48 protein-coding genes, 1 tRNA gene, 2 pseudogenes and 1 riboswitch (1 of these 52 cut by a window edge) are annotated in these 56,549 nt (G+C 72.1%); of the genes and pseudogenes, 32 read left to right on the forward strand and 19 right to left on the reverse strand.

Annotated elements, in window-relative coordinates; all coding sequences use genetic code 11:
- Nucleotides 1-228: 228 nt before the first annotated feature.
- Genes ACFPIJ_RS05540 through ACFPIJ_RS05560 form a run of 5 tightly spaced genes read right to left on the reverse strand, consistent with a single transcriptional unit; the run spans nt 229 to nt 4,101 of the window.
- The gene (locus ACFPIJ_RS05540; protein ID WP_380113515.1) at nt 229-1,365 is read right to left on the reverse strand and encodes an NADH-quinone oxidoreductase subunit D; all 1,137 of its coding nucleotides are present in this window, start codon (nt 1,363-1,365) and stop codon (nt 229-231) included.
- 10 nt (nt 1,366-1,375) lie between these two features.
- Nucleotides 1,376-1,666, reverse strand: coding sequence for a type II toxin-antitoxin system PemK/MazF family toxin (locus ACFPIJ_RS05545; RefSeq protein WP_033363511.1), 291 nt, complete (start codon nt 1,664-1,666; stop codon nt 1,376-1,378).
- Nucleotides 1,653-1,910 carry a DUF6364 family protein gene (locus ACFPIJ_RS05550; RefSeq protein ID WP_033363510.1) on the reverse strand — a complete coding sequence of 86 codons (258 nt, stop codon included), beginning with the start codon at nt 1,908-1,910 and terminating at the stop codon, nt 1,653-1,655. The genes ACFPIJ_RS05545 and ACFPIJ_RS05550 overlap by 14 nt, the downstream gene beginning before the upstream one ends.
- A gap of 32 nt (nt 1,911-1,942) precedes the next feature.
- Complete coding sequence (locus tag ACFPIJ_RS05555) at nt 1,943-2,896, reverse strand: SAM-dependent methyltransferase (RefSeq protein ID WP_380113516.1); 954 nt, start codon at nt 2,894-2,896, stop codon at nt 1,943-1,945.
- Nucleotides 2,893-4,101: an amino acid deaminase/aldolase gene (locus ACFPIJ_RS05560; protein WP_380113517.1), complete on the reverse strand. Its 1,209-nt coding sequence runs from the start codon at nt 4,099-4,101 to the stop codon at nt 2,893-2,895. The genes ACFPIJ_RS05555 and ACFPIJ_RS05560 overlap by 4 nt, the downstream gene beginning before the upstream one ends.
- Nucleotides 4,102-4,242: 141 nt before the next feature.
- On the opposite strand from ACFPIJ_RS05560, the gene tmk reads away from it, so the two are divergent.
- The 6 genes from tmk to ACFPIJ_RS05590 all read left to right on the forward strand — a co-directional run bounded on the left by tmk (nt 4,243) and on the right by ACFPIJ_RS05590 (nt 10,095).
- Nucleotides 4,243-6,384 (forward strand): dTMP kinase, encoded by a 2,142-nt coding sequence (gene tmk / locus ACFPIJ_RS05565; protein WP_380113518.1) that lies wholly within the window; start codon nt 4,243-4,245, stop codon nt 6,382-6,384.
- A 58-nt stretch (nt 6,385-6,442) separates the two neighbouring features.
- The gene (locus tag ACFPIJ_RS05570) at nt 6,443-7,642 is read left to right on the forward strand and encodes a DNA polymerase III subunit delta' (protein WP_380113519.1); all 1,200 of its coding nucleotides are present in this window, start codon (nt 6,443-6,445) and stop codon (nt 7,640-7,642) included.
- A 75-nt stretch (nt 7,643-7,717) separates the two neighbouring features.
- Nucleotides 7,718-8,035, forward strand: coding sequence for a YbaB/EbfC family nucleoid-associated protein (locus tag ACFPIJ_RS05575; RefSeq protein WP_203852200.1), 318 nt, complete (start codon nt 7,718-7,720; stop codon nt 8,033-8,035).
- A 27-nt stretch (nt 8,036-8,062) separates the two neighbouring features.
- A complete protein-coding gene (locus tag ACFPIJ_RS05580; protein WP_380113520.1) occupies nt 8,063-8,371 on the forward strand; it encodes a hypothetical protein in 309 nt (102 codons plus the stop codon).
- On the forward strand, nt 8,371-9,060 hold the full coding sequence (locus tag ACFPIJ_RS05585; protein WP_380113521.1) for a WXG100 family type VII secretion target: 690 nt from the start codon (nt 8,371-8,373) through the stop codon (nt 9,058-9,060). The genes ACFPIJ_RS05580 and ACFPIJ_RS05585 overlap by 1 nt, the downstream gene beginning before the upstream one ends.
- A 468-nt stretch (nt 9,061-9,528) precedes the next feature.
- Nucleotides 9,529-10,095, forward strand: coding sequence for a hypothetical protein (locus ACFPIJ_RS05590; RefSeq protein ID WP_380113522.1), 567 nt, complete (start codon nt 9,529-9,531; stop codon nt 10,093-10,095).
- Here the strand turns inward: ACFPIJ_RS05590 and ACFPIJ_RS05595 are convergent.
- Nucleotides 10,092-11,906: a metallophosphoesterase gene (locus ACFPIJ_RS05595; RefSeq protein ID WP_465252332.1), complete on the reverse strand. Its 1,815-nt coding sequence runs from the start codon at nt 11,904-11,906 to the stop codon at nt 10,092-10,094. The two genes, ACFPIJ_RS05590 and ACFPIJ_RS05595, sit on opposite strands and share 4 nt — an antisense overlap.
- 71 nt (nt 11,907-11,977) lie before the next feature.
- Between ACFPIJ_RS05595 and ACFPIJ_RS05600 the strand changes: the two genes are divergently transcribed.
- The 7 genes from ACFPIJ_RS05600 (at nt 11,978) to ACFPIJ_RS05630 (ending at nt 19,521) form a co-directional block, all read left to right on the forward strand.
- Nucleotides 11,978-12,050 (forward strand) — tRNA-Thr (locus tag ACFPIJ_RS05600).
- Nucleotides 12,051-12,270: 220 nt separating this feature from the next.
- Nucleotides 12,271-13,533, forward strand: coding sequence for a hypothetical protein (locus ACFPIJ_RS05605; RefSeq protein WP_380113523.1), 1,263 nt, complete (start codon nt 12,271-12,273; stop codon nt 13,531-13,533).
- Between the two features lie 22 nt (nt 13,534-13,555).
- Nucleotides 13,556-13,753: a hypothetical protein gene (locus tag ACFPIJ_RS05610; protein ID WP_380113524.1), complete on the forward strand. Its 198-nt coding sequence runs from the start codon at nt 13,556-13,558 to the stop codon at nt 13,751-13,753.
- A 182-nt stretch (nt 13,754-13,935) separates the two neighbouring features.
- Nucleotides 13,936-16,014: a choice-of-anchor D domain-containing protein gene (locus ACFPIJ_RS05615; protein ID WP_380113525.1), complete on the forward strand. Its 2,079-nt coding sequence runs from the start codon at nt 13,936-13,938 to the stop codon at nt 16,012-16,014.
- Nucleotides 16,015-16,086: 72 nt separating this feature from the next.
- Complete coding sequence (locus tag ACFPIJ_RS05620; protein ID WP_380113526.1) at nt 16,087-18,102, forward strand: choice-of-anchor D domain-containing protein; 2,016 nt, start codon at nt 16,087-16,089, stop codon at nt 18,100-18,102.
- Between the two features lie 143 nt (nt 18,103-18,245).
- Nucleotides 18,246-18,761, forward strand: a complete 516-nt coding sequence (locus ACFPIJ_RS05625) for a sigma-70 family RNA polymerase sigma factor (RefSeq protein ID WP_380113527.1) — start codon at nt 18,246-18,248, stop codon at nt 18,759-18,761.
- On the forward strand, nt 18,748-19,521 hold the full coding sequence (locus ACFPIJ_RS05630) for a hypothetical protein (RefSeq protein WP_380113528.1): 774 nt from the start codon (nt 18,748-18,750) through the stop codon (nt 19,519-19,521). The genes ACFPIJ_RS05625 and ACFPIJ_RS05630 overlap by 14 nt, the downstream gene beginning before the upstream one ends.
- Before the next feature lie 149 nt (nt 19,522-19,670).
- Here the strand turns inward: ACFPIJ_RS05630 and ACFPIJ_RS05635 are convergent, their stop codons facing one another.
- Nucleotides 19,671-20,117 (reverse strand): hypothetical protein, encoded by a 447-nt coding sequence (locus ACFPIJ_RS05635; protein WP_380113529.1) that lies wholly within the window; start codon nt 20,115-20,117, stop codon nt 19,671-19,673.
- The gene (locus tag ACFPIJ_RS05640) at nt 20,114-21,508 is read right to left on the reverse strand and encodes a hypothetical protein (protein ID WP_380113530.1); all 1,395 of its coding nucleotides are present in this window, start codon (nt 21,506-21,508) and stop codon (nt 20,114-20,116) included. The genes ACFPIJ_RS05635 and ACFPIJ_RS05640 overlap by 4 nt, the downstream gene beginning before the upstream one ends.
- 285 nt (nt 21,509-21,793) lie before the next feature.
- Between ACFPIJ_RS05640 and ACFPIJ_RS05645 the strand changes: the two genes are divergently transcribed.
- Entirely contained in the window at nt 21,794-24,022 is a 2,229-nt protein-coding gene (locus ACFPIJ_RS05645; RefSeq protein WP_380113531.1) for a putative bifunctional diguanylate cyclase/phosphodiesterase, read from the forward strand.
- Between the two features lie 27 nt (nt 24,023-24,049).
- Nucleotides 24,050-25,666, forward strand: coding sequence for a cellulose binding domain-containing protein (locus tag ACFPIJ_RS05650; protein WP_380113532.1), 1,617 nt, complete (start codon nt 24,050-24,052; stop codon nt 25,664-25,666).
- Here the strand turns inward: ACFPIJ_RS05650 and ACFPIJ_RS05655 are convergent.
- Entirely contained in the window at nt 25,638-26,258 is a 621-nt protein-coding gene (locus ACFPIJ_RS05655; protein WP_380113533.1) for a LuxR C-terminal-related transcriptional regulator, read from the reverse strand. The genes ACFPIJ_RS05650 and ACFPIJ_RS05655 overlap by 29 nt on opposite strands.
- 129 nt (nt 26,259-26,387) lie before the next feature.
- Complete coding sequence (locus tag ACFPIJ_RS05660) at nt 26,388-26,990, reverse strand: response regulator (protein WP_380113535.1); 603 nt, start codon at nt 26,988-26,990, stop codon at nt 26,388-26,390.
- A gap of 184 nt (nt 26,991-27,174) precedes the next feature.
- On the opposite strand from ACFPIJ_RS05660, the pseudogene ACFPIJ_RS05665 reads away from it, so the two are divergent.
- From ACFPIJ_RS05665 to ACFPIJ_RS05670, 3 genes and pseudogenes are all read left to right on the forward strand, one after another.
- A pseudogene (locus ACFPIJ_RS05665) lies at nt 27,175-29,046 on the forward strand (cellulase family glycosylhydrolase); the annotation flags it as partial.
- A gap of 27 nt (nt 29,047-29,073) precedes the next feature.
- Nucleotides 29,074-29,496: pseudogene (locus tag ACFPIJ_RS64520) on the forward strand (cellulose binding domain-containing protein); the annotation flags it as partial.
- 23 nt (nt 29,497-29,519) lie between these two features.
- Nucleotides 29,520-31,013 (forward strand): molybdopterin-dependent oxidoreductase, encoded by a 1,494-nt coding sequence (locus ACFPIJ_RS05670; RefSeq protein WP_380113537.1) that lies wholly within the window; start codon nt 29,520-29,522, stop codon nt 31,011-31,013.
- A gap of 60 nt (nt 31,014-31,073) precedes the next feature.
- On the opposite strand, the gene ACFPIJ_RS05675 is transcribed toward ACFPIJ_RS05670, so the two are convergent.
- Nucleotides 31,074-31,907 (reverse strand): PSP1 domain-containing protein, encoded by an 834-nt coding sequence (locus ACFPIJ_RS05675; protein ID WP_203852160.1) that lies wholly within the window; start codon nt 31,905-31,907, stop codon nt 31,074-31,076.
- Between the two features lie 237 nt (nt 31,908-32,144).
- On the opposite strand from ACFPIJ_RS05675, the gene ACFPIJ_RS05680 reads away from it, so the two are divergent.
- Entirely contained in the window at nt 32,145-33,761 is a 1,617-nt protein-coding gene (locus ACFPIJ_RS05680; protein ID WP_380113538.1) for a hypothetical protein, read from the forward strand.
- A gap of 86 nt (nt 33,762-33,847) precedes the next feature.
- On the opposite strand, the gene ACFPIJ_RS05685 is transcribed toward ACFPIJ_RS05680, so the two are convergent.
- Nucleotides 33,848-34,084: a hypothetical protein gene (locus ACFPIJ_RS05685; RefSeq protein ID WP_380113539.1), complete on the reverse strand. Its 237-nt coding sequence runs from the start codon at nt 34,082-34,084 to the stop codon at nt 33,848-33,850.
- 272 nt (nt 34,085-34,356) lie between these two features.
- Here ACFPIJ_RS05685 and ACFPIJ_RS05690 point away from each other — a divergent pair, with 272 nt between their 5' ends.
- From ACFPIJ_RS05690 to ACFPIJ_RS05710, 5 genes are all read left to right on the forward strand, one after another.
- Entirely contained in the window at nt 34,357-34,746 is a 390-nt protein-coding gene (locus tag ACFPIJ_RS05690; protein WP_380113540.1) for a GntR family transcriptional regulator, read from the forward strand.
- Nucleotides 34,747-34,937: 191 nt separating this feature from the next.
- A complete protein-coding gene (locus ACFPIJ_RS05695) occupies nt 34,938-35,432 on the forward strand; it encodes a MarR family winged helix-turn-helix transcriptional regulator (protein ID WP_380113541.1) in 495 nt (164 codons plus the stop codon).
- On the forward strand, nt 35,429-36,991 hold the full coding sequence (locus tag ACFPIJ_RS05700) for an MDR family MFS transporter (RefSeq protein WP_380113542.1): 1,563 nt from the start codon (nt 35,429-35,431) through the stop codon (nt 36,989-36,991). Before ACFPIJ_RS05695 ends, ACFPIJ_RS05700 begins: the two co-directional genes overlap by 4 nt.
- Before the next feature lie 274 nt (nt 36,992-37,265).
- Nucleotides 37,266-38,909: a fatty acid--CoA ligase gene (locus ACFPIJ_RS05705; RefSeq protein WP_380113543.1), complete on the forward strand. Its 1,644-nt coding sequence runs from the start codon at nt 37,266-37,268 to the stop codon at nt 38,907-38,909.
- Nucleotides 38,906-39,373, forward strand: a complete 468-nt coding sequence (locus ACFPIJ_RS05710; protein ID WP_380113544.1) for a hypothetical protein — start codon at nt 38,906-38,908, stop codon at nt 39,371-39,373. Before ACFPIJ_RS05705 ends, ACFPIJ_RS05710 begins: the two co-directional genes overlap by 4 nt.
- Before the next feature lie 22 nt (nt 39,374-39,395).
- Here ACFPIJ_RS05710 and ku read toward each other — a convergent pair whose 3' ends face one another.
- Nucleotides 39,396-40,379 carry a non-homologous end joining protein Ku gene (ku, locus tag ACFPIJ_RS05715; RefSeq protein ID WP_380113545.1) on the reverse strand — a complete coding sequence of 328 codons (984 nt, stop codon included), beginning with the start codon at nt 40,377-40,379 and terminating at the stop codon, nt 39,396-39,398.
- A gap of 105 nt (nt 40,380-40,484) precedes the next feature.
- On the opposite strand from ku, the gene ligD (ACFPIJ_RS05720) reads away from it, so the two are divergent.
- Both ligD (ACFPIJ_RS05720) and ligD (ACFPIJ_RS05725) read left to right on the forward strand, forming a co-directional pair.
- On the forward strand, nt 40,485-41,417 hold the full coding sequence (ligD, locus tag ACFPIJ_RS05720; RefSeq protein WP_380113546.1) for a non-homologous end-joining DNA ligase: 933 nt from the start codon (nt 40,485-40,487) through the stop codon (nt 41,415-41,417).
- Nucleotides 41,410-42,282 (forward strand): non-homologous end-joining DNA ligase, encoded by an 873-nt coding sequence (gene ligD / locus ACFPIJ_RS05725; protein WP_380113547.1) that lies wholly within the window; start codon nt 41,410-41,412, stop codon nt 42,280-42,282. Before ligD (ACFPIJ_RS05720) ends, ligD (ACFPIJ_RS05725) begins: the two co-directional genes overlap by 8 nt.
- Before the next feature lie 20 nt (nt 42,283-42,302).
- Here ligD (ACFPIJ_RS05725) and ACFPIJ_RS05730 read toward each other — a convergent pair whose 3' ends face one another.
- Nucleotides 42,303-43,499 carry an aminotransferase class V-fold PLP-dependent enzyme gene (locus ACFPIJ_RS05730; protein ID WP_380113548.1) on the reverse strand — a complete coding sequence of 399 codons (1,197 nt, stop codon included), beginning with the start codon at nt 43,497-43,499 and terminating at the stop codon, nt 42,303-42,305.
- A gap of 12 nt (nt 43,500-43,511) precedes the next feature.
- Nucleotides 43,512-43,628, reverse strand: a riboswitch (SAM riboswitch).
- Nucleotides 43,629-43,822: 194 nt separating this feature from the next.
- Here ACFPIJ_RS05730 and ACFPIJ_RS05735 point away from each other — a divergent pair.
- A complete protein-coding gene (locus ACFPIJ_RS05735) occupies nt 43,823-45,346 on the forward strand; it encodes a PrsW family intramembrane metalloprotease (RefSeq protein ID WP_380113549.1) in 1,524 nt (507 codons plus the stop codon).
- A 49-nt stretch (nt 45,347-45,395) separates the two neighbouring features.
- Here the strand turns inward: ACFPIJ_RS05735 and ACFPIJ_RS05740 are convergent, their stop codons facing one another.
- Nucleotides 45,396-45,725 carry a GroES family chaperonin gene (locus ACFPIJ_RS05740; RefSeq protein WP_203852155.1) on the reverse strand — a complete coding sequence of 110 codons (330 nt, stop codon included), beginning with the start codon at nt 45,723-45,725 and terminating at the stop codon, nt 45,396-45,398.
- A gap of 126 nt (nt 45,726-45,851) precedes the next feature.
- The gene (locus ACFPIJ_RS05745; RefSeq protein ID WP_380113550.1) at nt 45,852-46,010 is read right to left on the reverse strand and encodes a hypothetical protein; all 159 of its coding nucleotides are present in this window, start codon (nt 46,008-46,010) and stop codon (nt 45,852-45,854) included.
- A gap of 9 nt (nt 46,011-46,019) precedes the next feature.
- Here ACFPIJ_RS05745 and ACFPIJ_RS05750 point away from each other — a divergent pair, with 9 nt between their 5' ends.
- Nucleotides 46,020-47,111, forward strand: coding sequence for an AI-2E family transporter (locus ACFPIJ_RS05750; RefSeq protein WP_380113552.1), 1,092 nt, complete (start codon nt 46,020-46,022; stop codon nt 47,109-47,111).
- Nucleotides 47,112-48,625: 1,514 nt separating this feature from the next.
- Here ACFPIJ_RS05750 and ACFPIJ_RS05755 read toward each other — a convergent pair.
- Entirely contained in the window at nt 48,626-50,611 is a 1,986-nt protein-coding gene (locus ACFPIJ_RS05755; protein WP_380113658.1) for an ATP-dependent DNA helicase, read from the reverse strand.
- Between the two features lie 130 nt (nt 50,612-50,741).
- Between ACFPIJ_RS05755 and ACFPIJ_RS05760 the strand changes: the two genes are divergently transcribed.
- Nucleotides 50,742-51,236 (forward strand): DUF402 domain-containing protein, encoded by a 495-nt coding sequence (locus tag ACFPIJ_RS05760; RefSeq protein WP_380113553.1) that lies wholly within the window; start codon nt 50,742-50,744, stop codon nt 51,234-51,236.
- Here the strand turns inward: ACFPIJ_RS05760 and sigJ are convergent.
- Nucleotides 51,219-52,178 carry an RNA polymerase sigma factor SigJ gene (gene sigJ, locus ACFPIJ_RS05765; RefSeq protein WP_380113554.1) on the reverse strand — a complete coding sequence of 320 codons (960 nt, stop codon included), beginning with the start codon at nt 52,176-52,178 and terminating at the stop codon, nt 51,219-51,221. The two genes, ACFPIJ_RS05760 and sigJ, sit on opposite strands and share 18 nt — an antisense overlap.
- A 72-nt stretch (nt 52,179-52,250) precedes the next feature.
- On the opposite strand from sigJ, the gene ACFPIJ_RS05770 reads away from it, so the two are divergent.
- The 3 genes from ACFPIJ_RS05770 (at nt 52,251) to ACFPIJ_RS05780 (ending at nt 54,968) form a co-directional block, all read left to right on the forward strand.
- The gene (locus tag ACFPIJ_RS05770) at nt 52,251-53,210 is read left to right on the forward strand and encodes a PI-PLC domain-containing protein (protein ID WP_380113556.1); all 960 of its coding nucleotides are present in this window, start codon (nt 52,251-52,253) and stop codon (nt 53,208-53,210) included.
- Nucleotides 53,211-53,323: 113 nt separating this feature from the next.
- Nucleotides 53,324-53,950 carry a DUF47 domain-containing protein gene (locus ACFPIJ_RS05775; RefSeq protein ID WP_380113557.1) on the forward strand — a complete coding sequence of 209 codons (627 nt, stop codon included), beginning with the start codon at nt 53,324-53,326 and terminating at the stop codon, nt 53,948-53,950.
- A 1-nt stretch (nt 53,951) separates the two neighbouring features.
- Nucleotides 53,952-54,968, forward strand: a complete 1,017-nt coding sequence (locus tag ACFPIJ_RS05780) for an inorganic phosphate transporter (protein WP_380113659.1) — start codon at nt 53,952-53,954, stop codon at nt 54,966-54,968.
- An 8-nt stretch (nt 54,969-54,976) separates the two neighbouring features.
- Here ACFPIJ_RS05780 and ACFPIJ_RS05785 read toward each other — a convergent pair whose 3' ends face one another.
- On the reverse strand, nt 54,977-56,549 hold the 3' portion of the coding sequence (locus ACFPIJ_RS05785; RefSeq protein ID WP_380113559.1) for a M91 family zinc metallopeptidase. The gene runs 446 nt beyond the window's last position; only the last 1,573 of its 2,019 coding nucleotides appear in the window; its start codon lies off the right edge, out of view; the stop codon is at nt 54,977-54,979.

Below are 56,549 nucleotides of genomic sequence, written 5' to 3' on the forward strand. Positions count from 1 at the left end.
GGCCGCTGTCCCGCTGCCGCACCTTCGGCGCGGCGGCGGGGGTTCCCACCCGCTGCCCCATGCGTCCCGCTGCGCGGCCGCACTCTCCTAACCAGCCCGTGTGGCTCGGTCGGCGCTGCGCTTCCCTGGGCCGTCTCGGTTGCTGTCTGTATCTGGTTGGAGTGGGGTGGGCATCTGTGCGCCGCAAGGTCGGCCAGCCCCGGTGGTGGGGGGAGGTCCGCTGCCGGCTTACTTGTCGACGTCGCCCACCACGAAGAACATCGAGCCGAGGATGGCGATCAGGTCGGGGACCAGGGTGCCGGGGAGGAGTTTCGACAGGGCCTGGACGTTTGAGTAGGACGCGGTGCGCAGCTTCAGGCGCCACGGGGTCTTCTCGCCGCGGGAGACCAGGTAGTAGCCGTTGATGCCGAGTGGGTTCTCGGTCCAGGCGTAGGTGTGGCCTTCCGGGGCCTTCACCACCTTCGGCAGGCGGACGTTCACCGGGCCGGTGAGCTTGTCGACCTCGTCGAGGCAGGTCTGGGCGAGGTCGAGCGAGGCATACACCTGGTCGAGCATCACCTCGAAGCGGGCGTGGCAGTCGCCGGTGGTGCGGGTGACGACGGGGACGTCCAGGGCGCCGTAGGCCAGGTAGGGCTCGTCGCGGCGCAGGTCGAAGTCCAGGCCGGAGGCGCGGGCGACCGGGCCCGACGCGCCGTAGGCGGCGGCGTCGGCCGCCGAGAGCACGCCGACGCCGACGGTGCGGGCGAGGAAGATCTCGTTGCGGCGGATGAGGTTGTCCAGGTCGGGCATGCGGCGGCGGACCTGGTCGATCGCCGTGCGGGCGCGGGTGGTCCAGCCGGCCGGGACCTCCTCCTTCAGGCCGCCGACGCGGTTGTACATGTAGTGCATCCGCCCGCCGGACGCCTCCTCGAGGACGGCCTGGATCGTCTCGCGCTCGCGGAAGGCGTAGAAGACGGGGGTGATGGCGCCGATCTCGAGGGGGTAGGAGCCCAGGAACATCAGGTGGTTGAGCACGCGGTTGAGCTCGGCGAGCGCGGTGCGCAGCCACACGGCGCGGTCGGGGACCTCGATGCCCATGAGGCGTTCGACGGCGAGGACCACGCCGAGCTCGTTGCAGAACGCGGACAGCCAGTCGTGCCGGTTGGCCAGCATGATGATCTGCCGGTAGTCGCGGACCTCGAAGAGCTTCTCCGCGCCGCGGTGCATGTAGCCGATGATCGGCTCGGCGCTGAGGACCCGCTCGCCGTCGAGGACGAGCTTGAGGCGCAGGACCCCGTGGGTGGAGGGGTGCTGGGGGCCGATGTTGAGCACCATGTCGGCGGTGTCGAGGCCCGCTCCCGTGCCGACCGTCAACTCGGAGGTCATAAGTAACAGCCTAGAGGTCCTGCAGGATGCGCAGCGCGCGCGAGACGTTGTGCATCGTCGCGGTGTCGGCGACGGCGACCCGCTCGGTGAACCAGCGCTTCAGCGGCGAGGAGAGGCGGTCGGGCATGACGACCAGGTCGTCGAGCTCGACGGCGAGCGGCGAGTCGCGCAGCTCCTCCTGGTCGGTGACCTCGGCGACGATGACCACCGGCACGTCCGTGCTGTTGAACACGTCGGAGCTGATGATCAGGCCGAGGCGCTCGCGGGCGCCCTTGATCAGCCAGACTTCACCGCGCCGCACGGCGCCCGCTGAACAGCTCCGCGTCCACCAGGGCGATCTCCTCCTCGTCGGCGAGCGCGGCGCGCTCCAGGTCGGGCTTGGCCCGGCGCACCGCCTCGGCGTGTGCGGTGAAGATCTCGCGCAGGGCGCGCTCCTGCGCGGCGCGGTCGATCCACGCGCTGAGGGACACGCCGTCGCGCTCGGCCCAGTGCCGGGCGTCGGCGATGGTCTGGTCGGAGAACGACAACGTCACCTTGGCCGTCATGGCAGCCAGTGTACCGCCGGTATGACGAATGTTCATACCCAGTGCATGACCCAGTGGTGTCCGCCCAGCCCCGAAGGGTCGGTGAGCTCCGCCGCCTCGCCGGCCCGCGCCAGCGCGCGCACATAGCCGACGGGGTCGCTGGAGGCCAGCGTGATCGGCGGGCGCCCGCCGTGCACTCCGAGCAGCCGCAGGGCTTCCCGTTGGGTCAGCAGTTGGTGGTGTACGTCCAGCGAGTCCAACGCAACCGCTACGGTCAGGTCGCACGACCCGTCCGGCACCGGCGGGGTCTCCTTGCCGTGGCGGAAGCCGGTGAGCGTGCCGAACAGCGGCCGTGCGGCACGGAGGTGCCCGTAGTCGACGGCGAGTGCCAGCCCGCGCTTCACGCGGCCGGCGGCGGTCGCCCAGGCCTCGTCGCGCGGCGCGCCCAGCTCGGCTCGGGCACCCTCGGGCAGCCCGTCGAGCGGCCACCATTCGGCCAGCCAGGCGGCGTCACCCGGCGTCAGCGGCGCCTCGTCCAGGGCTTCCGTGCCGTCGGTGGTGCTCAGGACGTACCGCGGACGCAAATGCGAATCGAGCTCCACGATGTCGACCGGGATGTTGTCGAGCCACTCGGTGGCCACCAGCAGGCCGGCGATGCCGGAGGGGATCGTGGCGGTCCACGTGATCGCGTCGGGCAGGTCGTCGGGGCGGGGGGCGACCTCGACGCCGACGGGGGCGACCCGGGCGGCCACGGCCGGCGGGAGGGCGGCGAGGATGCCGCGCAGCAGCTCGCCCCGGCCGGCGCCGACGTCGACGAGGTCGAGCCGGGCGGGCCGGTCCAGGGCCTCGTCGACCCGCTCCAGCAGGGTGGCGATCGCGGCGGCGAACAGTGGCGAGGCGTGCGCGCTGGTGCGGAAGTGGGCGGCGGGTCCGGCATCGGGACGGACGAAGAAACCGTCGTCGCCGTAGAGCGCCCGCTCCATCGCCGCCCGCCACCGCACCGTCACAGGAACACTTTGCCTTCTCCGCGGTAAGTGGGCACCACGTCCACGATCGTGTCGCCGGAGACGAGGTGCACCTCGTTGACGTGTTCGCACAGCTCGCCGGCCTTGGCGTGGCGGAAGTACACCCGCTCGCCGAGGCGCAGGCCGGCCGCGCCGGGGCCGATCAGCGGGGTCTGCACCTCGCCGGCGCCCTCGGTGCCGATGAGCTTGAGGCCTTCCGGCAGCCACGGCAGCGGCTGGCGGGTCGGCGACGTCTCCCCGGAGGCGATCCAGCCACCGCCGAGGACCGTCGCGACCTGCTGGTTCGGGCGGCGGACCACCGACATCGCGAAGAACGCCGCGGGTTGCGGGCGCCAGCGGCGGTATCCGTCGAAGAGCCACGGGCCGAACAGCCCGGAGCCGGCGGCCACCTCGGTGACGGCCGGGTCCTGCGCGGTGGCCTGGACGCTGCCGGTGCCGCCGCCGTTGACGAACTCGAGGTCGGCGTGGCGGCGGACCTCGGCGACGACGGCCGCGCGCCGGGCCAGCAGCTCGGGGAACGAGCGGGACTGGATCATGCGGATGAGCGCGCCGCGCACCGGGCGGCCGGGCGGGGCGTCGCCGAGGCCGGCGATCTGCGCCTCGTAGGACATCAGCCCGACCAGGCGGAACCCGGCCCGGTCGGCGACCGCGGCGGCGAGGTCGCCGGCCTGGCGGGCGCTGTGCACGGGGGAGCGGCGCACCCCGATGTGCACGCCGCGGGCGGGGCGCCAGGAGGCGTCCAGGTCGATGCAGACCCGCACGGCGCCGGCCCGCTCGCCGGCCGGCACGACCGCGTCGATCAGGTCGAGCTGGGCGGGGCTGTCGACCATGACGGTGACGGTCGCGGCCAGCTTCTCGTCGGTGGCGAGGCGGTGCAGCGCGGCCCGGTCGGCGGTCGGGTACGCCACCAGGACGTCCCCAGACGTGCCGTGCTCCGCCAGCCACAGCGCCTCGGGCAGGGTGAACGCCATGACGCCCTGCCAGCCCGGCTGGGCGAGGGCCCGGTCCATCAGCGCGCGGACCCGCACCGACTTGCTGGGCATCCGCAGCGGCTTGCCGGCCGCGCGGCCGACCATCGCGGCGCTGTTGGCGTCGAACGCGTCGAGGTCGACGATCGCGAACGGCGGGTCGAGGTCGGCGGTGGCCCGGTCGTAGCGGGCCCGTTGGGCGGCACGTGAGCTGGACACGACTCACCGTACCGAGTCGGCGATGAATATGAAAGAACCTCGCGTACGTATGTCGGCCCGCACCTGCGCGACACCCGGCGACCGGTAGCGTGGTTACAGTAAGCGGTCTACTGAGGAGGTGCCGCCATCGCGAGCAGCGACTTGTCCGGCTTCGGAGAGCTGAAGGCGGTCCTGCGCATCCGGCCGTTCCGCCGGCTGTGGGCGGTGCTGGGGCTCTCATCCCTCGGCGACTGGCTCGGGCTGCTGGCCGCCTCCACTTTCGCCGCCGCGCAGGTGGACAACTCCGCGGCCCAGGGTGTGGCGTTCGGCTCGGTCATCGCGGTGCGCCTGTTGCCCGCGCTGGTGCTCGGCCCGGTCGCCGGCGTCTTCGCCGACCGGTTCGACCGGCGCCTGACCATGGTCGTCTGCGACCTGATCAGGTTCCTCTTCTTCGCCTCGATGCCGGCCGCCGCGCTGATCGTCGACGACAGCACACTCGTGATCGCCTGGGCCGCCGTCGCCACGTTCATCATCGAGACCACCGCGATGATCTGGACGCCGGCCAAGGAGGCGGCGGTGCCCAACCTGCTGCCCCGGGCCCGGTTGGAGACCGCCAACCAGCTGACCCTCGCCACCACGTATGGCATCACGCCCGTGCTCGCCGGCCTGGTGCTCATCGGCCTGGAGAAACTCGTCGTCGTGATCTTCGGCGGCGGCGACGTCCGGCCGCAGGGGGTCGAGCCGAGCGAGGTCGCGCTGTGGTTCAACTCGCTGACCTTCCTCGCCACCGCGATCACCGTGTTCTTCGGCATCAAGGAGATCAGCGGCCGGCGCACCGCCGCCGTCGAGCGCAAGCCCGGGATGCTCAAGGAGTTCACCCAGGGCTGGGCGTTCGTCAGCCGGACCCCGCTGGTCCGCGGCCTGGTGCTGGGCATCTTCGGCGCCTTCGCCGGCGGTGGCGTGGTCGTCGGCACCGCGAAGTTCTACGCCGTCTCGCTCAGCGCCGGCGACGCCGGCTTCGCGCTGCTCTTCGCCACGCTCTTCCTCGGTCTCGGCGTCGGCATCGCGGCCGGCCCGAAGATCGTCGGGGCGCTGTCGCGGCGCCGCTGGTTCGGCCTGTCGATCGTCCTCGCCGCGGGCTCTGTGCTGATCCTGGCCCTCGCCACCCACCTCGTCGTGGCCGTCGCCGGCGCGCTGCTCGTCGGGGTCGGCGCCGGCATGGCGTTCCTGTCCGGCACCACGCTGCTCGGCGGTGAGGTCGCCGACGACATGCGCGGCCGGGCGTTCGCCTTCGTGCAGATGGGCACCCGCGTGGTGCTCATGCTCACCATCTCGCTGTCCAGCGTCATCGTCGGCGCCGGCGGGTCGCGGCACCTCAACCTCGGGTTCAAGGAGTTCGAGGTCTCCAGCACCCGCCCGCTGCTCGCCATCGCCGGCATCTTCGGCGTCATCGCCGGGATCGTCGCCCTGCGGCAGATGGACGACAAGAAGGGCGTGCCCTTCTTCGCCGACGTGCTCGGCTCGATCCGCGGCCGCCCGCTCAGCCCCGACGAGCCGAAGGCCGCCCAAGGGATCTTCATCGTCTTCGAGGGCGGCGAGGGCGCCGGGAAGTCCACCCAGGTCCGGCACCTCGCCGAGGCACTGCGGGGGCTCGGCCGCGACGTCGTCGTCACCCGCGAGCCCGGCGCCACCCCGCTCGGCGAGCGCATCCGCAGCCTGGTGCTCGACCCGCCCGAGGTCACCGGCGAGGTGGTGACCCCCCGCGCGGAGGCGCTGCTCTACGCCGCCGACCGGGCCCACCACGTCGCCTCCGTGGTCCGGCCCGCCCTGGCCCGCGGCGCCGTGGTGATCAGCGACCGGTACGTCGACTCGTCCCTGGCCTATCAGGGCGCCGGGCGGACCCTCCCGGTCGACGAGGTGTCGTGGCTGTCGAAGTGGGCGACCGGCGGGCTCAAGCCGGACCTGGTCGTCCTGCTCGACCTGGAGCCGGCCGTGGGCCTGGCCCGGGCCGGCCGCCGCGGCGACGCCGACCGCCTCGAGAGCGAGTCGCTCGCCTTCCACGAGCGGGTCCGCTACGCGTTCCTCGATCTCGCCTCCGCCGACCCGAGCCGCTACCTGGTGCTCGACGCGTCCCTGCCGGCCGATTCGCTGGCCACCGGCGTGCTGCAGCGGGTCCGGCACCTGATGCCCGCCGACGAGGAGTTCGACATCGCGGAGATCCTCGAGGACGTGGCCGAGACGGTCACCGCGCTCACCGGCGACGAACTGACCGACGAGCTGCCGTCCGGCGGGACCCGGGTATGAACGCCGGCACGGCGCCGCCGATCGTCGCGGGCGACGAGTTGACCTCTGGGGGGCTGGTATGACCGTCGGCACGGCGCCGCCGATCTTCGCCGAGCTCGTCGGGCAGGACGACGCGGTCGCGACCCTGACCCGCGCCGCCGCCTCGGCCGACACGATCGTCCGCGGCGACGTGCCCGAGGCCGGCATGACCCACGCGTGGCTCTTCACCGGCCCGCCCGGCTCCGGCCGGTCCGTCGCCGCCCGCATCTTCGCCGCCGCGCTGCAGTGCCCCAACGGTGGCTGCGGCGACTGCCCGGCCTGCCACACCACGCTCGGCGGCACCCACGCCGACGTGCGGTTCGTGGTGCCGGAAGGGCTGTCGATCGCGGTCGGCGAGATGCGCGCCCTGGTCCTGCGCGCGGCCAGCTCGCCGACCCAGGGCCGCTGGCAGGTCCTGCTCGTCGAGGACGCCGACCGGCTCACCGAGGCCGCCGGCAACGCGCTGCTGAAGGCCATCGAGGAGCCGCCGCCGCGCACCGTCTTCCTGCTGTGCACGCCCAGCACCCACCCCGACGACATCTCCGTCACGATCCGCTCCAGGTGCCGGGTCGTCCCGCTGCGCCAGCCACCCGCCGACGCGATCGCCGCGCTGCTGCACCGCCGGGACGGCCTCGACGAGCAGACCGCGGCGTGGGCGGCGGCGGCCGCCCAGGGCCACGTCGGACGGGCCCGGCGGCTGGCCCGCGACCCGCAGGCGCGCGCCCGCCGGGAGGCGGTCCTCGCCGTGCCGCGCCGGCTGACCGGCATCGGCGCCGCGTTCGACGCGGCCGCCGCGCTCATCGAGGCCGCCGAGGCCGAGGCCGCCGCGTCCGTCGTCGAGACCGACGCCAGGGAACGCGCCTCGCTGGAGACCGCGCTCGGCGCCGGCGGCACCGGCAAGGGCGCCGCCGGGGCGGCCCGCGGCTCGGCGGGCCAGCTCAAGGACCTCGAGCGCCGGCAGAAGTCGCGTGCCACCAGGGCCCAGCGCGACGCCCTCGACCGGGCGCTGGTCGACCTCGCCGGCTTCTACCGCGACGTGCTGGTCCACACGTTCGCCGCGGCGGTCGAGCCGGTGCACGGCGACACCGACGAGCTGGCCGCCGCCGCCGCGCAGAAGTGGGCGCCGGAGAGCACGCTGCGCCGGCTCGAGTCGGTCCTGGAGTGCCGCGTCGCCATCGAGGCCAACGTCAAACCACGCATCGCCGTCGAAGCGATGATGCTCGCGCTGTGGCGCGGCTGAAGTTATCCACAGGCCGCACTTCGGGGTTTCGTGTCACTGGCTGGTGCCGTACGGTCACCCGGGGGAGGGGCCGACATGGGGCGCGAGATCGACGAGACGTGGATCGAGGAGGCGGTGGAGCGTTACCGCCGCATCGACGCGCTGCTCGCCGAGTTCGACAAGGCGGTCACGACCGTCGAGGTGAGCGTGCGTTCCCCTGACGGCCTGGTCGAGGTGGTGGTCACCGCCGACGGCACGATCCGCGACGTGCGGATCGACCAGCTGCGGGGGCAGAGCGGCGCCGAGCTGTCCCGCTCGGTCCGCGCGGCCGTCACCGCCGCCACCGACGCCGCCGCCTGGGCCAGGAAGAAGCTGCACGCCGAGACGTTCGGCGACTACCGCTCCCTGGCGTAGCGCACGTAGACATTCCGGGGGGACTGCATGCGACTCGACGATCTGGCCGGCCGGCTGGATGCCGCCGGCGACGAGCTGGCCGGGGCGAGCACGACGATGGCGCTCATCGACCCGGGCTCCCGGGCACTCGGCGGCGACGCCCCGGGCGGCCCCGGTGAGCTGGGCCGGGCCCTGCACCGCACCCTGACCACGGCGCTGACCGCCCGCTCCCGGGAGGCGTCGGCGCACGGCGTCCGGTTCGCCGAGACCGCGGAGGCCCTGCGCCTGGCGGCCCACGGCTATCACGCGGCCGACCACGACGCCCGGCGGCAACACCAGCGGCAAGGGGGCGCGTGATGGACGCCCTTGACCGGCTCGCCGGGATCGGGACCGACCTGCTGCACCGCGTCGACGCCGTCCTGATCGCCGGTGGGGCGCCGGCCGGTGACCCGCTCTGGCCGCTGCTGCGGCAGGTCGGGGCACTGCCGGGCGACGCGCTCGAGTTCGGGCTGAAGCTCACCCCCGGGCCGCTGCGGACGGCGGCGGCGCAGCTGCGGGCCGACGCCGACCGGTTCGCCCGGCGCCGGGACCGGCTCGCCGCGGATCTCGGCCCCGCCGCCGCGACGTGGGAGGGGTCGGGGGCCGAGGCGTTCCGGGCCCGGTGGCAGTCGCTCGCCGGGCACCTCGGCGACGGCGGCGACCCCGCCACCGTCACCGGACGGCTGCGGGCCACCGCGTCCTACGCCGAGGCCCTCGCCGACTGGTCCGACGGTCTGCGCACCGAGCTCGCCGAGGCGGTCGCCCGGGTCACCGGCTCCGCCGAGGCGGTCGCGATTCGCGGCCTGGCCGAGGGGCCGCCGCCGGCGGCGGTGCTCGAGGCGGCCGCCCGGATCGGTGTCCGCGTTCTGCGGCCGGTCGCCGAGGCGTTCCGCGCCGCCCGCGATCTGGAGCAGCGGTGGTCGCCGGACCTGGCCGAGCTGCGGTACACCGAGCCCGGCACCGGGCCGGCCGGCGCGCTCTCGCCGATCACCCGCGTGGCGTTGTAGCCGGATCTGGCCGTGCTGCGTTCCGCCGAGCCGGGCCGGTGCGCGCGCTTCGGTCGTCCGCGTGGCGTTGTAGCGCCGACCTGGCCGAGCTGCGTTCCATCGAGCTCGGCCGGTGCGCGCTCCCCGATTACCCGCGTGGCGTTGTAGCCGGATCTGGCCGTGCTGCGTTCGCCGAGCCGGGCCGGTGCACGCGCTTCGATCGTCCGCGTGGCGTTGTAGCCCCGACCTGGCCGAGCTGCGTTCCATCGAGCTCGGCCGGTGCGCGCTCCCCGATTACCCGCGTGGCGTTGTAGCCGGATCTGGCCGTGCTGCGTTCCACCGGGCCCGGCCGGTGCACGCGCTTCGATCACCCGCGTGGCGCTGTAGCCGGATCTGGCCGAGCGGCGTTCCGTCGAGTCCGGTGCCGGGCCGGTGTTCCCCGATCACCCGCGTGGCTCTGGAGCCCGTCGCCGGCACTACGATCGCCGGATGCCACCCACCGTCGATCAACTCGCCGGCTACGGCGACCGTGACCTTGACGCCGACCTGGCCCGCTGGTTTCCGGACCGGGAGCCGGTGCGGCTCGCCGAGCCGGTCCGGCCGGTCGAGCCGTTCCTCGCCCGGCTGCCGGCGGACGCGGCCGCCGCGCTCGCCGCGTTCGACCGCCGGGTGCGGTCCGGGACGCTGCCGTGGGTCGTCGACGTCTCCGACTACTCCTACGGGTTCGACTTCGCCGGCAACGACTGCGAGATCCTCGACTCGGACTATGCGACGCCCCTGACGGACGACGACGTGTGGTCGCTGGCCTCCGACGGCGGCGGCAACCTGTACGTCCTGCTGACCAACGGCCGCGTCGCCGTCTGGTTCCACGAGGAGCAGGTCATCGAGGCCGGCACCCAGTTCGACAACCTCGACGTGTTCCTGTTCTCGATCGTGCGCTACGAGGCGGCCCGGGCCGGCGTGCTGGACCGGGCCGGCGTCGAGGAGGACTTCCGCGCCCTCGCCCAGCCCGGCGCGCTGGCGCCCGAGGTGGGCCTGCTGGCCTACCTGCGTTAGGACAGCTCGATCGGGGGTTCCATGAGCCGCAGCCGCATCGGTTTGCGCGGGGCGAACCAGGAGCCCGCCGGCTGCGCCTGCCAGCGGCGGGCGGTGCGGTCCACGCCGATCGGGTAGATCGTCAGGGTGCCGTCGGTGCCGAACCGCAGCCGCAGGAAGCCCTTGTAGCCGGTGATGCCCTGACCGGCGAACAGCTCGTTGAGGTTCACCCCGAACTTCGAGGCGATCAACAGGTACAGGGCGAACAGCTCACCGGCGGCGACGCACGACAGCGGGAAGTACAGCACGATCGCGATCAGCAGCGGCAACGGCCAGGCCTGGTCGACGAACGGCAGGCTCAGCCAGGCCCAGGTGCCGAGCACGGCGATGCCGACGAACGCGGCGCCGTGCCCGAGGCCGAGGATCCAATGCCGGGGTCTGCGTTTCCCGGCCACGCCCGGCATGGCGAGGAAGTACGCGCTGAGCACGTCGACCAGCACCATCAGGATCGCGGGGATGGTGACCAGGCGCTGCTCGGTGCCGGAGATGACCCGGTCGGCGGCGTTGACGAAGGCGAGCATCGTCAGGGTCTGCAGCACGCCGAGCAGCCCGAGGAACATGGGGTTGCGCCACGGCACCCGCCAGAAGACCCCCAACGAGAGCCCGCGCGACCGCGCCCGGCTCGGGTAGGCCGCCTTGAAGTCGAACCACTGCGACGGGCTGGCGTTGCGCACCAGCGAGCGGCGGGGCGGCACCTCGAGCCGCTGCGGCAGCTCGTGCGTCGGATACAGGTACGCGCCGCCGCCACCGCACGTGATCAGCTGTCGGTCGGCCCCCTCGTACCGGGCGTAGTGGTGCAGGTCGCCCGACAGCATCAGCTTCACGTCCGCACCCGTCGGCGTGATCACGGTCCGCACGAAGTAGTCGAGGCTGTCATACGCCTTGCGGTCCTCCTGCGCCTCCACCCAGCTCGGCGCCGGCGGGCAGACGATGACCTTGTCGCCGGGGCCGAGCCGCGCCGCGACCCGGTTGAAGTACCGCAGCTGCGGATCGTCGATGTACGCGCCCGCCTGCACGTCCGTGCCCAGAATCCACCACCGGTTGGGCAGCTGGATGGCGAAGTAGGACCGCGACTGGCGGGTCTGCCAGCCGCCGATCTTGCCCTCGCCGCCCCGGACGAACAGCCGCAGGAACGCGGTCAGCCCGTCATACCAGTCGTGGTTGCCGGGCACCGCGTACATCCGCGGCCGCGGCCCCTCCTCGGGCGGGTCGGGGAACGCGGCGCGGAACGGACCCTTGAACCGGTCCTCGTACTGCTGCCCGCTCGCCGTCGGATAGACCTGATCCCCGCCGAGCACGAGCACCTCGCCGCGCGGCAGCTCATGCCCCTCGACGCTCAGCGAGCGCTGCGCCAGCAGGTACGCGATGGAGTAGGTGGCGTTGAACCCGTCACCCGTGTCGGCGCAGTAGTCGACCCACAGCTCACCGTCGGGAATCTCGGCGTCGTCCTCCGCCCCGAGATCGCCGACGGTGCCGCTGTAGCCGGGCGCCTCCCGCATGATCCGGTCCGGCATCGAGTCCTGCAGCTCCCGCTTGTCCAGGTAGGCCCCGAACAGGTCGGCCAGCACGACCCGCACCGCGGTCCCGCTCAGCAGCACCGGACTCAACCACGGCACGGCCCGCCGCGGGGTGAATCCCATCTGGTCGGGGTCCAGCGCGTTGGGCCGGTCACCGACCTGCGCGACCGGTTTCTGCACCTCGGGCATCGGCAGGAGCGGCTCGCCGGGCTCGGCGGTGAACTCGCCGGGGGCGGCCGGCAGATCGTCGGGGATCACGCGCCGGACGTTACCCGGGAAACCCCTCGCGCGCGCCCCCGAGGCGTGCCGTACACTTGGTCATCGTTGCCGCCTTAGCTCAGTCGGCAGAGCGATTCACTCGTAATGAATAGGTCAACGGTTCGATTCCGTTAGGCGGCTCTGGCAACGACGCCCTGACCGGGGATACCCGGTCAGGGCGTCAACGTTTGTCGACGGGTTTGCACCTGCCCCCGAAACCCCCTGATCAACCGGTGTCCGGAAGCGGGCCGGCCGCCGGGTCGCTCGCTGACTCGTCGAACGCGGCCGAAAGGCCAATTGCCGTCGACAGCCCCGATCCATACCGTGCACCGGTCTCGTCAGCTTCGTCGAGGCCCGGCAGGTGCCGGGTCAGCTCTCGTTCGACTCCGTCGGGATGGGGCACAACACGGCGCCCCAGTCGGTCACGTTCACCTCGACCGGCAGCGCCCCGATCAAGCTCGGCGCGGCCACCCTCAAGGGCCAGACCGACACGTTCGAAGTGGTGAACAACGGCTGTCTCAACGCCACGCTTGCCTATGGTCAGACGTGCTCGGTCTCCGTGCCCGCGCACCCGCAGCGCTACGAGCGGGTCACGGCGACCCTCCAGGTCGCCGACAACTCGCCCTTCGGGGCACGCATCGTGCAGTTGGCGGCCACTGGTCGCGACACCAACGCGGGAAAGTACTTCGCACTTCCGCCCAGCCGCATCCTTGACACCCGCAACGGAATCGGCGGAATCACCACCTCACCGATCGGTCCGGGACAGACCCTGCGGTTCAATGCCAATTGGAGCGTCGGTACGAACTCCACCGGCACTGCGGTCGTGCTGAACGTCACCGTCGACTCGCCGACGTCCGCCGGGTTCCTGACCATCTTCCGGGCGGGAACCGCGCGGCCGACCGCATCGAGCCTGAACTTCCCCGCCGGCTGGGTGGGCGCCAACTCGGTGACCGTTCCGCTCGGCGTCAACGGTCTGGTCGACATCTACAACGCGGCCGGCCGGACCAACGTCATCGTGGACATCGTCGGCGCCTACCACGGCGCAGACGACGACAACTACAGCTGGGGTGGCGAGTATCAACCGCATAACCCGACGCGGCTGCTCGACACCCGTGAAGACGGTGACGGGCCGCTGCCCGGGTTCTTCTACGTCACCGTGTTCGCGGACTACGGCGCGGTAGCCAACCCGCATGTCAAGGCCCTCGCGGTGAACATCACGGCGGTCGACCCGCAGCAGGGTGGGTACCTCACCGCGTGGAGTGGAGCGAACGGCCTGCCGGACGCATCCACGCTCAACTTCAAGCCGCACACGGTCGTGCCGAACTTCGCGGTCATCCCGACCAGTCCCTGTGCGGTCGTGCCACGGTGCGCGGGCATCCCGTCGATCGCGATCCTCAACGCGTCGAGCGGGGCCACGCACATCGTGGTCGACGTCGTCGGCTTCTACGACGACGCAACGTTGGGCGGCGGCCTGCACGGCGCCGGGTTCGGTCGCGAAGGCCGGCACGGTGGCGCTGGTCGCCAACGTCACCGGGGTCGACCCGTCGAATTCGACGTACCTGACGGTGTGGCCGACTGGGAAGCAGCGGCCGACGGCCAGCACGCTGAACCTGACGCCGCATGAGGTTCGCTCCAACGCGTCGATCGTGCTGGTCAACGGCGACAAGCAGTTCAACGTGTACAACGCGGCCTGGAACGTCCACCTGGTGCTCGACGTTTCGGGAACGCTCGATGTCTACCCGTATCCACTGCCACTGGCCACGGCCACGACGACATCGTCGGACGCGCTGGCCACGAAGCGACCGCCGATCCCAGGCGACCCGCTCGTGCGACCCCTGCACTGAAGCACAGAAAGATGAGTAACGAACGCTGAGCTCAACGGCGGGCCCGGCTGGATCCTCGGATCAGCCTGGCCCGCGCCGCGACCTGCATCGATGGTCACGCTACATTGGATGTTCGGCCGTTGAGCCGTCCCGTGAAGATCAGCTATCGTTCGGCGGCTGCCGCACCGCACAACGGGGAGTCCATGCGCCTGCATCGCAAGTTCGCCGCCGTCCTCGCCGCTGTGGGTCTCGCAGTCATCCCGCTACCGACCGTTGCGGGCGCTGCGACCGGACCGACCGCTCCGTATGATGCGCTCACCGTCAACGGCGTCGCGAGCGTCTCGCTGTCACCGCTCAACGGGTGGGTCACCCTGCGGCCGTTCATACCTGCCGACAAGGGCTTCTTCTTCGAGGCGTATGACGACAAAGGGGAGTTCTGGACGCTCAGGGTTGCGCCGGCGATCGGGCAGAAGCTCGCGATCGGCACCTATCCGACGTTGTCCCTCGAGGACGCGACCCATTACGGGCTGAGCGTGGCGCGCACCGGCAGCTGCTCACAGTCGTCCGGTTCGATCACCATCCAGGAGCTGACCCTCGATCCCCAGACCTTCGCGGTCACCTCGATCGCGGCCACCTATGACCAGCAGAACTGCTTGCCGGCGCACGGCGAGATCCGCTGGCACTCCAACCGGCCGTATACGGACGCCGTGCAGTCCCCGGCGAAGCTGGACTTCGGCCGCGTCGTGGCGGGGCACACCGCCACGAAGACGGTGTCGCTGACGTCGACCGGTAGTGCGGCACTCCAGCTCGGTGCGGCTTCGCTGGTTGGTGGCGGGGCCGCGCAGTTCAGCGTCGTCGCCAACGCCTGCGTCAACAAGACCCTGGCGTATGGGCAGTCGTGTGACATCACGGTCAAGGCCCAGCCGGCGGCGGTCGGCGATCAGGCCGCCGAGCTCGCCGTCGCGGACAACAGCGCATACGGCAAGCGGTCGATCCCGCTGTCCGTGACCGGGGAGCGCAGCGCGGAAGGCACCTTCACCTCGCTCGACCCGGTCCGGCTGCTCGACACGCGGGACGGCACCGGTGCACCGCGGGCGCCGCTCGGTGGCGGGCAGACGTTGCATCTCCAGGTGACGGGCCGCGGTGGCGTGCCGGCGACCAGCGTCACCGCCGTCGTGCTCAACATGACCGTCGTCAACCCGACGTCGGCCAGCTTCCTCACGGTGTTTCCCAGCGGGGTGGCCCGGCCCACGGCGTCGAACCTCAACTTCCCGGCGAAGTGGGTCGGTGCCAATGCCGTGACCGTGCCGGTCGGGACGAACGGTCAGGTCGACATCTACAACCCCGCAGGCAATGTCGATGTGGTGGCGGACGTGTCGGGCTACTACCACGGCGATGACGTGGCGCAGTCCGGTGCGCCGGCCGGAACGTACTGGACGACCGAGCCGGAGCGGTTGGTCGACACCCGCGACGGAACGTTCGGTGGCGCGCTTCCCAGGTTCACCTATGTGCGGGTTCCGGTCAGCTACGGCCCGGAGTTCGACCGGCACATCACCGCACTGGCGGTCAACATCACCGCGGTCGATCCGACCGCCGGCGGATACCTCACGGCATGGAGCGGCGCCAACGCGTTGCCGCCCGGCGCCTCGACGCTCAACTTCACCCCGCACTCGGTGGTGCCCAACTTCGCGATCGTCCCGACGAGGTGGTGCGACGAGTGCGGCGGGTTCCCGACCATCTCGGTGGCGAACGCGTCAAGCGGCAGCACCCACGTCATCGTCGACATCTTCGGGTTCTACGACGACGGTCAGCTCGACGGTGGGCTCCGGTTCCACCCGTTGACACCGACCCGGATCACCGACACCCGCGAGGGCCTCGGTGCGCGCACCTTCACCGGCAGGGGCACCGCCACGATCACCGCGCCCGCGACGGTGGCCGGCGACAACACGGCCGCGCTGGTGTCGAACGTGACCGGCGTGAACCCGTCGAACTCGACCTACTTCAGTCTCTGGGCCGACGGCGGCGACCAGCCGATGGTGAGCAACCTCAACTTGACGCCGCACGAGGTCAGATCGAACGCAGCCGTCATCCCGGTCGGTCCCGGCAACAAGTTCGCCGCGTTCAACGCGGCCTGGACGGTCGACCTGGTGATCGACGTGGCCGGAACCTTCGAGTTCGGGCCCGGTTCGGCGGCGACTGCCCGGAGTCTCACCACGAACGCAGGACCGCGCAATCCGATCAGGCAGCCGGCCGCCACGCCGTCGCTGCTGTTCATCAACTAGCCGGCCGGTACAGCAGACACGACTGGAGAACCTTTGATGCGCCTTCTACGGGGGATAGGCACAACCGTCGCGATGGTGGTGACACTGAGCGCGATCCCGTTCGTCGGCACTGCGGCTGCGGCCGGTCCGACGGCACCATTCGACGCGTTCACCACCACCGGTGACTGGTGGAATCACGACTACGACTCGACCAACGCGACCTTCACCATGTCCAGGTGGGGGAGCGAGGGCTTCCGCCTTGACGCCATGCCCAACGGCGGCGGGCAGAGCAGTCGCTTCAGGGCGCTGGTCCAGCCCAACTTCAACCAGACGCTCAACGTCGGGACCTGGCGGACCGAATCGGATCCGGGAGCCAGCACCTACCAGGTGCAACTGTTCGGCGACGATGTCGGGTGCCTGGGCAAGGGTTCGATCACCATCCATGAGTTCACGCGCGACCCGGCAACGCACGCGATCACTTCCGTGGTGGCGAGCTACTACCAGGAGTGCAACCACACGTATGGGGAACTGCGCTACCACTCGACATCGGCGTACTCCGCCGATGCCGTGGTCGCTGCGCCGGACTTTCCGCACCCCACCCTCGTCTTCGGCACGGTGTGGCCGGGCTACACCTCGGCCGCCCAGACCCTGACGGTGCGGTCGATCGGCCGGCTGCCGCGCGAGCTCGGCGCCGTGACGCTCGGCGGGGCAGCGCCCGATCAGTTCTCGATCGTGGGTGACAGCTGCGCCGGCACGACGCTACCGGCCGGCCAGAGCTGCGCCGTCGAGATCACCGCACACCCGACCGTGGAAGGTGCCCAGAACGCCCGCCTGTCCATTGAGGGCAGCAGCATCGAGGGGTTGTGGGGCGCGAACCTCAACGTGCACGGCGACGCCGGTGCGGGCCGCTACGTGCCGGTCAATCCCAGCCGCCTGCTGGACACCCGCAATGGCGCGGGCCCGCTCGGTGCCAACACGACACTGGCATTGCCGGTGACCGGCGTGGGCAGTGTCCCACCCACCGGGGTGTCGGCGGTCGTGCTGAACATGACGGTCACCGGACCGACGTCGGCCGGCTATCTCACGGTCTATCCGACGGGCGCCGCGCGACCGACCACGTCGAGCCTCAACTTTCCGGCGGGCTGGACCGGCGCGAACTCGGTGACGGTGCCGGTCGGCGCCGGGGGCAAGGTCGACATCTACAACCCGGCCGGCACCGTGCACGTCATCACCGACGTCGTGGGCTTCTACACGACCGCGAACGTGAACGGGCTGGCCGGCGGCGACTACGTGCCATTGACGCCGTCGCGTGTGCTGGACACCCGCAATCCCGACTTCGGCGGGCCGCTCAACGGTTTCGAGGGTGTCACGATCCCGGTCGAGCTCCCCACCGGCTTCCATCCGCACGTCCGGGCGTTCGCGGTGAACGTCACCGCGGTCGCTCCGCAGCTCGGCGGGTACCTGACCGCGTGGAACGGCACCGGTCCGGTTCCCTTGACGTCGATGTTGAACCTGGTCCCACAGGCCGTGGTGTCGAACTTCGCGATCGTGCCGACGGCACTGTGTGCGTACTGGCAATGCGGTGGCCGACCGTCGATCACCATCTACAACGGCTCCAGCGGGAAGACGCATGTCGTGGTGGACATCATCGGCATCTACGACGACGGGGAACTCGGCGGGCTGCGGTTCCAGCCGCTCGGACCCACCCGGATCACCGATACCCGCCAGGGGGCCGGTGCGCATCCACTGGGTCCGGCGAGCAGCACGACCATCCGCCCACCGGGCATGCTGAGCGATGTCCGGACGGTTGCGTTGGCGGCCAATCTGACCGGCGTGAATCCGTCGAACTCGACGTATCTGACGCTGTGGCCGACCGGTGAGAATCGTCCGGACATGAGCAATCTGAACCTGGCTCAGCACGAGATCCGGTCGAATGCCACGATCATCCCGCTCAGCTCCGGTGGCCAGTTCAACGTCTTCAACGCGGCCTGGACGGTCGACCTCGTGATCGACGTCGCCGGCACGTTCGTGCTCCGGCCCGGCGCCGAAGACTTCGCACGGTGGTATCGCGCGTCGTCCGTCGTGCCGCAACGCGTTACCCGCTTCTGACAATGCCTTGACGCCGCACGAGGTCAGACTGCAACGGGCGCCCCTCACCACAGGTGGGGGGCGTTTCGCTGGGCCCGCCAGGTCGTTGCCCCCAACCGGAGCGCTGCCTCGTTCGTCATAGTGCGTGACGGGAAGGTGGTGGCATGGCCTGGGAGCGCGCGCTGACCGAGCTCGTGCAGCAGCGCGGCGCGGCGCTGAAGCGCTATGGCTTCCTGCTGTGCGGCGACAGCGGGGACGCCGAGGACCTGGTCCAGGACGCGCTGGTCCGGACGTTCAGCTCGGCGCGGCACCCGGACATCGCCCAGTTGGAGGGCTATGTCCGCAAGGTCATGCTGAATCTGTACCTCGACCGGGACCGGCGCCGCCGGGTCTTCCGGCGGCTGCTGCCGCTGACCGTGCCGCCGGCCCCGCCGGACCGGCATGCCGAGTCGGAGGTGCGCGGCGATCTCCGCCGGGCGTTGCAGCGGCTCTCGCCCCGCCAGCGGGCCTGCGTGGTGCTGCACTACTACCTCGACCTGCCCATCCCGGAATGCGCGGACGCGCTCCGGGTGAGCCCGGGCGCCGTCAAGCGGTACCTGCACGAGTCCCGTGCCCGGCTCGCCGAGCAGCTGGGCGGGCCACCCGATCGAGACCGGGAGGACGGTTATGCAGCCTCGTGACGCGTCGCTCCGCGATGAGCTCACCGCCGCGGCGGCGGGCGCGGCCCCGCCCGGCTTCACCGCCGAGACCCTCGTCGGCCGGGTGCGCCGGCGCCGGCGCCGGCGCGCGGTGGTCCGTGCGGTGGCCGGCGTCGCGGCGGTCGTGCTGGCGGTGGCGGCGGCCGGCATCGTCCGCGGCGCACGGGACGGCGGCACCACCGTGGCGGAGCCGCCCATCACGAAGCCGTCCATCCCGGCGTCGGCCACGGGCCCGCAGCTCCCGGTGCCGGAGGTGTTCATGTGCGGGCAGCCGCTGGTGCCCGCCGATGCCGCCGGCACCCGCTCCGGCCTGACGATGGCGCTCGACCCGGTCCGGCGGACCGCGACCGGCACCGGTCCCGACCTCACGGTGACGTTCACCGCGACCGCCGCGCTGCACGTCGTCTCCAGCCCGCCGCGGTTGTTCGAGGTCCTGTACCTGAAGGACGGCGTGATCGTGGGCGGTGGTCCGATGCTCAACCAGCCCGGCGACACCACCGCGCAGGGGCTGGACCTGATCGGTTACACGTTCGACGTCGGGCCCGGGCAGCCGGCGAGCCTGGAGCTGGGCCCGCGGGTCACGCTCTGCCCGGCGGCGACCTGGCCGCAGGTGTGGGCGTCGCCGCAGTCGTATGAGGTGGTGGTCCTGCAGGGGCCGGTGGAGACCATCGCCGGGCAGACGTCGCTGGGCGTGCCGTCGCCCGGCGTGCCGTTGCTGATCGCCCGGGCATCGCTGGCCTGACCGGAAGCGACGCGGCCCGCCCGCCGCGCACCGTCAGGGCCGCTCCGCCGCCCTTCCGCCCCGAAGCGGGTCCGCCGGTGCCCGCCTGATGGCGCGCCATCAGGCGGCAGGGCGCGCCGGCCTGGGAAGGCCGGCGCGCCTGTTGCTGGTCAGGACTGGACGTTGACGATCTCGCGGCCCGTGTTCGCGTAGGCGTAGGCCCAGTTGGGGCTGCGCACCGACAGGTCGCCGAGGGCGTAGGCGACGCCGGCCTGGAACGGTGCGGGTGACGCCGTCACCGGGATCTTCACCTTCTGCGCCGCGCCGGTGCAGGTCGCCTCAGTGGTCTGGTTGTGCCCGCCGGTGGTGATGCTGCCGACGGTCTGGGTGACGCTCGCCCCGGCGTTGAAGAACCAGCCGGGAGGGCAGGTGACGGTCAGCGTCACGACCGTGGCCGCCCCGTTGGCCTTGAGCTGTGCGTTCTTGGTGATCTTGATGGTCGGCGCGCCCGGCGACTCCGACTGCAGGTTGACCGCGGCGCCGGCCGGCACCGCGAACGCGAGCACCCCGCCGACTGCGAGCGCGGCCACGCCGAGCTTCGACTTCGTGATGTTCATGGTGGTTCCTCCCCGTTGGATGGTGGTGCGGACTCTTCGCCGTGGGAGGGCGCCGCGATGCCCACCAGGGCACCGAGGAGCAGCGGGACGACCGCCAGCTCCCACAGGAAGTCAAAGGCGCTGTGCAGCGCGAGTGCGGCGACGGCGGCCGCGGCACCCGCCCACAGCGGTGCGGGCACGCTGTCGCGCCGGCCGCGCCGGATGAGCACGACCAGTGCGGCGCCCAGCGCGAGCAGCAGGACAAGACCGGTCGCGCCGAGGTCGACCAGCCACTGCAGGTATTCGTTGTGGACCCACCGGCTCGCCACCAGCTGGCCGGTGTGGTCGGTCCAGAAGAACCGCGCCTGGCCCGGACCGCTGCCCACGACGGGGTGCGCGGCGACCAGGTCCAGCGCCGAGTCGGTGGCGCCGGAGCGGCCCTGCGACGCGAGCGTCGCCCGCCGGTCGAGCAGCGCGTCGAGCGCCGCCGGGCGTGGCCCGCCCCCGGCCAGCACCCAGGCGCCGCCGGTCCCGGCCACCGCCGCTGCCGCGGCGAGCAGGGACCGGCCGTGCAGCCGCGGCACCAGGACGGCCACCGCACCGCCCGCCAGCAGGCCGCCGACCGCGAGCAGCGGCTCGGGCCGACCGCCGGCCGGGAACGACGGGACCAGCGCCGCCAGGGCGACCGCCGCGCCGAACGCGGCCGGGACGGCGTGCCGGAGCACGGCCCGCGCCCCGGCGGTGGCGGCGAGCACGACCAGGCCGGTGGCGAACGCGAGCGCCCCGGCCCGGCTCAGCGTCGCGGCCAGGCCGACCTGCGTCAGGTAGACGGCGCAGGGCCACCGCCACGTCCCGGGCTCGGTGAGCGCCATCGCCAGCGCCAGCAGCGCGGTGACGGCGAGGACCGCGGCGGCGGCGTTCGAATAGGTCAGCGTGGACGCGGCCCGCCACAGTGTCGACTCGACGAGCACCGACCAGCGCCCGATCCGCCAGGCGACGCCGGCCCAGCCGGTGACGGCGACCAGGGTGCCGAGCGCGACCAGGCCGGACGCGACCCGGACGCGGCCGGCCGGCGCGGCGCGGCGCACCACCGCCAGCGCGACGACCAGGGTGGCGAGGCTCGCCGTGACGGCAGCGGCGACCGGCAGCCCGCCGCTCGTCGCGCCGCGCACCAGCGCCCAGCCGGCGACCGCCGCGGCGGTGCCGAGGACCGCGGTGTGGCCGGCGAAGAGGTCCCGGTGGGCGTGCAGCGCCAGCAGGCAGGCGGCCACGGCCAGCAGGGTCACCAGGGCCCGGCCCGGTGGGTAGAAGCCGCCCTGGGCGACCACGCCCGCGGTTGCCGCGGCCAGCAGCACGATGCGCGGAGCGGGCCGGTCGATGACCGGATCCTGTTTCAGGGCAAGCGAATCCACGAGCACCACCTTTCCCCCGTCAGGTGCTGTGCCCGATCACCGTATCGATGTCCGCGAAGATTCGCAGGCCTGAATCCGACCCGAACCTTTCCGGCGGCCTTCGGCGTCAGGGGCTGGGCTGACGCGTCAGGGGCTCCGCAGATACGACAAGGCGCGGCCGTTTCGCTCAGCCGCACCCGTACGCCGCCGAAAAGGACGATCGACAAGGAGCAGCGGTTCGGGGAGTGGGTTGCCATCGCGGCGGTAGACGACCAGCGGACGAGGTGGTGGACCGCCACGCTCTGGGTGCTCGGCGGCCTGCACGGGCTCACCCTCGCGGGCATTGCCGTCGCGGTCGGCACCGGGCGGGTCCCGATCCACGTGCCCGCCGGGGCCGGGATGTTCGTCCTCAGCGCCGCCGGGCTGTTCGGTGCCGTCCGTGCCGCCCGCCACGACGGGCTCACCGAGCGGACCCGGCGCTCCTGGCGGTTCATGTCGTTCGGGTACGCGCTGGCGCTCGGCGTGGTGGGCATCTTCGCCGTCACCGGCCCGCGGCCGTTCCCGTCCCCGGGTGACGCCGCGCACCTGGCGTTCGTGCTGATGCTGCTGTTCGCGGTGCAGACGTTTCCGCTGCACTCGGCGACCCGCATGGAGCGCCACAAGCACCTCCTGGACGCGGCCACGGTCCTCGCCGGCGCGGCGATGCTGATGTGGTATTTCGTGGTCGGCCCGTACATCCTGGCCAACGGCACCTCGGTCGGCGCCGTCGTCGCGGCGGCCGCCTACCCGGCCGCCGACCTCGCCCTGCTGTTCGGCATCGCCAAGGTGCTGCTGCGCGGCGCGGACCCCACGTTCCGCCGGCCGCTGGGCATCGTGGCCGTCGCGATGGTCGTGTTCACCGTCGGCGACGGCTACCTCGGCTACATGCAGGCGCACGCCGCCGAGGTCGAGCGCACGGCCTGGCAGTTCGTCTGCTGGACCACGACGCACTTCCTGATCGCCGTCGCCGCCGCCGAGCAGAACCGGCAGGCGAGCCGGCGCGTGGCGGACCAGCCCGAGCCGCGCGTCACTCGCCGCGGGCTGGCGGGGAAGCTGCCGTACGCGGCGATCGGCGTCGGCTACGCGCTGATGATCCTGGCCGCGGTGCGGCAGGAGCAGGCGTATCCGTGGGCCGGGCTCGTCGTCGGCGCGTTCGGCATCACCGGCCTGGTGGTGCTGCGGCAGGGGCTGGTGCAGCAGGAGAGCCGCGAGATGGCGGTCACCGACGGGCTCACCGGCCTGGCCAACCGCTCCAGGGTGCACGAGGTCCTCGCCCGGGCCCTCGCGCGCGGGGAGCGGACCGGGCGCAGCACCGCGGTGCTGCTCATCGACATGAACGGCTTCAAGCAGGTCAACGACACCCTCGGGCACGAGGCCGGGGACCGGTTGCTGGTGGAGTTCGGCGAGATGATGCGCCGCAGCGTGCTCGGCGGCGACCTGGTCGGCCGGCTCGGCGGCGACGAGTTCGCGGTGGTCCTGCACGACATCGGCCGGGTCGACCACGCCGTCGCCGTCGCCAGGCGGATCGTGGCCGCGACGGAGCAGCCGATCCCGTTCGGCGAGCAGGCGCTGCGCGCGTCGGCGAGCATCGGCGTCGCGCTCGCCGGCCCCGGCGAGTGCACCACCGACGAGCTGCTGCACCGCGCCGACCTGGCCATGTATCAGGCGAAGCGGCGCACCGGCGGCACCTGCTGGCAGTGCTGGGACCGCAGCCTGACCGGGGAGGCGGAGCTGTCGCTGGAGCACGAGTTGCGCGGCGCGATCGGTGCGGGACAGCTGCGCCTGCTGTACCTGCCGATCGTCGCCCTGCCGGGCCGCGAGGTGACCGGGGTGGAGGCGCTCGTGCGGTGGGAGCACCCGCGGCACGGGCTGCTCGCGCCGGAGGTGTTCGTCCCGCTCGCCGAGCGCGCCGGGATGATCGAGGAGCTGGGCCGGTGGGTGCTGGAGCAGTCCTGCGCCCAGGCCAAGGCGTGGCAGCGGCGGGTGCCCTCGCTCCAGCTCAACGTCAACATCTCGCCCCGTCAGTTGGACAACCAGGGCTTCACCGGGCAGGTGCTGGAGATCCTGGACCGGGCCGGGTTCTTCGCCGGGCATCTGGTGCTGGAGGTGCCCGAGAGCGCGGTCGTCGGCGAGGCCGACCTGCGGCAGCTCGAGGCGCTGAGCACGGCCGGGATCCGCATCGCCCTGGACGGCTTCGGCACCGGCTACTCGTCGCTGCGGTATCTGACCCGCCTGCCGGTCGACGCGCTCAAGCTCGACAGCTGCTTCGTCGCCGAGCTCGACGGCACCTCGAAGGGCTCGGCGGTCGCGCAGGCGGTGCTGCGGCTCGGGCAGATGCTGCACCTGGACACCGTCGCCGAGGGCGTCGAGGACGAGGGGCAGGCCCGCGAGCTGACGCTGCTGGGCTGTGAGAAGGCGCAGGGACGCTACTTCTCCGGGCCGGTGCCGGCCGGTGACCTCGAACGCCAGCTGCCCGCCGGGACAGTAGCGGGCTGAGGCGCCGCGGGTGATACTCGTCGCACCATGCGTGACTCTGTGCGTCTTCGTGCGGTCGTGTCGCTGCTCGCCGCCACGGGAGCGACCATCGCCGGGGTGGGGCTGACCGGCGCCCTGCCCGGAGCGCTCGCCGTGATCCCCCTGGCGGCCGCCGCCGCCCTCGCGGGCACCCTGCTCGGTCCCGCCGCCGCGGTGATCTGGCTGCCGGCGGCGGTGCTGCTGTGGTGGCTGCGCCCGGCGGCCGGGGCCGGCCGGGCCGGCCTCGCCGTCTTCGCGGTCGTCGCCGTGGCCGGGCTGCTGCCGGTCGCGGCGCTGCGGGTCCGGCGGGCCTGGGCGGCGCGGGGCGAGCGGGTGCGGGTCGAGGCCCGGGCGGCCGCCGCGGCCGCGGAGCGGGCCAGGCTGGCCCGGGAGATGCACGACTCGCTCAGCAAGACCCTCGACGCGATCGCCCTCGGCGCGGCGGCCCTGCCGGACACCCTCACCGAGCCGGCCCGGGCCAGCCGGCTCGCGGCGACGCTACGCGACGGCACGCTCGACGCGGCCCGCGACGCCCGGGTGCTCATCGACGAACTGCGCTCCAACCCCGCCGACGCGCCGCTGTCGGACCTGGTCGCCGCGATCAGCCGGGAGTGGTCGATGACCAGCGGCGTCGGGGTCATCCTGCACAACGCCGACGTGGACACCGCACCCAAGATCGACATCGCGCCGGAGGTGGGCATCGAGCTGTGCTGGATCCTGCGCGAGGCGCTGCGCAACGTCGCCGCGCACGCCCGCGCCGAACTGGTCGCGGTGTCGCTGACCCGCGCCGGCGGCACGGTGACCCTGGAGGTCCGCGACGACGGGGCCGGCTTCACCGGGCCCGGCGACCTGAGCCTCCTGCACCGCGCCGGCAGCCACGGCCTGGTCGGGATGGACGAGCGGGCCCGGCTGTGCGGGGGGACGCTGACCGTGTGGTCCCGGCCCGGCGGCGGGACCCGGATCACCGCGGTCGTCCCGGCCGAGCCGGCGCCGGTCGGTGCGCCGCCGTCGCGCCGGCTGCGGCTGCTCGTCGGCGCCGTCGCCGCCGCCCTGCCGGTGGCGCTGGTCCTGCCGTTCAGTGGTGCGGCCGACCCGCCCCGCGACCAGATCGCCGCGCCGCCCGCCGGTGCCGGCCCGTCGTTCCTCAGTGGACAGACGCCCGGCGCCGCATCCGGCGGGTCACCGGCGCCGTCGAGCGCCGCACCGGCCGGCACGAAGCCGCCGAAAAGTCCCGCGGTGGTCACGTCCGGCCCGGCACCCGCCGCCGGAGGCGGCACCGGCACCGGCGGGCCTACCGGTACCACCGCGGCAAACGCCTGCAAAGTGCGCTATTCCAAGCGCAACGAGTGGGATCCCGGCTTCATTGCCGACGTGGTCGTGACCAACACGGGCACGAAGGCGATCGACGGGTGGTCACTGCGCTTCGAGTTCTCCGCCGGGCAGAAACTCACCAGCTACTGGGGCGCGATCGTGACCCAGTCGGGCGCGACGGTCCTCGTCGAGGACGGCGGGGTCACGCCGAAGCTCGCGCCCGCCGGGACGCTGACGTTCGGCCTGCAGGGCACCTGGCAGGGCGCCAACCCGGCGCCGACGGCGTTCACCCTGAACGGCGTTCGGTGCGGCTGAGCCACTGCACGATCGCCTCGGTGCGGTTGTTGACGCGCAGCTTCAGGTAGATCTGGCTGACCCGGTTGCGGACCGTCTTCTCCGCCAGGTCGAGGCGCGCCGCGATCGCGGCGTTGGGCTCGCCGGCCGCGATCAGCTCCATGATCTCGTGCTCGCGGCGGGTCAGCGGCTGGTGCTGCCACGCCGGCGTCCGGTCGGCGGCGCGGTGCTGCACGTGATCGACCACGATGGACATCGGCAGCGGCGACAGCCGGCTCTGACCGTCGGCGGTGGCCCGGGCCGCGTCCAGCAGGTCGGCCCGGGTGTACTGGCCCTCGACCAGCAGGCTGCGCGCGCCGGAACGCAGGATCGGCACCACGTCGCCCGGCACCACCGCGTGCGCCACGACCAGCACCGGCGGCCGCGGCGGCGGCAGCGTGGCGAGCGCGGCCAGCTCGCGGATCGGCGCGTGGGTGTGCAGCACGACGAGATCGGCGTCGATCCGCCCGCCGTTGAGCACGTGCAGCAACGGGCGCACGTCGAGCCCGCCGGCGCAGGGGCGCAGCAGCTCGGCGAGGCTGTTGCCGGTGGTGCTGATGACCAGGACCCGCATGTCGCCACGACACCACGGGCACGCCTGCTTGGCAACGCTTCCCGAAACTCCCGCTGGGTGCTCCCGGGCCGTCTTTCGAGGCCGGGCGCGGGCGGCACCCAACAGATTTGGGTGCACGGTGTGCGCAGCTCAGGTGCGCCAGCGCCGGATCGCGCCGGCGCGGCTGGTGACGCCGAGCTTGGCGAAGATGCGGTTCACGTGGTTCTCCACTGTCTTCGATGAAAGGACCAGGGTCGCGGCGATGTCCCCATTGGACAGTCCGCGGGCGATCAGGTCCATCACCTCGGCCTCCCGCTGGGACAGCCCGAGCCGGGCCGGCGCCGCGCGCACCGCGGACACCAGCACCCTGGCGGCGCTCGGCGACAGGTGCGACTCGCCGCCGGCGACCGCGCGGACCGCGTGCAGCAGCTCCGCCGGGCCGAACTGGCCGTGCACCAGGAACCCGATCGCGCCGGAGCGCACGGCGTCCAGGACCGTGCGGTCGTCGGCGCTGCGGGTCAGCATCAGCACCCTGCTGTGCACACTGATCGCCCCGACGACGGACAGGCCGTCACGGACCGGCATGCGGTGGTCCAGCAGGGTCACGTCCGGGCGGTGCAGCCGGGCGAGCTGGAGCGCCTCGGCGCCGTTGGCCGCCTCGGCGACGACGGCGATCGACTCCGTGCCGTCGAGCATGTCGCGGATGACCGCGCGGACCACGCTGTTGTCGTCGGCGACGAGGACTGTGGTCATTGCCGGGACCTCCCGCTGCCGGTCCCGGCGCGCTGCGGGACAAAGGTGCCAACGATGTTCGCCATTGTTTCGCGATGGTGTCGACATGCTTACGCTACCCGTCACCGGGAGCGCTCCCATGCGCGCCGCCACCGCTTGGGAGCGCTCCCGTATTTCTGGACCGCCATCTGGAAGGACTGCGCGCATGCGTTTCCGCCTGCATCGAAAACTCCTGGCCGCCGCCGCGGCCGTGCTGCTCGTGCCGCTCGCACCGTTCGTCTCGTCGGCCCCGGCCGCCGCCGCCGACCCCACGGACTGGCTGCACACCGCCGGCAACAAGATCGTCGACAGCCAGGGCAACGAGGTGTGGCTGACCGGCACCAACTGGTTCGGCTTCAACGCCACCGAGCGGGTCTTCCACGGCCTGTGGAGCGGCAACATCACCGAGATCACCAAGTCGATGGCCGACCGCGGCATCAACATCGTCCGGGTGCCGATCTCGACCCAGCTGCTGCTGGAGTGGAAGGCCGGCCAGGCCGCCGTGCCCAGCGGCGTCAACACGTTCGCCAACCCCGAGCTGGTCGGCAAGACCACCCTGCAGGTCTTCGACTACTTCCTGCAGCTGTGCCAGCAGTTCGGCATCAAGGTGATGCTCGACGTGCACTCCGCCGAGGCCGACAACTCCGGGCACATCTACCCCGTGTGGTGGAAGGGCTCGATCACGCCCGAGCTGTTCTACCAGGCGTGGGAGTGGGTGATCGACCGGTACAAGACCAACGACACCCTCGTCGCGGCCGACATCAAGAACGAGCCGCACGGCAAGTGGTCGGAGTCGCCGCGGGCCAAGTGGGACAACTCCACGGACCAGGACAACTTCAAGAACACCTGCCAGGTCGCCGGCAACCGGATCCTCGCGAAGAACCCGAACATGCTCATCCTCTGCGAGGGCATCGAGATCTTCCCGAAGAACGGCACCAACTGGTCCTCGACCGCCGAGGCCGACTACTACGGCAACTGGTGGGGCGGCAACCTGCGCGGGGTGAAGAACTACCCGGTCAACCTGGGCAACCACATCGTCTACTCGCCGCACGACTACGGCCCGCTGGTGTACGAGCAGCCGTGGTTCCAGAAGCCGTTCGACAAGGCGTCGCTGACCACGGACGTGTGGCAGCCGAACTGGCTGTACATCCACACCGAGAACACCGCGCCGCTGCTGGTCGGTGAGTGGGGCGGTCGCCTCGGGCAGGACGCGCGCCAGGACAAGTGGATGTACGCCCTGCGCGACACCATCATCGAGAAGCGCATCAGCCAGACGTTCTGGGTGCTCAACCCCAACTCCGGCGACACCGGCGGCCTGCTGCTGGACGACTGGAAGACCTGGGACGAGGCCAAGTACGCGATGCTGAAGCCGGCGCTGTGGTCCTACCAGAACAAGTTCGTCGGCCTCGACCACACCGTCAAGCTCGGCACCAACGGCCTGAGCCTCAACGACCGCTACGGCGGCACCTCGGACACCGTTGCGCCGTCGGTCCCGGCGGGCCTCACCGTCGCCGGCACCACCGGCACGAGCGTCTCGCTGACCTGGACCGCCTCGACGGACAACAGCGGCACCGTCGCCGGCTACGACATCTACCGCGGCGCCACCAAGGTCGGCACCTCGGCCACCCCGTCCTTCACGGACACCGGTCTCGCGCAGAGCACCACGTACAGCTACACCGTGCGGGCCTTCGACGCGGCCGGCAACGTCTCCGCGGCCTCGGCCGCCCGCACCGCTACCACCACCAGCACGCCGGTCGACACCACCCCGCCGTCGGTCCCGGCCGGGCTCGCCGTCGCCGGCACCACGACCAGCAGCGTCTCGCTCTCGTGGGCGGCGTCGACCGACAACAGCGGCTCGGTCGCCGGCTACGACGTGTACCGCGGCACCACGAAGGTCGGCAGCCCGTCCGGCACGTCCTATGTGGACACCGGGCTGGCGGCGAACACCACCTACAGCTACACCGTGCGGGCCCGTGACGCGGCCGGCAACGTCTCGGCCGCCTCGGCCGCGGTGAGTGGCACGACCGCCGCCAACCCGACCGGGGTCGTGCGGGTGCAGTACCGCAACAACAGCGTCCCGACCAACGACCAGGAGATCAAGCCCGGGCTCCAGGTCGTCAACGGCGGCACCACCGCGCTCGCGCTGAACACCGTCGCGGTGCGGTACTACTTCACCCGCGACGGCGGCAGCTACGCCATCTGGTGTGACTGGGCCGTCGTCGGCTGCGGCAACCTCACGACCCGGGTCGTGAACCTGCCGTCCGCGGTCAACGGCGCCGACGCGTACATCGAGGTCACCTTCACCGGTGGCACCGTGGCGCCCGGCGGCAACACCGGCGAGATCCAGCTGCGGGTCAGCCGGACCGACTGGCAGCCGGTCAACGAGGCCAACGACTACAGCCGCGGCACCGGGACGTCCTTCGCGGACGCCGCCACCGTGCCGGCGTTCATCGGCGGGTCGCTCGCCTGGGGCGTCGTCCCGGCATAAGGGTGGGTCCGGCCCCCGGACGGGTGACGCGTCACCCGTCCGGGGCTTCCGCGAAAGTCGTACCAATCCGATCACTGGGGGCGCTGTTCGCCGCGCTGGTCGTCCCCGCCGCCGGTCCGGTCGTCGGCGTCGGCGGCGTCATCATCGACGCCACCCCGACGCCGGTGAAGGAGTGGGCGGTGCGCACCTTCGGCACCAACGACAAGCCGCTGCTCCTGACCGGGATCGCGGCCGGGCTGGTCGTCTTCGCCGCGGTCGTGGGCGTGCTCGGGCTGCGCCGGCGGGTCTACGGGCTCGCCGGCGCCGCGCTCCTCGGGCTCGCCGGGGCGGCCGCCGCGGCCAGCCGCCCGGCCGCCGGTCTGCTGGACGGCCTGCCGTCCCTGCTCGGCGGCGCGGTCGCGGCCGGCGCGCTGCTCGTGCTGCTGGTGCGGCTCGTGCCGCCGACCGCCGCGCCGGCCGGGCCGGGCCGCATCGGACGTCCTCCCCGGCTGCTGGATCGGCGCGCGTTCATCGGTGCCGCCGCCGTCGTCGGGGCCGGCGCAACCGTTGCCGGGGCGGGGGCCGCCGCCCTGCACGCCGCCGGGCGCCGCGCCGCCGACCGGTCCCGGGAGTCGATCCGGCTCCCCGCCCCGGCGTCCGCCGCGCCGCCGCTGCCGGCCGGTTTCCTCACCGCGAACCGCGACTTCTACCGCGTCGACACCGCCCTCACCGTGCCCCGCGTCGACGTCGGCGGCTGGCGGCTCCGGGTCAGGGGCATGGTCGACCGCCCGCTCGAACTGTCCTTCGACGACCTGCTCCGCCGCCCGCTGATCGAGCGGGACGTCACGCTCAACTGCGTCTCCAACGAGGTCGGCGGACCGTACGTGGGAACGGCCCGGTGGCTCGGCGTGCACCTGGCGGAGCTGCTGCGGGAGGCCCGGGTGCGGCCGGGGGCGGACCAGGTGGTGGCGCGATCCGTGGACGGCATGACGATCGGCACCCCGCTGTCCGTGGTGCTCGACGGGCGCGACGCCATGCTGTGCGTCGGCATGAACGGCGAGCCCGCTTTCCCGGTGCGCATGCTCACCCCCGGCCTGTACGGCTACGCGGGCGCCTGCAAATGGGTGACGGAGCTCGAGCTGACGACGTTTCCGGCGTGCGACGCGTACTGGGTGCAGCGCGGCTGGGCCGCCCACGGGCCGGTGAAGACCGCGTCCCGGATCGACCGGCCGTTGCCGTTCGCCCGGCCGGCCGCCGGCCCGGTCCCGGTCGCCGGTGTCGCGTGGGCCCAGGGGCGCGGCATCGCCGCCGTCGAGGTGCAGGTCGACGACGGGCCGTGGCAGGCCGCCACCGTGCTTCCGGCACCGACGAACGACACCTGGGTGCAGTGGCGCCTCGACTGGGCCGCGACGCCCGGCAACCACCTGCTGCGGGTGCGGGCCACCGACAAGACCGGCGCCGTGCAGACGCCGGACCGGGCCACGCCGTTCCCCGACGGGGCGACCGGCTGGCACTCCGTCAGCGTGACGGTGGTCTAGCGCCGCTCCTCGGATGCGTGACGGTGGTTCAGTACCGGTCCTCGGATGCGTGACGGTGGTTCAGTACCGCTCCTCGTATGCCTGCCGGGATCCGCAGACCGAGGCGCGGCTGCACGAGCAGCGCGACCCGTCGGCGTCCATCCGCACGGTGACGGAGTCGCGCGGCACGCTGTGCCCGACGACCCGGCCCTCGCCCTCGGGCGTGGTCACCCGCGTGCCGACGGCCGGGGCGGTGGCCTGGAACGCCTGGTACAGCGGATGTTCGTATTTCAGGCAGCACATGAGCCGGCCGCAGGCGCCGGAGATGCGCAGCGGGTTGAGCGGCAGGTCCTGGTCCTTCGCCATCCGGATGGTGACCGGTTCGAAGTCATTGAGGAACGTCGCGCAGCACAGGTCCCGCCCGCACGAGCCGATGCCGCCCTGCACCCGGGCGCTGTCGCGGGCCGACAGCTGGCGCAGCTCCACCCGGCAGTGCAGCGTGGCGCCCAGATCCCGGACCAGCGACCGGAAATCCACCCGATGGGGTGCGGTGAAGTAGATGGTGGTGCGCGCACCCTGCCCGCCGGAGCCGTCCAGCACGTGGTCCACCGCGACGACCTTCATCGGCAGCTCGTGATCGCGGATCAGCTTCTTCGCGGCGACCTTGGCCTCGGCCTTGCGCTTGCGCAGCAGCTCGTCGCGGCGCAGGTCGTCGTCGGCGGCCATGGCGACCAGGCGCGGAAAGCCCTCGGTCTCCTCGCTCACCCATTGCGCGGCCCACACGCACTCCGCGACCTCGGGCCCGTCGTCGGTCGGCACCAGCACCCGATCGCCCACTCCCGGGCGAAACTCGCCGGGGTCGAAGTAGAACAGCCGCCCGTAGCGATTGAAGCTCACCGCGCACAGCATGCCCATGGGTGCACAGTAACGCGGACCACTGGCAGTTCTATATGGCCTGCGGCTATCGCCCTTTAAAGTCCAATTTGGCTCTTTTGGGGGATCCCGTAGCTATTCCAACTACTTCGTCGTTACTAGTGCGGATGAGCCCGCTACGTGGGCCGTAACTCCGGCCGGAAAGGGCTCGTTGGGGGCAGCAGTGGCACGCCCCCTGGCGGGCTACCCCCGTACTCCCGGTCTCGGAGGACCTCAAGCATGACGTCTCCTGTTGCTTCCGCACGCCCAAAAACAGCCCGGACCCTCGCCGCCCTCGCCGCAACGGCGATCGTCGGAGCGCTGAGCCCGGTCGCGTTAGCGGCACCCGCGGTGGCGGCACCGGCCGACGCGGCCTGCCCAGAGGGCTTCGGTGCCACCGCCGCCAGCAACACCCTGGCGCTGGGCCGGATCGACCTGCGTGCCATCGGCCTGTCCAGCACGGTGCTGCCCGAACTCCGGGTCGCCACCACCCACTCCGGCGTCGCCGGAGGCACCCTGCGGGCCGCCGCCGACGCCCGCTACCTGCGCAGCAGCGGCGACCTGCCGGCCGGGGTGCTCGGGCCGCGGGCGTACCAGCAGGCGCCGCCCTCGAACGACCAGCCCGACGTGGTGAACGTCGCCGGCGTCGACCTCGGCGCGCTGCGCCTGGGCACCGGCGGCCTGCGCGCCCAGGCCTCGTGGAAGAACGCCGGCCGCTGCACCACCGCCGACGGCCCGCGGGCCGCCTCCTCCGCGACGCTCGCCGGGATCACCGTCCTGCCGGGCCGTAACGGCCGCGCCCTGCTGCGCATCAACGCCGTCGAGAGCGCCACCGTCACCGGTGTCGGCTCGGCCGGCGGCCGGCCCGCCGCGACCGCCGCCGCGACCGGTGGCATCGCCGACTTCAAGCTCCTGGACAACGGCCCGTCCGCCATCGGGGTCCGGGTGATCAGCCCGCCGTCGCTGCACGTCCTCGCCGGCGCCAAGAAGACCGTCGACTACACCGCTCCCGTCCTCGAGATCACGATCCCCGGCCAGGCGCCGGTCCGCGTGTCGTCCGCCGGCTCCCACGTCGACGTGGTCGTGCCCGTCGACGCCGCGAGCACCGAGGCCGCCACCGACCTGGCCCGCACCGAGAACCTCCCGCTCCTCGGCGGCCTGTCACTCATCGACCTGCTGACCGGCATCACCAGCGCGGTCTCCGGCACGGTCGGCGGCGTGGTCTCCGGCGCCGGCGCCGTCCTGCCGGGCGTCGACCTGCCCGATCTGCTCGGCTCCCTGCCCGGCCTGCCGGCCGTGGGTGGCCTGCTCGGCGCCGGCGGTGCACCCTCCTCGGCCGCCACGGAGAGTTCCTCGACGCACGGATCGAGCCGGGTCGTGGTGCTGCGGGTCGAGCTGGGTTCGGTCGAGAAGCAGTTCAGCTCGACGGGCGTCTACGCGAAGGCGGCCTCGGTGCGCGTGAAGCTCATCTCCCGCAACACGTGGAAGTCCAGCGGCGGCTACGGCCACGGCGACTCCGGCCCGGCCGACCAGACCTCGCTGATCGACCTGGGCATCTGCACCCTGGAGACGGCCGCCGCGGCCCCGAAGGCGCCCGCCGGCTCCACCACCGCCCCCGGCGACGACGACTCCGACGACGACTCCGACGGCGGTTATGGTCCCGGCGACGACGATGACGACGACGGCTACGGTCACCACGGCGGCGGCGGCACGGGTGGCACCGGCGGCGGTGGCAACACCAGCGGCGGCGGCCTCCCGGTCACCGGCAACAACGTGGCCCTGATGCTCGGCGGCGGCGTCCTGCTCGTCGTGGGCGGCCGGCTCCTGCAGATCCTGGCCCGCCGCAGGGCCGCCTGAGAGACCCCTTCGTCGCCCGTGCAGCGCGCCTCGTCGTAGGCCGCGCTGCCCGGGCGGCGCTGTCTGCCGGTCCTGGGCCTGAAGGGTCAGGCGGCCAGGGTGACCTGCTGCTTGCGCAGCTCGGCGGCGAACTGACCGGCGGCGGTGGCGAGGCGCTCCGCGCCCAGGATGGCCTGTTCCCAGGTGCCGCACAGGCCGGAGCCGAACTCGATCTGCACGTCGCCATCGTCGACCAGGAGGATCGCGTCGCCCTCGTCCTCGGTGATGACGGTGCGGATGGCGCGGAGGTCGAGGGTGACGATGGGGAAGAGGTCGTCGTCCATGGCTGTCTCCGATCTGCCGGGTGAGGCCGGGGCTTCAGCCGCGGGTAGATCCGGTCCAGGCCGGGTAGTCCCAGCTGAGGCCGAGCGGTCCGGATGGGGAAGGTGGGGTGCGACGCCGCGCGGCTCGCAGCGTCGTGGAACGGCGCCGCACCCCGGATTGGGTGGCGCGAAACCGGACCGCCCAGCCCGGTCCCGCGCCTGGCGCCAACTCTAACCCAATAGCCATAAGGCCACCACCCCTGTAGCCGATAGAACTTCATATGGTCGCGGTCATGATCTCCCGGAGTTCGGGCCTGGCTCTCTATCTGCAGGTCGCGGACGCGATACGGCAGAAGATCATCAGTGGTGAAATGGCTCCGGGGAGCCTGTTGCCCTCGGAGAAGTACCTGGCTGAGGAGTACGACGTCGGCCGGGACACGATCCGTGACGCCATGGCGTATCTGCGCGGTGAGGGCCTCGTCGAGAGCAAGCGCGGATACCGCAGCCGGGTGCGGGCCAACGCGCCGCGCGAGCGGGTCTGGCTGCATCAGGGTGAGGTCGTCTCGGCCCGGATGCCCACGCCGCAGGAGAAGAAGGATCACGGCCTCGGCGACGGGGTGCCCGTGCTGGTGGTCGGCGACAAGACCTACCCGGCGGACCGCTTCGAGTTCGGCCGCGAGTAGCGCGAGGAGACGGACGGCCGGGTAGACGGCCGGCCGGGTGAACGGTCAGCCGCGTGGACGGCTGGCCGTGGGTTGGTTGCGTGTGAGGCGAAACGACAGTAATGCTCATCACCCGTAAATAGGTTGGTGAACCCTGCCCCGGGAACCGATGCTTGTGGCAAGCAAGTATCTGGGATGGGGAGCGGGAAGCTGTGGACGACGACACCGAGTACGCCGCCATCGGGCGGCAGGTGGGGCGGTTCATCCGTCTCTCGGAACGGTTGTTCGCCACGCTCAAGTGGAGTGACGCAGGCCGTGGCCTGGAGCGCCCCGCCTACATGCTGCTGAGCCGGATCGCGGTCGACGGCCCGTTCCGGCTGTCGGCCCTCGCCACCGACGTCGCGCTGGACCTTTCCACGGTCAGCCGGCAGGTGGGCGCGCTGGAGGCGGCGGGACTGGTGCGCCGGGCGACGGACCCGAGCGACCGCCGGGCCAGCCTGGTGGAGGTCACCGACGTGGGGCGGGACGTGTTCGAGGAGAACCGGGCCCGCTGGATCGCCACGTGGCAGGAACTGCTCGCCGGGTGGACCCCCGAGGAACGTCAGATCTTCGCGACCCTCTTCACGCAACTCAACCAATCGCTTGCCGAAAGGCTGCCAGGAGCCGAACGGCAGCCAGGAACCACCTCCGAAAGGGACGCTCGATGACCACCGTCGCGCCGCCGGAACAGGCCCGGCCGCAACTCGCCCACCGGCAGATCATGCTGTTGATGGGCGGCCTCATGACCGGGATGCTGCTCGCCGCGCTCGACCAGACCATCGTGGGCACCGCGTTGCCGACGATCGTCGGTGAACTCGGTGGACTCGACCACTACTCGTGGGTCGTCACGGCCTATCTGCTCGCCTCGACCGCGTCGACCCCGCTGTACGGCAAGATCAGCGACCTCTACGGCCGCCGTCCGGTCCTGCTGTTCGCCATCTCGACGTTCCTGGTCGGCTCGCTGCTGGCCGGTATGTCGCAGGACATGACCCAGCTCATCGCCACCCGCGCCCTGCAGGGCATCGGTGCCGGTGGCCTCATGACGCTCGCGTTCACCATCGTGTCGGACGTCGTGGCGCCGCGGGAGCGGGCCCGGTATCAGGGCCTCTTCGGTGCGGTGTTCGGCATCTCCTCGGTGGCCGGGCCGCTCGTCGGTGGCTACTTCGCCGAGACGGACTGGCGCTGGATCTTCTACATCAACGTTCCGCTGGGCATTTTCGCGCTGTACGTGTGCAGCCGGGTCCTGCGGCTCGTCCCGCACACCCGCCGGGACCACAAGATCGACTACCTGGGTGCGACGCTCATGGTCGCGGCGGTCAGCTCCTGGCTGCTCGCGCTGTCGTGGGGCGGCAACGAGTACGCCTGGGGCTCCGTCCAGATCCTCGGCCTGCTGGCCGCGGGTGCGGTGCTGACCGCGCTGTTCATCGTCGCCGAGGGGCGCGCCGAGGAGCCGATCCTGCCGCTGCGCCTGTTCAAGCGGGCGACGTTCTCCCTGGCGAACACCGCGACGTTCATCCTGGGCTTCGCGATGTTCGGCTCGATCATCTACGTGCCGCTGTACCTGCAGATCGTGAAGGGCGCCTCGCCGACCCGCTCCGGCCTGCTGATGCTGCCGATGATGGCGGGCGTCATCGTGACCTCGATCCTCGCCGGCCGGGCGATCAGCAAGATCGGCCGGTACAAGTGGTTCCCCGTCGCCGGCACCGTGATCATGGGCTCCGGGCTGCTGCTGTTCACCACGCTGCAGGTCAACACGCCGCTGTGGCAGGCGTTCATCTACATGACCGTGATCGGCGTCGGCCTCGGCATGGCGATGCAGCCGCTCATCCTCGCGGTGCAGAACGCGCTCGAACTGCGCGACATGGGCGCGGGCACCAGTGCGGCCACGTTCTTCCGGTCGCTGGGCGGCTCGGTCGGCGTCGCGGCGCTCGGCGCGCTGATGAACAGCAAGCTGAGCGAGCAGATGACCGGCAACATGTCCGGCGTGTCGATCAACTCGCCGGCGCAGGTCCGCAAGCTGCCGCCGCAGGTCCTGGACGCGGTCGAGCACGTGTTCGTCAACGCGCTGCACCCGGTGTTCCTCGCCGCGGGGATCGTCGCCTTCGTCGGCGCGGTGATCACGCTCGCGCTGCCGGACAAGCCGCTGCAGGGCGGCACCGGCCCGGCCGAGGCGGCGACCGAGGAGGACGCGGCCGCCGAGATGGAAGCCAAGGCGGCTGCCTTCTAAGACGGCGAGGCCTTCTGGCTTCTAGGAGGTCAAGGCCCTTCTAGAAGCCAGGGCCCGTTGAGGACGCCAAGGCCCTTCTAGGAAGCCGCGGCGGTTGCCTCTAGGGGCATACAGAACCGCGTCGTGTCGGCACGCTGCTTTATCGACACTAGCACATCCGAAAAAAGAATCTTTCGGTGCGCGGCCCTGCCGACGGAACACTCAGGAACCCCGGAGCTACTCACCAGTAGCCCCGGGGTTCCTTTGTGAGCCACGGCACATTAGCGTGCAGTGCATGCGCAGCACGATGATGCAGACACCCCTGCTGATCTCCCGAATTCTGCAGCACGGAGCCACCGTCCACGGCGACTCGGAGGTCGTCACCTGGACCGGCGCCGAGGCTGGTGCGAGACATACGCCATACGCCGAGGTGGGCCGCCAGGCCGCCCGTCTCGCCCACGCCCTCCGCGACGACCTCGGCGTCACCGGCGACGAGCGCGTCGGCACGCTGATGTGGAACAACGCCGAGCACCTGATCGCGTACCTGGCCGTGCCGAGCATGGGTGCCGTGCTGCACACGCTCAACCTGCGGCTCTTCCCCGAGCAGCTGATCTACATCGCCAACCACGCCGAGGACCGGGTCGTCATCGTCGACTCGACGCTGATCCCGCTGCTCGCCGGCGTCCTGCCGCACCTGAGCACGATCCGCCACATCGTGGTCGTCGGCGACGGCGACGTGTCGAAGCTGCAGAAGGACGGCGTCGACGTGCATCGCTGGGACACCCTGCTGGCGGGGAAGTCCGACGTCTACGACTGGCCCGCCGTGGACGAGAACGACGCCGCCGCCCTCTGCTACACCAGCGGCACGACCGGCAACCCGAAGGGCGTCGCCTACTCCCACCGCTCCATCTACCTCCACTCGATGGAGGTCTGCATGGCGGAGAGCTTCGGTCTCGGGCCCAAGGTCCGTGACCTGTGCATCGTGCCGATGTTCCACGCGATGGCGTGGGGCCTGCCCTACGCGGCGCTGATGAGCGGCGCATCGTTGATCATGCCGGACCGGTTCCTGCAGGCCGCGCCGCTCGCCCAGATGATCGCGGCGGAGAAGCCGACGTTCGCCGGCGCCGTGCCGACGATCTTCACCGACCTGCTGGCGTACCTGGACGCCAACCCGACCGACACGTCCTCGCTGAAGGAGGTCGTGATCGGCGGGTCCGCCTGCCCGCCGGCGCTGATGCACGCGTTCTCCGAGCGCCACGGCATCGAGGTCATCCACGCCTGGGGCATGACGGAGATGTCGCCGCTGGGGTCCGTCGCCCGCGAGCCGGTCGGCGTCGAAGGGCCGGAGGCGTGGGCGTACCGCTACACCCAGGGCCGCATCCCGGCCGGCGTCGAGGGCCGCATCGTCGGGCCCGCCGGCGAGGTCATGCCCAACGACGGCAAGGCCGTGGGGGAGCTGCAGGTCCGGGGCCCGTGGATCACCGCGCAGTACATCGGCGAGGACGGCCCGGACCCGGAGAAGTTCGAGGACGGCTGGCTGAGGACCGGCGACGTCGGCACCCTCTCGCCCAACGGATTCCTCACCCTCACCGACCGCGCCAAGGACGTGATCAAGTCCGGCGGCGAGTGGATCAGCTCCGTCGACCTCGAGAACGCGCTCATGGCGCATCCGGCCGTGTTGGAGGCGTGTGTCGTGGGTGTGCCGGATGACAAGTGGGGCGAACGTCCCCTCGCCACGATCGTGCTGAAGGAGGGCGCGACCGCCGACGCCGGGAAGCTGCGCGAGTTCCTCGGGGACAAGGTGGCCAGGTGGCAGCTGCCGGAGCGCTGGTCGTTCATCGAGGCGGTGCCGAAGACCAGCGTCGGCAAGTTCGACAAGAAGCGCGTCCGGGCCAGCTATGCGGACGGCGGCCTCGAGGTGGTACAGATCAACGGGTGAACCGGCCGGCGAAGATCGCGCTCCTCGTCGCGGGCGCGGTGCTCGCCTGCGTGCTCGCTGTCTGTGGGGTGGGCCTGGCACTGCGTGACTGGGTGCCGGGCCTCGCCGGGTGCGAGGACGTGAACAAGCCGACGAAGGGCCCCGTCATCACCCAGAAGGTCCGCATCGAGCAGATGTGGCCGCAGCTCGCGCCGATCCAGCAGGTGCACTGGCAGGAGCACGAGGCCAGGGCCCGGTCCTGCCCGGAGATCGGGCCGATGGACTACGTCATGGACGGCTTCGCCGTGATCACCGCGGAGCGGGCCGGGGCGCTGCCGGCGACCACGCCGGCGGAGCTGGCGGAGGTGCCGGAGGACCTGCGGCCATTCGCCCCCGCCGACCCGCACTGGCTCAAGGTCGACGGGACCGTGCTGCTCCTGGACAAGGCGTCGTCGACGGTCTACTTCACCCGCACCTCCGACTAGGCGGACTTTCCTCGCCTTCCGTTTAGGCGGATTTCCTCGCCTTCGCAGGGGTGGCCTTCTTCTCCGGCGCGGTGGCCTTCTTGGCGGCAGCGGCGGTGGTCTTCTTCGCCGCGGCCCGCTTGATCGGCGTCGCGGCCGCGTCCTCGTCGCTGTCGTCCTTCGCCGCGGTGGTCTTCTTCGCGGCCGTCGCCGCCGTCGCCTTCTTCGCCGGGGCCGGCGTCGCCTCGCCACGGGCGGCCTTGGCCCGCTCCACCGACGCGCGCAGCGCCGCCATCAGGTCGACCGCCGCGGCCGGCGCCTCCTCGGTCTCCTCCGGCTGCACGACCTCCCGGCCGGCCACCTTCGCGTCGATGACCTCCTGCAACGCCTCGCGGTAGTTGTCCGTGTACGTCGCCGGGTCGAAGTCGGCGGCCATCGACTCGATCAGCGAGCCGGCCATCGCCAGCTCCGCCGGGCGCGCCGACACGTCCTCGTCGAGGATGTCGAACTTCGCCGCGCGGATCTCGTCCGGCCAGAGCATCGTGTTGAGGACCAGCACGTCCTCGCGGACCCGCAGCGTGGCCAGCTGCTCCCGTTGCCGCAGCGCCACCTTCACGATCGCGACCCGCTCCGTGTTGGTGAGCGCGTCGCGCAGCAGTGCGTACGGCTTCGCGGCGGTCTTGTCGGGCTCCAGGTAGTACGCCTTGTTGTAGAGGATCGGGTCGACCTGCTCGGCCGGCACGAACTCCAGCACCTCGATCGCCCGGCTCGTGGTCAGCGGCAGATCCGCGAAGTCGTCGTCGGTGAGGACGACCATCTCGCCGCCGCCCAGGTCGTAGCCCTTGGCGATGTCGTCGTAGCTGACCTCCTCGCCGTCGATCGAGCAGACCCGCTTGTACTTGATCCGTCCGCCGTCGTCGCGGTGGACCTGGTGGAAGCGGATGTCCTTCTCCTCCGTCGCCGAGTACAGGCGGACGGCGATCGACACGAGCCCGAAGGAGACCGCGCCTTTCCAGATCGCGCGCATTGAGATCCTTTCCCCACCGTGTTGACCTGTGTTGACCTCTGACAACCAGAATCGCATCGAATCGAGGTGCACGCGAGGAAGTCGGCGGCGAACTATCGTGAGGGGATGGGGACCGGCCCGCCGGCACCGATGCTCGCCTCGACCGGCCCGCTACCGTCCGGGCCGGGCTGGGCGTATGAGTTCAAATGGGATGGTATCCGAGCGATCGCGATCATCAGCGGCGGCGCGACCCGCCTCTACGCGCGCAGCGGGGTCGAGGTGACGGCCGCCTATCCGGAGCTCGCCAGGATCGGCGAAGGCCTCGACGACACCGTCCTCGACGGCGAGGTCGTGACCATGGACGAGTCCGGGCGTCCCTCGTTTCAGCTGCTCGCCGAGCGGATGCACGTGCGCGAGCCGGCCAGGGCGGCCCGTCTGGCCGTCGCGCTGCCGGTCTCGTATCTCGCGTTCGACGTGCTGAGGGCCGCAGGCCGGGATGTGCAGGCTTCGTCGTACACCATCCGCCGCGAAGTGCTCGAAGGACTGTCGCTGGGGCCTCGGGCCGTCATCCCGCCGTCGTTCGACGACGGGCCGGCGACTGTGACCGCCAGCCGCGACAACGCGCTGGAAGGCGTCGTCGCCAAGCGGGTCGGCTCGCACTACCAGCCCGGCCTGCGTTCACCGGACTGGGTGAAGGTCAAACTGGAGGAGAGCTGCGAGTTCGTCGTCGGCGGCTGGCGGCCCGGCAAGCGCGCCCTCGGCGCCCTGCTGGTCGGCGTCCCCGTTGCCGACGGCCTCACGTTCCGCGGCCGGGTCGGCGGCGGGATCTCCAGCGCCGCCGAACGCGCGCTCCTCGACGCGCTGCGGGACCTGTCGATCTCGCAGTCGCCGTTCGCCGGCACCGTGCCGCGCGAGGACGCCCGCGGCGCGGTCTGGGTCGAGCCGCGGCTGGTGGTCGAGGTGAAGTTCAGCCACCGTACCCGCGACGGGCGGCTGCGCTTCCCCCGGTTCCTGCGCATCCGGCCGGACCTGACGCCATCGGACGTGCACGATGCCTGACAAGATCCGCGTCGAGGTCGAGGGCAGGCACCTCGACCTGACCAACCTCGACAAGGTGCTCTACCCGCAGGCCGGCTTCACCAAGGGTGAGGTCATCGACTACTACACCCGCATCTCGCCGGTCCTCCTGCCGCACCTCGCCGGTCGGCCGCTGACCCGCATCCGCTACCCGAACGGCGTCGACGGCAACAGCTTCTTCGAGAAGAACGCGCCGGCCGGTACCCCCGACTGGGTGCGAACCGTCCGGTTGCCGGTGCCCGGCTCCAGCCGTGGCCGCGAGACCATCGACTTCATCGTGGTCGAGGAGCTGGCCACCCTGGTCTGGCTGGCGAACCTCGCCGCGCTGGAGCTGCACACCCCGCAGTGGCGGGTCTCCGCCGACGGCACCGTGCTCAACCCTGACCTGCTGGTCATCGACCTCGACCCGGGCCCGCCGGCCGGCCTCCCGGCGTGTTTCGAGGTCGCCCAGCTGGTCCGGGACCGGCTCGCCGACGACGGGCTGGACCTCCAGCCGAAGACCTCCGGGCGCAAGGGCATGCAACTGGTGGCGGAGCTGCCCGGGGACGAGACGGCCGACGAGATCAGCGCGTACGTGAAGGACGTCGCCGGCGAGCTGGCCCGCCGCCGGCCCGACCTGATCGTGGCGCGGATGGCCCGGCAGCTGCGGCCCGGCAAGGTCTTCATCGACTGGAGCCAGAACAACGCGTTCAAGACGACGGTGGCGCCCTACTCGCTGCGCGCGGGCGCGCTGCCGACCGTGTCCGCGCCGCTGACCTGGGAGGAGGTCGGCGAGGGCACGTTGACCGTCGCCGACCTCACGTCCTCCGTGGTGCTCGACCGCGTCGCGGGGCGTGGTTCTTCGTAGTGCTCAGCTTTCCGTGGTGTTCAGGCGCGTCGCAGGGCGCTGAGCAGGCGGTCGATGTGCTCCTCGGTGGTGCCCAGGCCGAAGCTGGCCCGCACCGCGTGGGCCGGCGCGGTGGCCCCGGGGTCGAGCCGGGCGGTCGCCTCGGCGAGGAGCCGCCGAGTCAGCGGGTGCGCGCAGAACAGCCCGGCCCGCACCCCGATGCCGTGGTCCCGGCCGAGGCGGGTGGCCAGCTCACCGGGCTCCTCGCCGAGCACCGCGAACGACACGATCCCGACCCGCTCCGCGTCCGCGTCGAAGAGGCGCAGCTCCTCGACGTGCGGCAGGTCGGCCAGGCCGTCCCGGAGCCGCTTGACCAGGGCCCGCTCGTGGGCGTGATCGGCGTCCGCGAGCGCCCGGCAGGCGGTGGCGATCGCGACCGCGCCGAGCAGGTTGGGCGTGCCGGCCTCGTGCCTCGCCGGCCCGGTCGTCCAGTTGACGCCCAGGTCGCTGCCCACGTTGGCGCTGGCCCCGCCGCCGGCCAGGTACGGCTCCGCGGCGTCCAGCCAGTCCGCGCGGCCGGCGAGGACACCGGCGCCGAACGGTGCGTACACCTTGTGCCCGGAGAACGCGACATAGTCCGCGCCCAGCGCCGCCAGGTCGACCGGGGCGTGCGGGGCGAGCTGCGCCGCGTCGACCGCGATCCGGGCGCCGAAGCGGTGCGCCACCTCGGCGAGGGCGGCCACCGGCCACACCTCACCGGTCACGTTGCTCGCCGCGGTCACGCTCACCAGGCCGCAGCGCTGCCGGCTGAGCGCCCGCTCCAGCGCCGCCACGGCCTCCTGCGGCGAGCGGGGCGCGTCGAGGTGCACCGTGCGCCGCCACGGCAGCAGGTTGGCGTGGTGCTCCGCGTCGAAGGTGAGCACCGTCGTGTCCCCGGGCAGTGCCCGGGCGAGGAGGTTGAGCGCGTCGGTGGTGTTGCGGGTGAAGACGACGGTGTCGCCGTCCCGGGCGCCGAGGAAGTCCGCGACCGTCTCCCTGGCCTGCTCGTATTCGCGGGTGCACCGCTCCGACAGCGCGCCGGCGCCGCGGTGGACGCTGCCGTAGAACGGCAGGAGCTCGGCGACCGCGTCGGCGACGGCCCGCAGGCACGGGGCGGTCGCGGCGACGTCGAGATTGGCGAAGTCGACACTGCGGCCGTCGCGCAGCTTCACGTCACCGGGGGACAGGATCGTGGACATGGCAGAGCCCTCCGCTCGCGCTTGCCCGGGCACACCGCGTGCCGAGCCGTGTCATCACCCGGGGCACCCCGCCGCGAACGCGAGGGTTGCCGGCCAGCAAGCCGGGGCTGTGCGCTGGCACTCATGACCTGCGCCCACCGTAGCGCGGATAAGGTTGGTCCATGACCGAACTCCCGCCGAGTGGGACGCCATCGGAGCCCGGCCGGCACGACGAGCGCGCTGCGCCTCCGCCCGGTGACGGGGAGTTTCCGCAGCGGTCACCATGGGCGGCGCCGCTGGCGGGGTCGCCTGATGTTTCGCCCGGTTACCAGCCCGGATATCAGGTGACGTTCGGTAAGCCCGAGTCGTCGGACCCGCCCCGGTCCGGGGCGCCGTCCGGGCAGCCGTCCGGGGTGGGGGTGCCGTCCGGGCAGCCGGGCTGGAACGCGGCCGCCTCGGATGTCGTGCCCAACGTGACCGAGAATGCCGCGCCCAACACCGGCGAGCAGCGCTATCCCACCGCGGCCCTCGCCCTGGCCGCCGCGCCGCCCGCCAAGCGCTCCGACCGCCGCCGCCTCTGGACCCTCATCGGCGTCAGCAGCTGCATCGCGGCATGTGGCGTGGCGTTGCTGGCGTTCTTCGGGTTCAGCGGCGGCTGGACCGCCCTCGTCATCGGCGTCAGCGCCGCGATCATCCCGGTGCCGCTGCTCGTGTCATGTTTCCTCTGGCTGGACCGGTACGAGCCGGAGCCCGTCAGATATCTGGTCTTCGTCTTCGGCTGGGGCGCCTGCGTGGCGACGGCCGTCGCGCTGGTGGTCAACACCAGCGGCGCGGTGCTCGCCGACAAGCTGGGGCTGTCCGAGTCGATCGTCGCGGTGCTGGTGGCGCCCCTGATCGAGGAGAGCATGAAGGCGCTCGGGCCGGTGCTGCTGTTCTGGCGCCGGCCGCGGGCGTTCTCCGGCCTGATCGACGGCATCGTCTACTGCGGAATGTCCGCGACCGGCTTCGCGATGGTCGAGAACATCCTGTACCTGGGGATCAAGGGCTACGCCGACAACGCCGAGTCCGACGGCCCGGTGAGCGGCGCGGTCGCCCTGGTCGGCATCTTCGTCGTGCGCATCCTCATGACCGGCTTCGCGCACCCGCTGTTCACCTCGATGACCGGCATCGGGCTCGGCATCGCGTCCCGCAGCTCGACGAAGTCGGTCCGGTGGCTCGCCCCGATCGCCGGCCTGCTGCTCGCCATGCTGCTGCACGGCTCGTGGAACCTCATGTCGGTCGTCGCGTCCGCAAACCCCTGGGTGCTGCTGTACGGGTACTTCGGCGTCATGATGCCGATCTTCCTGTGCATGGTCGGCTTCGCCCTGTGGCAGCGGTCCAACGAGGGCAAACTCACCGAACGGATGCTGACCGAGTACGCGCGGGCCGGCTGGTTCTCCCCGCCGGAGGTGGCCGCCCTGGGCACCCTCGGCCGGCGGCTGTCCGCCCGCCGGTGGGCCCGCCGGGTCGCCGGCGACCCCGGCGCCAAGGCCATGCGGGCGTTCCAGTTCGACGCGACGAAGCTCGCCCTGCTCCGCGACGGCCTGCACCGCGGCCTGGACAACACGCCGTCCCGCCGGATGGAGGCCCTCGCCGAGGAGCGGCACCTGCTCACCTCGCTGGCCGCGTACCGCCAGGTCTTCGTCGGCCGCGATGCGCAGGCACCGCTCGCGGTGTGGGACGGCAGCCGCTACCACATCACGTTCCCCGACGGGATGGTCCGCGTCCTCGACGCCCCGCCGACGCCGGTCGTGCCGGTGCCGGTGGTCGTGCCGCCACCCCCGCCGCCTGTCCCGACGTACGCGGGCTACCCGTACCCCTACAGGTAGCGGCCGGTCTCGTGTCCTGACCGGTCTCGTGTCCTGACCGGTCTCGTGCCTACAGGTAGAGACCGGTTGAGTCGGGCTCGACCCGCCGGGCCGCGACGGCGTGCACGTCACGCTCGCGCAGCAGCACGTAGTCGCGGCCCTGCAGCTCCACCTCGGAGCGGTCCTCCGGGTCGAACAGCACCCGGTCGCCGGACACGATCGAACGCACGTTGGGCCCCACCCCGACGGCCGTCGCCCACGACAGGCGCCGCCCCACCGACGCCGTCGCCGGGATGACGATGCCGGACGCGTGCCGGCGCTCGCCCTCGGCCCCTTCGAGCCGGACGAGCACCCGGTCGTGCAGCAACCGGATCGGCAGGCCCCCGTCCACGTCGGACACGGCGGGCGGAGTGGTGGCCGCCGGGTAACCGGCGGCTGGCTGGGCTGTCACGGTTGCGACGCTACCGCCTGGGTACGTGCGATCGCCGCGGGACCCGGACTACGGTGAAAGCTCCGCTCGCGTCATCTAGGGGGTTCCGTGGGCCGGTTCGATCAGGTACGCGCCAACCTCCGGCGGGCATACGACGAACGACTCGAGAAGGCCCGCCTGGAACGCGAGGCTTCCTCGCTGGTCGAAGAAGAGGTGCCCGTGGTGGAGCCGCCACCGGTCCTCGATCCCGGTCATCCTTCGACGATGAGCCGCGACGACGCCGAGATCCCGCGCGGCCTGCGCCTGACGGCCGCCTGGTCGTGGCGCCTGCTGGTCCTCGTCGCCGCGCTCGCCGTCCTGCTGTGGCTGGTCGGTCGCCTCCGGACCGTCCTCATCCCGTTGAGCATCGCGCTGCTGCTGTCCGCCCTGCTCGCGCCCATGATGGGCTTCCTGCGCCGCCGGGTGAAGCTGCCACCCTCCCTGGCCGCGTTCCTGGTCCTCATCACCGGCCTCGCCGCCGTCGCGGGTGTCCTCACCCTCGTCATCACCGAGTTCGTCGACGGCTTCCCGGCCCTCGCCGACAAGGCCTCCGACGGCGTCAACCAGATCCAGGACTGGCTCACGACCGGCCCCCTGCACCTCAACGGCAGCCAGCTCGACGCCACCTTCGACGCCGCCACGAACTGGCTCAACGACAACCGCGGCAGCCTCACCGACAGCGCCGTCTCCACCGCCACCGCCACCATCGAGTTCTTCGCGCTGCTGCTCCTGGTGCTCTTCGTCACGTTCTTCTTCATGCGCGACGGCCACCGCATCTGGCTCTTCCTCACCGGCGTCCTGCCGACCCCGGCCCGCGACCCCGTCCGCCGCGCCGGCGAGGCCGCCTGGCGCACCCTGGTGGCGTACGTCCGCGCGACCGTGCTCGTCGCCTTCATCGATGCCCTCGGCATCGGCCTGCTGCTGGTCATCATCAACGTCGACTTCTGGTTCCCCCTGGCCACCATGGTCTTCCTGGCCGCCTTCGTCCCCATCATCGGCGCCACCGTCTCCGGCGCCGTGGCCGTCCTGGTCGCCCTCGTCGACGAGGGCCCGATCAGCGCCCTGGTCGTCCTCATCGGCGTCATCGCCGTCCAACAACTCGAAGGCCACGTCCTGCAGCCTCTGATCATGGGCCGCGCCGTCTCCGTGCACCCGCTCGCCGTGATCGTGGCAATCTCAACGGGCGTGGTCCTGGCCGGCATCATCGGCGCTCTGGTGGCCGTGCCGCTGGTCGCGGTCCTGAACACCGGCATCCGCCACCTGGTCCAACACCGCCACGAACCCCCACCCGACTCCGTCATCATCTCCGCCGACTGACACCGTCCACAGCTGACCATCGACCGGCTGAATCGGCGGAAGCATCGGGTGGCAGGAGCGATGGCCGCTGGCCGACATGGTGAGGGATGGCCGCCCGCCTGGACCGGCGCGGTGGTGCATGGCCGGGCGCTGGACCGACCCAGTGGTGGATGGCTGGCTGGCGGGTCGCTGTGCCGGGGCGGCGGAGAGTGGCCACCCGCCTGGACCGAGGCGTGGTGGGGGTCGCGTCCACTGGTGTGGTGCATGGCCTCCGACCTGGCCGTGACTTCGATCACGGTTGCCGGTCATCGCCCGGGGTCGGTGCCGTTGATGGTGGTCGTCCCCCAAGAGCCTGTGACAGCTGCCGGTTGCGGTCCTTGGTGAGGGCAATCCGCTTGGAGTGGATCCGGGTGTCGGTCCTCGGGGCTCGGTGGTTTCGCACAGCCGCTTCTCGGCCGTGCGGTGGTGTAGCTCGGTCCCGGTCCGTGCCGTGTCGAGGTGATGCCAAGCCCGGTCCAGCGCCGTCGAGGGCGTCAACTGACTCTGGAACACCACCGATCAACCAGGTAGATGCGGTTTCCCGCAGTCCGGGAGGCGCGGGCGACACCCGCGCCTGACTCGGGTGATGTATCGAAGTACTTGAAAGACGAGCGACGGTGTGGCAGCACCCGCAACGGGTCAGCTGCCACAGGCTCGCGGGGACGGCCACCACCAGCGGCGCCAACCCCACAAGGATCAGCGCGGCGGCCAGGATCGCCCACCGAATTGGGCGCACGGCGCAGCCCGGCCGGTCGTACACCATCCGAGCGGACGTGGCCCGTGGTGTGGGTGACCGGACGCTGGACCGACGCGATGGTGGATGGCTGGGTGGACGGATTGCTGTGCTGGGGCGGTGGTGGATGACAGGGCGCCGCACCGACATGGCGACGGATGGCCAGATGACCGGCCGACGGGCCAGCGTGGCTACGGGTGACCGGCGCCGCGCCAAACGCAGCGACGAACGATCGACCGCCGCGCCAAACGCGGCGCCGACCGATCGACCGATCGACCGCCGTGCCCAAACGCAGCGCCGAACGACCGGCCGCGCTCAAACGCAGCGCCGACTGACCGGCGGGCTGGTCAGCCGTGTCAGACGCAGCGGCGACCGGCCAGCCGACGGGTAGCCGGGCGCGCGCGGCGAGGAGCGGCCGGCCGAAGCTCCGACGTGGTGACGGACGACCGGCCGCCGGGCTGACGGACCGCGAGAGGGCGGCGGTCGAGTGGTGTGCGGCCGATCGACCGCCGTGCCCATACGCAGCGCCGAACGACCGGCCGCGCTCAAACGCAGCGCCGACTGACCGGCGGGCTGGTCGGCCGCGCCAGACGCAGCGGCGACCGGCCAGCCGACGGGTAGCCGGGCGCGCGCGGCGAGGAGCGGCCGGCCGACGCGCCGACGCGGTGACGGACGACCGGCCGCCGGGCTGACGGACCGCGAGAGGGCGGCGGCCGAGTGGTGTGCGGCCGGCAGTCGGAGCGTTCGGGACGCCGGTGGTCGGTTACGAGTCGGCCAGGCGGCGCAGGGCACCGCGGACCAGGTCGGGCTTGGTCGTGTACCAGAACGGGGGGAGTGAGGCTCGTAGATAGGGGCCGTAGCCGCGGGCGGTTTCCAAGCGGGAGTCCAGGACGGCCACGACGCCCTTGTCGGTGCGGGCTCGGATCAGGCGGCCCACGCCCTGGGCGAGGCGGACCGCTGCGATCGGCACGCTGACCGCGGCGAAGCCTGAGCCGCCGGAGGAGTCGACGGCGGCGGAGCGGGCGGCGGCGAGGGGCTCGTCGGGGCGGGGGAACGGGAGGCGGTCGATGACGACGAGCTGGCAGGCGTCGCCGGGGACGTCGACGCCCTGCCAGAGGGACATGACGCCGAGCAGGCAGCTGTTGCGGTCCTCGCGGAACTTGCGGACCAGGATGGGGAGGGACTCCTCGCCCTGCAGGAGGATCGTGATGCCGGGCGCGCGGGCGCGCAGGACCTCGGCGGCGCGTTCGGCGGCCTTGCGGGAGGAGAAGAGGCCGAGAGTGCGGCCGCCCAGGGCCTGGACGAGCTCGACCAGCTCGTTGGCTGCGGGGTCGGACAGGCCCGAGGTCTGTGGGCGGGGCAGGTGCGCGGCGACGTAGAGGATGCCCTGCTTGGCATAGTCGAAGGGGGAGCCGACGTCCAGGGAGCTCCACGCGAGGTCGGCCTCGTCGCGGGCGGCTGATGCGCGCAGGACCGCGTCGCGGGCGGCCTCGGCCGGTGAGGCGCCGGTGGCGAGCGCGGGCGACGGGGTGGTGACGGGCAGGCCGAGGGAGCGGGCCACGGTGTCGAACTGGCCGCCGAGGGCCAGGGTCGCCGACGTGGCGACGACGGTGCGCTCGTGGAACAGGTGGGTGTTGAGGGTGCCGGCGACGGAGAGGGGGGCGATGACCACCGCGCGGCGGCCGCGGTCGTCGCGCTCGATCCAGGTGACGTCGTGCTCGGAGCCGGAGAGGATCCGCTGGGCGATCTTGGTGAGGTCGCCGACCATCGTCTTGGCCTGTTGCTTGCGGACCGGGTCGGCGTCGTCGGCCTTGACCTCGCCGATGGCGTCGATGGCCTTGCGGCCGCCGCCGTCGAGCAGGGTGAGGGCCTCGCCGAGGACGGGGGGCAGGCCGTCGGTGACCCGGCCGGCGGGGGCGTCGGCGAGCGCGACGGTGAGGGTGTCGCCGGCCTCCATGAGACGGTCGGCGACGTCGTCGTCGACATAGGGGCGGCAGCGGCGGGCGGCCCGCTCCAGCAGCTCGGGCGTGAGCTCGGCCTGCGACGCGGAGCTGACCCGGTCGGCGAGCTCGTGGGCCTCGTCGACGACGAGGAGCTTGTGCGGCGGGATGATCATGCGGCCGCTGAGCATGTCGACGGCGAGGAGGCTGTGGTTGGTGACGACGATGTCGGCCTCACGGGCGCGGGCCCGCGACGCCTCGGCGAAGCACTCCGCGCCATATGGGCAGCGGGCCGCGCCGACGCACTCGCGGGCGGGCATCGAGACGAGCTTCCACGCCGAGTCGTCGACGCCCGGGTCGAGCTCGTCGCGGTCGCCGGTGTCGGTCTCCATCGCCCAGTCGCGGAGGCGCTCGATGTGCTTGCCGAGCCGGCCGGCCTCGCCGAGCCAGCGGGTCGGCTTGGCCTCGCCGACGTCGAAGAGGGCGTCGTCGGGCTCCTCGACGGAGGTGCCTTCGAGGCGGGCCAGGCAGACATAGTGGTGCCGGCCCTTGAGCACGGCGAAGGTCGGGCGGCGCTTCAGCAGCGGCTCGACCGCGTCGGCCAGCCTGGGCAGGTCGTGGTCGACGAGCTGGGACTGCAGCGCAAGGGTGGCCGTGGACACGACCACGGGGCCGTCGACGAGCAGCGACGGCACCAGATAGGCCAGTGACTTGCCGGTGCCGGTGCCGGCCTGCACGAGCAGGTGCTCCTCCCGCTTCGCCGCGTCGGCGATCGCGTCGGCCATCTGCTGCTGGCCGGGGCGCTCCATGCCGCCGGGCACCGCGCCGACGGCGGCGGACAGCAGTTTCGAGGTGGGAAGTGTGGCAGTCACGCCAAGAAGCTACCGCCTCCGTACGACAGAATCCCGCCACCGGGAACACGATCAGTACTGTGAGCGCATGCCAAAAGTGGTCTACCGGAAGTTCGACGGATCGCTGCACTGGAACTACGAGACCAGGCTGCTCGGCGAGGACGACCACGGCATCTGGGTCGGCGCGGACAGCGGCACGGTCGTGCACCGGGGTCCGCGGCGCACCGGCCCGGTCGAGGCGCCGCACGTGCTGCTCTTCCCGCGGCAGGCGTGGTGGACGGCGTGTTTCAACGCCGCGCCGCACCGCACCGAGATCTACTGCGACATCACGACCGTGCCGCACTGGGTCGATGAGACCGAGGTCACGATGATCGACCTGGATCTGGACGTGCGGCGGCGGCGGACGGGCGCGATCGAGCTGCTCGACGAGGACGAGTTCGCCGCGCACCAGGTGAAGTACTCCTACCCGGCCGACGTCATCGCCGAGGCACAGGCCAGCGCCGACTGGCTCTTCGGCGCTGTCACGCAGCGGATCGAGCCGTTCGGCCAGAAGTACCTCGAATGGCTAGAGCTCGTCCAGTGACAGTGGTGGCACCTTCGCCGGGTTCAGCTGGTTGTAGATGCCGGTGATGAGTCCGGCGGGAGAGATCGCGAGGCTGGCGATCGCCGTTTCGCCGGTGTCCGGCATGCGCACGACCAGGCCGAGGTCGCCGTTGACGAGCGCGGGCTGCACGCTGTGCCCGTGCCGCAACGCCCGCCGGTAGAGGCCGAGCAGGAAACGCGCCACCGCGAGGGCCCCGACGATCGGGTGCCGGGCCGCGGACGCGACACCGCCGCCGTCGCCGATGGCGACCACGTCCGGGGCGAGGATCCTGAGCAACGCGTCGAGGTCGCCACCGGCCGCGGCCGCGGTGAAGGCGGCGAGGACCTGCTCCTGCCGGGCCCGGTCGGTGGTGTGCCGGTGCTCCCCGTCGGCGACCGCCCGGCGGGCGCGGGACGCCAGCTGGCGGGCGTTCTCGACCGTGGTGCCGAGGGTCGCCGCGACCTCCGCGAACGGCACGGCGAAGACGTCGTGCAGCACGAAGGCGACCCGCTGCTCGGGGGTCAGCGCGTCCAGGACGAGCAGCAGCGCGGTGCTGACGCTGTCGCGGAACGACACCCGCTCGCCCGGGTCCACCTGCGCCGGGTCGGGGAGCCGCTCGACCAGCGGGGCGGGTAGCCACGGCCCGACGTACGCCTCCCGGCGGATCTTCGCGGCCCGCAGGTGGTCGAGGCAGAGCCGCCCGGTGACGGTGATCAGCCAGGCCCGCAGGTCGGCGACGTCGGAGGTGTCCGCCCCGGCGTAGCGCAGCCACGCGTCCTGCACCACGTCCTCCGCGTCGGCACGGCTGCCGAGCATCCGGTACGCCACGCCGAACAGTTGCCCGCGGTGCGCGCTGAACGCGTCGTCCACGCCGGACAGTTGCCCGCGGTCCACGCCGAACGCGTCGTCCAGGCCGGACCGCTCGCTGAACCCGTCGTCCACGCCACCCATTCAAGCCCATCCAGGCAGGGCGTTTCCCGCCCGGGCGATATGTACGTTACATACCATTTGGGAATGAGCAATGGTCTGGCCACGGCCGCCAGCGGGCTGGTGGCCCTCGCGGCGATGGGTGCACTGGCCGCGGCGCGGGCGCGGCGGGGCCGGCCGTACCTCGCCGACGGCCTTCTCGTCGCGGTCGACGGCCCGGCCGACCCCGTCGCCGCCGCGGTCCGGCCCGGCTTCGCGGGGGTCGAGGTGGCCGTCCGCCTCGACCACGACACCCGGCCGCCGGTCCTGCGCCTGGACTGCCTGATGCCCGCCGGTGAGCCGGCGCCGGCGTTCGAGGATGCGGTGCTGGAGCCGCTCGCCGCCCTGGTCGACGCCAGCCCGCTCGGCCGGGTCCACCCACGCCGCGCCGAGCCGTTCCTGTTGCTCGTGCACGCCGACCCGGGCACCGCGGGAGCGTGGCCGCCGGGTCCGAGGCCGGAGTACGAGGCCCTCGACCTCCTGCTGCGCCCCCGCGCCGAGCTGCTGACGACGTTCCTCGGCGGCCGGGTCGTGCCGGGCGCGATCACGGTGGTGCTGACCGGGCCGTACTGGTCCCGCGCGGACCTGCTCGGCGCCTACGAGCGGTTCGCGTTCCTGGAGGGCCGCTTCGCCGACCTCGAGCCGGGTGGCCTGCCGGTCACCGTCGCGCCGCTGGTCACCGAGGCGCTCGGGGCCAGGCTCGGCTGGGACCCGCGGGAGGAGTGGCCCGAGTTCCCCGCCGAGGCGCGGCACATCCTGCGTGCCCTGATCGGCGCCGCGCACGCCGGTGGGCGGCGCGTCCGGTTCGTCGACGTCCCCGAGGGCCCGCGAGCGGCGCGCACGGCGTTCTGGCAGGAGCTACGCACGGCGGGCGTCGACCTGATCGCGAGCCGGCATCGCGGCCCGCTGATCCGGTTCCTCCGCAAACCGACAAATAAGGGGCGTAAGCATCGAGCTGAGCCGGGCCGCATGGCGGTTGCGGATGAACTTCAGGTGAACGGCACATGAACTGCACATGGGGTGTGGACTGCGGTTCTACCCAGCTCGGCAACGGGATCTAGCATTCCCGCCGAGGACCAACCGGTTACTCGCGGATTTCGTTCACGTCTCGAGGTCAGGCTGTGCGTTTGAGGCTGCGTCCCAGCGACGATTCGTTCTACGAGTTCTTCACCCGCGCGGCGAAGAACCTGGTGATCGGCACGGAGCTGCTCTCCGAGCTGGCGCTGCCGGGCGTCGACGTGCAGACCGTCAGCGAGCGCCTGGTCGAGGTCGAGCACGACAGCGACGCCATCACGCACCAGCTGTACAAGAAGATCAACTCCAGCTTCATCACGCCGTTCGACCGGGAGGACATCTACCGGCTCGGATCGCTGCTCGACGACGTGATGGACCACCTCGAGGCGGTCGGCAGCCTGCTGTACCTGTACGGCCTGACCAAGCTGCCGGCGCTGCCCCGTGAGCTGCACGAGATCGTCAAGGTCCTCGACCAGCAGGCCCGGCTCACCGCCGAGGCCATGCCGCGGCTGAAGACGATGAAGAACCTCGAGGAGTACTGGGTCGAGTGCAACCGCCTGGAGAACGAGGGCGACAACGCGTACCGCATGATGCTCGTCCGGCTCTTCTCCGGTGAGTACGACGCGCTCACCGTGCTCAAGATGAAGGAGGTCGTCGACGAGCTCGAGGCCGCCTGCGACGCCTTCGAACACGTGGCCAACACGGTCGAGACCATCGTCGTCAAGGAGTCGTGACATCAGCGCGCAGCTCGTCGCCGTGCTGGCTGTCATCCTCGTGGCGCTGGTGTTCGACTACACCAACGGGTTCCACGATGCGGCCAACGCGATCGCGACCTCCGTCTCCACCCGGGCGCTCAGCCCGCGCACCGGGCTGATCATGGCCGCGCTCGGCAACTTCGCCGGCGCGCACCTCGGTGGCGCGGTCGCCAAGACCGTCGGCAGCGGCATCATCCACCCGCCGAGCGGCATGAGCGGCCTCGGCATCGTGTTCGCCGGTGTCGTCGGCGCCATCACGTGGAACCTCATCACCTGGTACTTCGGGATCCCGTCGTCCTCGTCACACGCTCTGGTCGGCGGCCTGGTCGGCGCCTCCCTCGGCGCGATGCTCTTCGACGTCGAGGGCGCCACCGTGCTGTGGTCGGGCATCGTGGAGAAGGTCGTCATCCCGATGGTGGCCTCGCCGCTGGTCGGCTTCACGCTCGGCGCGATCGTGATGATCGCCATCATGTGGATCTTCCGGAAGGGCAACCCGCGCAAGCTCAACAAGGGTTTCCGCTACGCGCAGACCGTCTCCGCCGCCGCGATGTCGGTCGGCCACGGCATGCAGGACGCCGCGAAGACGATGGGCATCGTGGTCCTGGCCCTGTACGCCGGCGGCTACCAGGACAACACCAGCCACATCCCCGAGTGGGTCTTCTGGACCTCCTCGACGATGCTGGCGCTCGGCACGTACTCCGGCGGCTGGCGCATCATCCGCACCCTCGGCCGCAAGGTCATCGACCTCGACCCGCCGCAGGGCTTCGCCGCCGAGACCGTCGCCTCGGGTGTGCTGTTCACCACCTCCTGGCTCGGCGTGCCGATCTCGACGACGCACACGATCACCTCGGCGATCATGGGCGTCGGCGCGACCAAGCGGATCTCCGCGGTCCGGTGGAACGTGGCCGGCAACATCCTGATCGCCTGGGTCCTGACCTTCCCGGCCGCCGGCGCCATCGCCGTCGTCGCCTACGTGATCGCCCGCCCGCTGTTCTAGCCGTCGCCTCAGCCGACCCCGTACGTGTCCCGGTGCGCCAGGTGCATCTCGGCGCGCAGCCCGTTCTCAGTGACCTCCACCGGATGCCGCGGGTCGATCCGGTTGGCGGTCGCGGGGTCGCCGTCGTCGTCGATCGGCAGCCCGGTCGCCTGCCGCTCCAGGTTGGCCACCGGGTTGCCGAAGCCGTCGACGTCGCGGCCGCTGGCGCCGTTGTACGCATGCCCGTTCTCAGTGCCGTGGGTGAAGTCGTACATGTGGGCCAGTTCGTGGAACAGCGTCACCACCGGTGGGCGGCCCTCGGCCACGCCGCCCCACGCCGGGTTGTAGAGCACCACGGGCCGCGGACCCCGCCTGGCGTAGCCGTTGTCGTCGGCCTCCGGCTGGATGACGATCTGGGTGGCGGTCGCCTGCAGCGCGGCGAGCATCTGCCGGCCGTCCGGTGAGGCGCTGAGCAGGTCCAGGTCGGCCTGGACCCGTTCGACGAACTCCGCGTCGCCCTTGATCTGCACGAACCCGTCCAACCCACCCGCGGACGGCACCGCGACCATCCGCTCGACCCCGGCGGCGGTGTCCTCGCCCTGGCCGTAGAGCGTGTCGTCGCCCTCGCCGCCGAGCACGGCGTCGGCGCCCGCCCCGGAGTAGACGACGTCGTCGCCGGCCCCGCCGATCAGCACGTCGTCGCCGCGGCCACCGGACAGGACGTCCTGGCCGGCGCCGCCGTCGAGGGTGTCCTCGCCGGTGCCGCCCTCCAGGTAGTCCCCGCCCTCGCCGCCGATCAGGGTGTCCCGGCCGGACAGGCCGTAGAGCACGTCGCCGCCCTCACCGCCGTCCAGGTAGTCGTCGCCCGCGCCGCCGTCGACGTGGTCGCCCCCGTCCCCGCCGAACAGCGTGTCGTCGCCGTCGTTGCCGGTCAGCCGGTCCTCGCCGGTGCCGCCGTCGACGGTGTCCGCACCGCCGCCGGCGCTGATCACGTCGTCGCCGGCACCGCCGAACAGCAGGTCGTCGCCCGCACCGCCCTCGGTGCGGTCCGTCCCGGCGCTGCCCCAGAGGCGGTCGTCGCCGGCGCCGAGCACCGCGGTCTCGGCGCCCGGCTTGCCGCCGCGCCACGGCCCGAGGCTCACCAGGTCGTTGCCGTCGCCGCCGCGCACGGTGTCGGCACCCGCGCCGGCCAGCAGCGTGTCGTTGCCGGCGCCGCCCTCGAGGGTGTCGTCGCCCGCGCCGCCGAGCACGGTGACCGCGCCGGCGCCCTCCACCCGGACGACGTCGTTGCCGGCGCCGGTCCGGACCACCAGCCGGGCACCCGCGGGCACCCGGACGGGCACGCCGTCGACCAGCACGATCCGGCTGCCGTCCGGCTCGGTGCGCACCGTCACGACGTTGTCGGCACCGCCGGCGTTGACCACGACGCTGCCGGCCAGGATCACGTCGGCGCCGCTGCCGGCACCGGGCTCGGCGGCGGCCTGCCAGCCTTCCACCCGACCGGCCGCGATCTCGCTCCAGCCGCTCGCGATCACCGCCCACTCCGGCCGCGCGGCGCGCAGCGCGGCGTCGTGCCCTGCGAGGGCCTGCGCCACCTCCGAC

This window comes from Dactylosporangium cerinum, from assembly GCF_042653625.1.
GTDB lineage: Bacteria > Actinomycetota > Actinomycetes > Mycobacteriales > Micromonosporaceae > Dactylosporangium > Dactylosporangium cerinum.

Bases quoted from the DNA above. Each gene is read 5' to 3' on its own strand.
- ACFPIJ_RS05615 (WP_380113525.1), top strand. From the start codon at position 13,936: ATGCGCCTGCATCGCAAGTTCGCCGCCGTCCTCGCCGCTGTGGGTCTC.
- ACFPIJ_RS05730 (WP_380113548.1), bottom strand. From the start codon at position 43,499: ATGTCCACGATCCTGTCCCCCGGTGACGTGAAGCTGCGCGACGGCCGC.
- ACFPIJ_RS05700 (WP_380113542.1), top strand. From the start codon at position 35,429: ATGACCACCGTCGCGCCGCCGGAACAGGCCCGGCCGCAACTCGCCCAC.
- ACFPIJ_RS05755 (WP_380113658.1), bottom strand. From the start codon at position 50,611: ATGGAGCGCCCCGGCCAGCAGCAGATGGCCGACGCGATCGCCGACGCG.
- ACFPIJ_RS05750 (WP_380113552.1), top strand. From the start codon at position 46,020: ATGAGCCGCGACGACGCCGAGATCCCGCGCGGCCTGCGCCTGACGGCC.
- ACFPIJ_RS05770 (WP_380113556.1), top strand. From the start codon at position 52,251: ATGAGCAATGGTCTGGCCACGGCCGCCAGCGGGCTGGTGGCCCTCGCG.
- ACFPIJ_RS05580 (WP_380113520.1), top strand. From the start codon at position 8,063: ATGCGACTCGACGATCTGGCCGGCCGGCTGGATGCCGCCGGCGACGAG.
- ACFPIJ_RS05630 (WP_380113528.1), top strand. From the start codon at position 18,748: ATGCAGCCTCGTGACGCGTCGCTCCGCGATGAGCTCACCGCCGCGGCG.
- ACFPIJ_RS05590 (WP_380113522.1), top strand. From the start codon at position 9,529: ATGCCACCCACCGTCGATCAACTCGCCGGCTACGGCGACCGTGACCTT.
- ACFPIJ_RS05655 (WP_380113533.1), bottom strand. From the start codon at position 26,258: ATGCGGGTCCTGGTCATCAGCACCACCGGCAACAGCCTCGCCGAGCTG.
- ACFPIJ_RS05690 (WP_380113540.1), top strand. From the start codon at position 34,357: ATGATCTCCCGGAGTTCGGGCCTGGCTCTCTATCTGCAGGTCGCGGAC.
- ACFPIJ_RS05685 (WP_380113539.1), bottom strand. From the start codon at position 34,084: ATGGACGACGACCTCTTCCCCATCGTCACCCTCGACCTCCGCGCCATC.
- ACFPIJ_RS05550 (WP_033363510.1), bottom strand. From the start codon at position 1,910: ATGACGGCCAAGGTGACGTTGTCGTTCTCCGACCAGACCATCGCCGAC.
- ACFPIJ_RS05635 (WP_380113529.1), bottom strand. From the start codon at position 20,117: ATGAACATCACGAAGTCGAAGCTCGGCGTGGCCGCGCTCGCAGTCGGC.
- ACFPIJ_RS05570 (WP_380113519.1), top strand. From the start codon at position 6,443: ATGACCGTCGGCACGGCGCCGCCGATCTTCGCCGAGCTCGTCGGGCAG.
- ACFPIJ_RS05620 (WP_380113526.1), top strand. From the start codon at position 16,087: ATGGTGGTGACACTGAGCGCGATCCCGTTCGTCGGCACTGCGGCTGCG.
- ligD (WP_380113547.1), top strand. From the start codon at position 41,410: ATGCCTGACAAGATCCGCGTCGAGGTCGAGGGCAGGCACCTCGACCTG.
- ACFPIJ_RS05680 (WP_380113538.1), top strand. From the start codon at position 32,145: ATGACGTCTCCTGTTGCTTCCGCACGCCCAAAAACAGCCCGGACCCTC.
- ACFPIJ_RS05585 (WP_380113521.1), top strand. From the start codon at position 8,371: ATGGACGCCCTTGACCGGCTCGCCGGGATCGGGACCGACCTGCTGCAC.
- ku (WP_380113545.1), bottom strand. From the start codon at position 40,379: ATGCGCGCGATCTGGAAAGGCGCGGTCTCCTTCGGGCTCGTGTCGATC.
- ACFPIJ_RS05575 (WP_203852200.1), top strand. From the start codon at position 7,718: ATGGGGCGCGAGATCGACGAGACGTGGATCGAGGAGGCGGTGGAGCGT.
- ACFPIJ_RS05675 (WP_203852160.1), bottom strand. From the start codon at position 31,907: ATGGGCATGCTGTGCGCGGTGAGCTTCAATCGCTACGGGCGGCTGTTC.
- ACFPIJ_RS05705 (WP_380113543.1), top strand. From the start codon at position 37,266: ATGCGCAGCACGATGATGCAGACACCCCTGCTGATCTCCCGAATTCTG.
- ACFPIJ_RS05660 (WP_380113535.1), bottom strand. From the start codon at position 26,990: ATGACCACAGTCCTCGTCGCCGACGACAACAGCGTGGTCCGCGCGGTC.
- ACFPIJ_RS05625 (WP_380113527.1), top strand. From the start codon at position 18,246: ATGGCCTGGGAGCGCGCGCTGACCGAGCTCGTGCAGCAGCGCGGCGCG.
- ligD (WP_380113546.1), top strand. From the start codon at position 40,485: ATGGGGACCGGCCCGCCGGCACCGATGCTCGCCTCGACCGGCCCGCTA.
- ACFPIJ_RS05760 (WP_380113553.1), top strand. From the start codon at position 50,742: ATGCCAAAAGTGGTCTACCGGAAGTTCGACGGATCGCTGCACTGGAAC.
- ACFPIJ_RS05650 (WP_380113532.1), top strand. From the start codon at position 24,050: ATGCGTGACTCTGTGCGTCTTCGTGCGGTCGTGTCGCTGCTCGCCGCC.
- ACFPIJ_RS05540 (WP_380113515.1), bottom strand. From the start codon at position 1,365: ATGACCTCCGAGTTGACGGTCGGCACGGGAGCGGGCCTCGACACCGCC.
- ACFPIJ_RS05745 (WP_380113550.1), bottom strand. From the start codon at position 46,010: ATGACCGGGATCGAGGACCGGTGGCGGCTCCACCACGGGCACCTCTTC.